Genomic DNA, 57,671 nt, shown 5'->3' with positions numbered 1-57,671 from the left:
AGCCTCCGTGCCGGATCGGTTCCTCGATATATTTAAAGGAGAGGGAAGCCAGCAGTACCGTTGCTAATAGTTGTAAAATGATTCGTAGCACATGCACACCCTCGGTATCCACCTGCGGTGTCGTCAGGGTGATAATCGGAACATGCCACAGGTATAGCCCGTAGGAACGGGCACCGATCCAGCGCAGCGGCTTGAGTCCAAGCAGCTTCCCCAGATGGCTCACCGGATGCGCTAACACTGCGACCACAATAGCAGTGACCAAAGCTATGCCCAGTAAGCCACCCCGATACAAAGAAGGGTCATATTCATTTGAGGCCCATGCCCAGTGACACAGCAGTAGCAGGCTTACAGCCCCGATGCCGTCCAACAGCAACCGTGCCTTGGCAGATGCTTGCCCTTTCAGCTTGCTACTAGGCCATACCAAGGCAAGCGCGGCACCGATCAGCAGGGCGAATCCACGCGTATCCGTGCCATAATACACCCGGCTCGGATCAGTTCCCGGCACGTAAATCACTGCCATCAGCAGCGCAGAGGTCAACGCCAGGCAAGTTACCCAGCCTGCGAGCACAATACGCTTGGGCATGTATTTCAGCCCAAGCGCCAGCAACAACGGCCACAGGATATAGAATTGTTCCTCCACCGCCAGCGACCACAGATGTCCAAGCGGTGAAGGCGGACCAAAACTATCAAAATACGAGACCTGATGAAAAATAAACCACCAGTTGCTCATATATACCAATGCGGCAGGCACATCTCCGCGCAAGGCTGCAAGCCGTGACGGATCGAAAAGCAACGAGCACAGGACAATAACAGCTACAACCGTCAGCATGGCAGGCAGCAGCCTTCTGGCCCGACGCAACCAGAAATCTTTCATTTTGAAACTATGATATGTATCCCACTGACTGACCAGAATATCCGTGATTAAATACCCCGACAACGTAAAAAAAACACCTACACCCAACAAGCCTCCAGGCAACCAATCCGGATTCAGATGATACACAATGACTGCGATGACCGCCAGCGCTCTTAACCCGTCCAGTCCCGGCATATAACGACGTTGTGATGGCAACGGATTAGACTTCATTTAAGCCGCCATCCTTCATGCAAATTCAAGTTCCCTGTCTGTTTCAATGCTCTTCTGCCCTTTCCCTCTCCTGCACATCGTTTTGTGCGATGCTCTGTAGCCTTTTCGTTCATTATATAGAACTTCATATTCGTAATGATTTCAATGAAGTTAAAATTAATGACAATGTTTTTATTATATCACTCCTTTCCACAGTTAGGTAACCACTGATAGATATACAAAAAAAGGCATCTCTTCCCTTAGGAAGGAAATGCCTTTTTGTTGATTTTAGCTTAAAATTTGATGATGCCTGAGGTATGCAGGAATACCAGCAACATCAGGATCGGCGCAATATACCGAAGGCCGAACAGCCATATGCGGAACCAGAAGGGTTTGAGATTCGCCTGCTCACCCGCAGTCTTCCAATAGTAGCCTGTGAATATAACAATCAACAAGCCGCCTAATGGCAAGAAGATGTTGGAAGCTGTGAAGTCAACGAAATCGAAGAATGATTTGCCGCCAACTTTTAATTCCGGAACCAGTCCCATGGACAATGCAGAAGGGATACCCAGCAACAGGCACAGGACAGATACGACGATAACCGAGCGAACCCGGCTCCAACGGAACCGCTCCATAACATAGGCTACGGGTACTTCCAGCAAGGATACCATAGAACCTAATGCAGCAACCGCCAGCAGTACGAAGAACAAACCGCCGAAGAAAGCGCCGAAAGGCATGGCAGAGAACGCAGCCGGTAAAGCAATAAAGACCAGAGACGGCCCTTGAGCCGGGTTAATACCAAAGGAGAAGGTTGTAGGGAAAATAATCATACCTGCGATAAACGCATAAATTAAATCCCCGCCACCAACTGCCAGCATGGCTCCACCCAGCGATTGGCGACGATCCACATAAGCACCGTACGTGACCATAATCCCCATCCCCAGTGAGAGCGAGAAGAAGGCATGTCCCAAAGCAACCAATGCAGACTCTATACTAAGCTTAGAGAAGTCAGGATTCAGAAAGAAGGATACACCCGCACCAGAGCCTGGCAGCATAAGAGCATTTATCATTAACACGAGCAACAGAATAACCTTGGCAGGAATCAAAATTTTATTGAACTTTTCAATCCCGTTCGATACCCCAAGGGTAACCACGACTGCCGTAAATGCAAAAACGACTAACAGCCAAACCAACGGAGCGTAGCCGGAAGAAAAGGAAGCAAACTGTCCAGCAAAATCCTTATTTGAAAACAGATTTCCGCTAAATGCCTCTACAGCATAATGCAGTGTCCAGCCTCCTACAATGGCATAGAACGATAAAATAACAAACGGCACGATAACAAACATGATGCTCATCTTGCCCCAAATCGGATGACCACCTACTTTTACCATTGCAGAAGCAGCACTTCCTCGGCCCGCTCGGCCAAGCGCCAGCTCAGCCAGCAATACAGGCAAACCAACCAGCAACAGGCAGACAATAAACAACAAGAAAAATGCAGCTCCGCCATACTGTCCAGTAATATATGGGAATTTCCAAATATTACCTAGTCCTGCCGCACTCCCGATCGCTGCCAATATGAACCCGGCTGACGAGAAGCGTTCATTTTTATCGTTCAGGCTATTCTGCCCCTTGCTCAAATTCATTATATCCCCCTCATTCTCTCTACTTCCGCAAACATTAGCATGCGTACATGAATAATTTTTACTCATTATAGCGTAAGTAGGATGTAAAGGTCATGCAATTATTTCACTATCTTCGAATTTATTTTCAGAATGTTGTTTATCTACAAAATACAACAAAAACCTACATTTTTTCTTCTACTTCCTTCTTAATTAGGGTCTCTCCCATGCGGTTAGATACTTTTTGATAAATATACGAAATCGCCAACAATACCACACCAAAGGAGAAGTAAGCTACGATCGTGCTTCCTGTCGTTAACAGATGCAGGTCATACAGCAGTAGCTTACCTGTCGATAGCAAAGTTAATCCCAGACCAAATCTGCGAATGTAGACTACCCGCTTGAGGAAGCCGTATACGATATACAGAATCGCCAGCAATAGATATACCAGACTGAATGCGAGACCTGCATCCCCCAGACGGAACTGAACTCCGAGGAAGGCAGTAATAATACCCAACAAGTATACACCCATAATGACCGGATACAACTCTGTGCTTCTATAATGGCGTGTCATCAAAGCGTTCAGGAAATCCCTGCTGCTGAAGAAGACCAATACATTAAAAGCTGCGAGTACCGTCAACGCTACATAATCAGCAGCCGTATTTTGCGCGTAATTTTCATGCAAGGTCGGAACCGCTACGGTAACCAACAGTCCCAACGCATAGCCTATGATGTATAGAGCCAGGCTGTAGTATTTAATCACCCGATCGTACAGCAACTTCACCTTAGGCAGGAAATAAGCCAAAACCAGCGATACACAGGTATATAACAGCGCTTTGTAAAAGGAATAATGTGTGAATTCTTCCGGTACGACGATGTTATACCAATGCCCGGCCTCATACAGCAAATAACCATACACGTTCACCAAAGCTACATATTTAAACCCTTGCATAATACGCATTTCGTACAAACGATTGGTTTTGAAAGCATCCGGGCGGCTGAATTGAATCGCATAAAAGACGGTAACGATCAGCATACCCAGCGTAATGAGCGTATATTTAAGCCCAAAATAGTCCGTCTCAAATCCGGACAGCAGATATATAGGAAAATCGACGAAAAAGAACGCACCCAGACACAGTAATAAAATGCCCCAGCCAGCCCGCTCCAATTCCTTCAACCGATAACGGTTTCCATACAACGTCAGGAGAACGGACTCGATTAGCCAGCCCATCGACAGCCATTTGACTCCAAACTGGAACGGAATCATCAGAATGGCGAAGGTCAGGGAGGTAGCATAAAATAACACCTTCGTCTGTTTCTCTTCCGGAATAAATCGGCTGACCCATTGCGCCAAGCCCCCGTATACCAGGCAAAAGACGAGTGCCAGCAAGCCTTTGTAATCATCCAGGCCCGCATCGTCGAACAGAGAGTACAGCACGGCACAGCTTACGACTGTGTTCAGAGCCAGCAGAGAGAAATCCAGCCAGGATAGCTTTTCTTTCAATTGGAACGGTACCCATAGTGTCATCCCGAGGTACATTGCAAATGTAATAACTGCATACAACATGCTTGCAGCCGTGCTATCCGACAACCATACCAGTACAATCATCAGAGGCGTATTCAGCAGAAAACTGATATATTGCACGACGACCCAGCGTTTGCGGAAGGATACGAGCAGAATTAGCAGGTTCAGCAGGAACAGGTAGCCCATGGCAATGTAAACCGCGTTCCCTTCCAGCCCGTTCGCCGCCATATAGGAAAACAACGGGAGATATCCCCCTACCAATCCAAAAGAACAAATCGTTCGGGATTCATACCTTAACGACAGCAGCACAGCAGTCACTGTAACCAGCACAGATAGACCAATGCCTGTATACATCCCTATAATTCCCAGTAAGAAGTAGCTGTAAAAAATCGACCCGTACAGCACCGAAATACCGCCGCCCAATATCCCGAGCGCAAAGGTCTGCTTCTGTTTGCGGTACAACCACTCGCCGCCGCCCAGCATCAGCGCTCCTAACAGAAAGAAGGCTACGCCCTTCATATTTCCTGTAAACCAGTTGGAATATGAATATTTAAAGGCAGCTCCTACACCTAAAATAATGAGCAAAATCCCCAGCTTGTTGATCCAGTTTAAGCCCAGCTTCATTTCGAACTGATTCTGCTTCATGCGCTTCTGCATCGTTTCTTCGCTGATCTCTTCTTCCTCAAACTGATCCAGCCCGTTCGCCGTATGATGAAGCAAGTTTTGCTCAGCCTCTTGGAAACGTCGGCGCTGCTCCATGATCCGCTCACGGATCTCCTCCGAGAACTGCCGCAATCTGGCGACAATCTCGTCCTGATCCTCTTTAAGCTCATGCGTGCTTTGCTGAATAAGCTGGTCTACACGATTTTTAGCCCCGTACTCAAAGGCAGTCAATCGATTCGTCCCTTCTGCTGTTCTGGAAGCAAAATAGGTCTCCAGCTTTTCACGCGAGATGCGGATCATATTGGCCTTCTCACTCAGCATTTGCTCCGTCAGCGCCGTGCGCAGCTTTCCATTTTCCTGCTCGATATGTTGTACCCGCTCTTCCAGACGGATACAGCGGGCTTGAACCTCCTCAAATTTCTTCCGCAGCACCTCATTCTCCAGAATGACATCCGAGGCTTCATAGTCGGCGATTAACGTCTGATATTCCTTAAGCAGCTTGTTCTGCTCTTGGCGGATCGTATGTAAACGATCTTTAAAATCCTTCATGTTTCCCTCCATCGCTGTCCAATTTGGTAATCATTACATTTTACATGAAATTAAAAAAGCATTATAGAGACTATAGCCCATTTTGGACGCTGAATTGAGGCTATTACTTAAATATTCTTCCAGTTTCATCATCGCAAATGAATTAGAATGGATATACATAAGAAATAAAGCCTACCTCTTCTCTTCGTAAACATGAAATCGGAATTGAAAGGAGAAATATACATGTATTCAATAAGTGGCACTATAGCCTTGATCGCAAGCATGTCCATGTTTTGGCTTTTATACGATTTGAGAGTCAGCCATTCTGTAGGCTATAATGATGCTTTTTACTTATTTCCACTTATCTTAATCTTTCTTTGTATCTATTTTTATTGGAAGGATCATGATGAAAAAAGTAAGTCATCCAAAGAAATAAAGTAGAGTGTATAGTTCAGATTTATCTAAGCGTTCTAGATTTCCACAAAAAAAAGGAAGAACCCCGTAGGATTCTTCCTTACACAGTAGCAAGGTTCCATCTTTTTTCTTGTAGATGATCCTCTCTTGCGTTTCCTCATTTGTTGGCTGACCATAAACTACTTCATTTTGACTGAAGTTTTTTTACAAACAATCCATCCTTCGTTTTGATTCTGTCAGGATGATTGAGAGGGTCAATAGGTGTGAGGACTATTGATAATCTCCAAAAGTTGATGTGTGTAACCTTTTGGATTATAATAATCATGTTTATATTTTTTGGGTTTATTACATAATATTATAAAGGAGGATGACAATGAATAGGGCTGCCACAGGGACAATATTTTGTTTTATATCTGCTATATTATATTCTTCTTACTTTCTTAGTGCATCAATTATAGGAGCCGGAACGTTAAATCCTAATTATAATGTAACGTTTGATTCTTTAAAGTTTTTTGCCGTAATAGCTTTGATTATTGGAGTAGCTTACTTAGCTGTAAGTGAATATGAATATTTTAAAAAAAAGAAGAAGGCCTAAGCCTTCTACTTTTACATTATGAATTAATTACTATAGCTTTGTTTCTACTACAGTGATTACACCTTGTACTTTACCACCCGCAAGTTTAACAGGGGTTTTGATGGTAACATTGCGGATGCGCTCTAATACCGTATCCACATAATTATAACCAACTAAGTCTCCTGTAACTACTTTATAAAAAGGGGTAATAGGTCAAAGGATAGATGTTATTGGTGATTGGTTGGTTTTTGAAATTAATATATATTATAGACAGTATGAACACTTTCTCTATTAAACAGACATTTAACATTCACTTTAGCAAAGAAGCTCCAGACCTGAGGCCCAGAGCTTTCCTTGTTTAGGTCAGTTATTATTTTGCGTCCGAAGGCAATGAACCGGCTACGCCCCAAATTTCCACATTAACTTTGTTTGTACCACCTCGGAACTGAATTGTATATCGTCCAGAACGCAAACCGTCCGAAATTCCTGCATCGGTACTTCTCCAAACTGTTCCACTGTTTTTGCTGATTGTCTTGCCGTCAACATACACTTTACCAGAATCGTTGTGCTGTACAGTAAAATCAACCGGGGCATTAGCATAGTTCCTAATGCGCAATTTAACATGCCCAAAACCCTTAGGAACCTCGAAGCTGCCTGGTGCAGTTGCACTTCCTCCTACAGTAAAGTTAAAAGAATTCCCCACGCTCTGAGGAGTTATGACATGGTCACTAGTAGTTGTTGTACCAGCATCTTGAGTCGCCGTAGTGGATGTATTCGCAGAAATCTTATCAGGATGATAAAGTCTGTCTAGTACGTCAGCAGAGGGAACAGGATCGTAAGTAACGCTTTCATTTGGAATAGGAGCATCGTGATCAGCAGGCACACTATTTGTAATAACAACAGTTAATACACTAGCACTTACTGCCAAAATAATGAGCCCACAAGTTGCCGCTTTGAATTTCACAGCCACACATCCATTCTAATTATTTTGTAAACCTATTTCCTGATATGAAAAGTCAATAGGCGTGACAAATTCTATCTATTATTGGAAGAATAGGATAGGAAGTGTAACTGTTGAACATTCAGAATCTCACGAACTAAAAAGGACGCCCCAGATCAATTCCGGAGACGTCCTTCGTGACATTTCTGTTTTTCAGTAGCATTGTTTTAAAAAATCAGAAAGTTGCTGCCCTACTCGGTTGTTATTGGTAAGCAGGTGCAAGGTAAGTATTGCGAACATTCGTAGCAACAAAATCCCATGAGCTTATTCTTTGTCCAGTGTAATCATCATACTGGACGGCTCTGTACTTTTTAAGAGTTAAGTCAGCCGAAACCCCTAGTCTACTAAATCTACTCGGGTCTGCCGGGATTTGCGTCGCTACTGAATACATATACGAAACTCCGACATTAAAAGATACATCGTCGTATTTTAGCGTAGTAGAAGCGGTATAGGTTTTTGCTCTAGTAACTGTATAATTACTTGCTTTGGCCCAATAAGGAGTCTCCTCATGGTAATTTATAAATTGGTGATCTCTTGTAGTACCTGAAATAAACGTGTTGTCAATATGGGTACTGGAAGGCCGTATTACAGAGTCGACAGCTTCTAACTGGACTGTGGTATCCTTATCATTTGAAGCAGCTACATATGAATCATAATCTTCTTTTGTCAAAAAGGACACTACATCGCCGTTATCCAAAGAAACAGTTTTATAGGCTCCATCGACCACAATAGTCGTAGAAACAACATCAGGTTGGGGTACTGCTACTTCATTTTGTGCTGCGTAAATGTTAGGAGCACCTACAACAAAAAGCAGTAAAGTAGAAAGAATAATCGCAAATTTTTTCATAAGATTTCCTCCTGGTCATATATTTACATTATAATGATAACATTCACATCTGTTTTACAGGCGTTTTATCACACTTCATAAAGGAGAGATATACATGTATTCCGTAAGCGGTACTATAGCTTTGATCTCAAGCATGTCTATGTTTTGGCTTTTATACTATTTAAGAGTCGACCATTCCATAGGTTTCAATGATGCTTTTTACTTATTCCCACTGATCTTAATTGTTCTTTGTATTTATTTTTATTGGAAGGATCATGATGCAAAAAAGTAGGTGATCCATCATCTCATTATCCAGACACTTATATCCCCTCCCTTCTTGACCGGGCGCTCTTATCCCCCCCTGATGCCCACATTCGGTCTTGGGTGGCATTTTCGCTGCCCTTGACCCGGTCACTCTCCCGATTGATCTTGCTTCGTATGTCACTACATTTTCACAGCCAAGACTCCTCTCCAAACAAGTAGCTTCAATACCTTGTTAAATGATATTTATACAAATTCCTATGCACTATTGAAGTAGATAGGAGGTGTATACATCTTGCATTACTGAAATACATAAATTTTTAATTAGTGGTAATTATTTCAATAATAATTATATCACACGATTTCTGTTTTTCTACGCAAATGTTCAATAATCCCCTATAAATGAATCCCCTCTCCTAGTTAGCTAACCTTACAAAGCTTTTAACAAGCTTGCATTGCCATTTCTTTTAGGTCAAAGGATAGGTTCTATTGGTCATTGGTTGGTTTTTGAAATTAATATATGCATCGATTCTTACCTATACCTCAAAATAAATTACATTTTATTACATGTTATTGTATTTTTCTTTTAAAAAAGCCATTATATAGAATGATTATACTAGTTAGATGAGAGGAGGAATAGTTTTGCATAAACGGCATCTGTTTTATTTACTTGAACGAAACCAGGCGTCATGCTAAGGCAAGAAAAATAATGTAGATGATGTGGCTCTGAAAGCATGAGGATGTTTGGTTATATCAGTTGGGTCAGCTTCTTGGTCTGAAACATACGGTTGTACTGATTAATCAGTTCATCCAAAAACATAGACTGTTCAAGCACACAGGCATGTCCGAAACCATATTGTTTGTACAGATCATGCAATCGTTGCCGGGCATCTTCCAACTGTTGATTTAACGTTTCATCTGTATTCATAGCGCATTCCCTCCTAATGTATCTCATTTTAGGTTGGAATGTGGAAATATGGATCGCTATTTTAGCAATCAAAAATCAACAAAATATAACAAAAAAAAGACCAGCGGCTAGGCTGGTCAATGGTAATGAAATAGTGCTCGGATCAAGCTCCACCAATGTGTTCTTGCGGTTTAAATGTGCCCAGGGTAGGATCTTTAGCCTGGACTGGTAGTACGAGTACCAGTACAAAGCTAATTGCTGTCAAGAGCAAAGCCATCTTTTTGATCATTTTCCTTCCACACCTCCTGGTAAGTAGAATGATACTGAGCCAATATTTCAGGAGCGGCGTATGCCCTGAAGCAGTCAAATAAACCTGCACAATTGGCAATAAGTAGTACATGATTAATTGTACCAGCTTTTTCTAACGCGTCGATTAAACATTTGAAACCATATGAATATTTACCTTTATTTAGGCTGTATTTAGCCATCTTATACCAAAACCGTGCATACTGCTGTGGTAAGAATTGTTGTGTGTACATATCCGTAGATGAAACTTCCTGATACGCCGTAATTTGGGGTTCAAAGCGCCGAAGGATATGATCCACATCTATGTTATAGCGATTGGCTGCTTCAATAACGTTTAAGAGTTCTGCAAAAATCTCTTTCTCGCCAGCTATATATTCTACGTAATCCGGCAGGACACTCACATCTCCCGACATCAGCTTATTCACATACGTATTAATTTTCGCCCAATGCTGGAATTGACCCAACCAATGAAGCGTGTCCGAGTCACTTTCCTTAACCCAGCTTAGATCAGCATAGCCTTGAAGATGTACTAATGCCTGCTCATGATCTCCCTTGGCATCACAGGCATTAGCACACAGCAGTTCAGCATAAGCTATGTATACAAAAAGTGGCCTGCTTAGCTTTCTTTGTGGTTCTTTTTCCTTGCGCTCAGAGTTATGAACCATACCATAGTATATTCTCCCTAGCTGTCCCATCTGCTTTGCATACTTATATACCTTGTCCCACTGGCTCAATGCTCTGTACACATTCACTAAATCTTTCAGCGCATCCAGTTGGTCGGCTTCATGCAAACGATGGACAAACGATTCGAATTTGGCCGCGGCGTCCATATTGCGATTTTGATCCTTTCCGATCGCAATGGTGAACAAGCGATATTGGCAGATCGCAAGTCGTTCCGAATGCTGCTGTTTTTCGCCCTCGGCGATGTTCTCGTATAGGTAAGCCGCTGCTTCCCGATAATCTTGTTTATAACAATCTTCTGCTAATGCAAAGAGATAAGGAAGATAGCCCAGATTATCCAGCAGCACACTTACTACTTTTTGCAAACAGTCTACGCGCTGAAACTGCACACAGCGGTACAAGAACGGGCTAATTCTTTTCCAGTTCAGCGGTGCATCTATCACACTTTCTTCAATATATCTTTCATAAAAATGGTCTGCTGGTAAATTCATTCCTAACGTAATGCGATCCAATTGGTGCACCGAAATGGTACGATTACCCGTTATAATACCGCTCACCGTACCCGGATTCATGCCAGCAATGTGTCCAAACCCGGTCATGCTCAAGCCTGCTTGTTTTAGGTATCTTTCTAATTCTGCTCTAATCTTGGGTGTGATTTCCATAAATATACCACCCTTTCAGCGTGAACTTTAATATGATACACATTTTTTTAAAAAATATATTTTGGAAACTTATAATATGATAAAGGTTTTTACTACTCCTGATGATACCACCTTTTGGAATAACAATAAATACTTCTATTTTATTGCTTTTTATCTTGGTAATAGGAGGTCTTTTGGCAATGCCTCATGTAAAAATGACAAAAAACTTAGACCCTACAGGGCGCTTGGTCATTCCCAAGGAAATCCTATATACATGCGATATTTTTCACGGTCATTCTATTGAATTTTTTGCAGATGAAAAGACGGGTACGCTATTACTACAAAGATACTACGGGCAGTCTTGTCATTTTTGTCTCTCTACCGAAGAATTAAGTGATTTCAAAGGCTCTCTCATATGTAAAAATTGCAACTATATGCTCAAGATCGTATCCATGCGTAAACAAGTCTTTCAACCCAAAGAGATCATGGCTCAACTTCTTTTAGATCTATATGAAAGCCATCCACATGCTACACAACAGCAATATGCTGGCATGTTGGGTATCTCAGAAGCTCGCATAAGCCAGCTTATACAACAAGTGTTCGATCAGGCAAGTGCCCAACTGGAGGAAAGAGCTTTGCCAAAATAGATGAAGAAGGAGGGTATCACGATGAAGAATACAGGTATGACTCGATCCTTAGATTCATTAGGCCGAATCGTTATTCCTAAAGAAATGCGGAAGTCTATGAGTATTGATGTTGGCGATCCTTTAGCATTTTATATGGATATCGAAACGGGTTTTTTGAGTATGCGAAAGTATATCGGGGTCGCCTGTAACCTATGTAATGCTGACGAAGATCTGACCTTTTTTAGGGATTCACTTCTATGTAAAACCTGTATACAAGAGCTAAAAGGAAATATAGGCGTTAGTCGCACTCCTGCTCCAATGGTTAAGAAACCTGTGTACAAAGGAAAGCGAGTAAACCAATCGTCACAAAAATTAATCCAACGCCTAAGAGAACTTGTGCATGAACATCCCCATGCCAAGCAGGGCGAATATGCACAATGGCTTGGCGTGTCGCAAGGCCGTATATCGCAGCTTAAAAAGTTGTTGTAGCTTGATTAACCTGCCAAAAATCCGTATACTAACAAAAAAGCAAACGACATTACGCCCGTGAAGAGCATCCAACTCGGAGGCGTTTACGCCAAGGAACATACATGAGTGTACGATATGAACATGTATTCCTAAGTAAACCGGACACCCGCCCGTTATAGCGGAGCAAAGTGGATTGGAGAGTCATGACATCTGTCATGCTGTCCAGTCAATTTGGGTGGCACCGCGAGATCAGAGCGCTCCTCGTCCCATGTGGATGAGGGCGCTTTTTGTATTTTTATCCGAAAAGGAGTGCGGTGTCATGTTGGATATCAAGTGGATCAGAGAACATCAGGAACAGGTTCAGGCAGCAGCAAATGGAAAAGGAATACAGGTCTCGGTTGCAGAGCTGCTCACCCTGGATAACCGGAGAAAGCAGTTGCTTCAGGAAGTGGAGCAACTCCGTCAGACGCGGAATCAGTGTAGTCAGGATATTGGCGCACTAATTCATGCCGGAAAGAGCGATCAGGCGGAAGAAAACAAGCGGCGGGTCAAAGAAATTAACGGACAGTTAGACCGTCTGGAAGCCCCGCAGCGGGAAGTGGAGGAGCAGTTTCAACAGCTCATGCTTATAGTTCCTAATATCGTTTCGCCAGATACACCACGGGGCAGATCAGATGAGGATAATGTAGAACTGGAGCGGGTCGGTACGGTCCCCGATTTCGGATTTGAGCCACGCGATCATATGGCGCTCGGTCAGCTTCACAGCCTGATCGACGTTACCCGGGGCGTCAAAACAGCCGGAACCCGGAACTACTACCTGACAGGAGCCGGAGTCGCGTTGCACCGGGCAGTACAGCAACTTGCTGTGGACCTGCTGACCGAACGGGGTTTTCAGTTGCTGGATGTTCCGCTGATGGTACGCGCCGAGGCGATGCACAGCACTGGCTTCTTCCCGCTCGGGGTGGATCAGACGTACCGTATCGCAGGAGAGGATCAATGGCTCGTCGGTACCTCGGAGGTTCCGCTTGTCTCGTATTACAGCGGTGAAATCGTGGACGTTACGGACCCGATCCGGTTGGCGGCCGTATCGGTATGCTTCCGTAATGAGGTCGGCTCGGCCGGAAGAGATGTACACGGACTGTATCGTGTGCATCAGTTCGCCAAGGTCGAGCAGGTAGTGATTTGCGAAGCCAGTCTGGACGCTTCGGAACAGATGTTTCAGGAGATTACGCGCAATGCGGAAGACCTGCTTCAACTGCTGGAGCTGCCTTACCGCAAAATGGCCGTCTGTACAGGCGATATGGCGCAAAAAACTTACAAGCAGGTGGATATTGAGACATGGATGCCCAGCCGACAGGCTTATGGCGAGACGCATTCGTCGTCCCAATTGCTTGATTTTCAGGCGCGGCGTTCCAACATCCGCTACCGGGATGTGAACGGCAAGCTGCAATATGCCTACACGCTCAACAATACAGCAGTTGCTTCACCCCGTATTTTGATCCCGCTGCTGGAGAATCACCAACAAGAGGACGGTTCGATCCGTATTCCAGATGCATTACGCCAGTATATGCCGCATCGTGCAGTATTTCTGCGACCTCCCGGTCAGGACGGAACAGTCTGAGGATTAACAGCATTTAAGTAACACGAACAGCATTAATATAAACTCCAAACGTGATGATCAACAAAGGCGAAGGAAACTATCCTTCGCCTTTTTAAACTCCTCACTGCGCTTCGGCTTCCCACGCTCTGGCAGGGCCAAAAAACTCATAGTGGATATCCGATGCAGGGATATTCCACTCCTTCAAAAGAGCGTACACCGATTGCATGAATCCCTCAGGGCCGCAAAAGTAATACTGCGCGTTACGTTCCGGTATCACAGATTGCAACCAGGCCAGATCTAAACGGCCTTCCTTGTGAAAAGCCTGCGCCAGCCGATCCTGCTCCGTTGGTCTGCTGTAACACCACCGAACTGTGGCCTGTGCATGTGTGGCGACCAGCTTTTCCACCTCATTACGCAGAGCATGGTTATCCCCGTTGACTGCTGCGTGGACAAAGGTGATGGGCCGATCCGGAGCAGACTCCACCAAGGAAGCCAACATGCTGACCATCGGTGTTAGCCCGACCCCACCGCTGATCAGCACGACAGGTCTGCGATCTGTCCGATCCAGCGTAAAATCGCCAGCCGGTGCAGATACCTGTAGTACATCGCCCGCCTGCACCTGCTCATGCAGATACACGGATACTTTACCCGCCGGACGGGACCCTACGGCATCCTCGCGTTTTACGGATATCCGGTAGTGAGGTTGGCCCGGTGCATCCGAAAGGCTGTATTGACGGATGTGGGTATTATGCTCACCCGGAATCCGTATCTGTAGGCTGATGTATTGCCCAGGCTCGAATGCAGGCAGCACCTGTCCATCCTGCGGCACCAGATAAAAGGACGTAATTTGATCGCTTTCCTTGACCTTTTTCTGCACAACAAAGCTCTTAAAGTCTGACCAGCCTCCCTGCTGCTGTTCCGCCTCCTTGTACATTTCAGCTTCCACGTCTATAAATACATTAGCGATCACACCGTAGGCCTCGGCCCATGCGGCGATGATCTCGTCTGTAGCCGCATCCCCCAACACGTCCTTGATCGCAGTGAGCAGATATTTTCCGACGATAGGATAATGCTCAGGCTTAATTCCCAAACTGCGATGCTTGTGTGCAATCTGCCGCACCACCGGAAGGATTTCCTCCAGACGATCAATGTGCTGTGCAGCCGCATATACAGCATTGGCCAGCGCCCCTTGCTGACGTCCTTGCTTCTGGTTAGCGTGATTGAATATATTCAGCAGCTCGGGATGAGCCTCGAACATCATTTGGTAAAAGCGCTTGGTGATCGTAGTTCCGTGCACCTCCAAGACAGGTACAGTCGATTTTATCGTTGCAATGGTTTGCTCACTCAGCATCTTTGTATCCCTCTTCTCTCCAAAATAAGATGAACAAAGGGTGTTTCAACATATGCACCCCATTGTAACCCTCCATTTACAGCCCAGTATACCCACATAAAGTAGCCTTTAATGTGATTGCAGTCACTTTAAATTTAAATAATTAGAACATGTCAATGACAAAACGCACACTCGTAAACATTTCCGGTGTAAGTAATGACCTTTCCGCAAGTAGGCAAAAAGGGGAACGCCTATAGGCCGGAGTCGGTCGGACGTTCCCCTTTAAGGTTTCACCATTCTAAAAACTTCAATTTATTCCACTTGTAAACGCTTCCAATTAAGATAAAATCTAAGGTGAGGTGCCGGACAAGCCATACTGGCCCATTCTATCGTATTAAGGGAGGCAGATGATATCGTGAAGTGGATCAACAACAGCAAATGGCTGGGCGCATGGATATGCATCATACTTGCAGTGGTCGGTACAGGGCTTCAACCGAATGCAGTGCATGCCGATACGACAAGTGTGACCCATGCAACCTATGGAGTCGAAGCGCTGAATGGTTTGGATACCATTCATGCTGATGCAGCACTATCGCTGAACGCAGCAGCAAACACAGCTATTACAAACGGAACGGATTGGAAAGATACCGCAGGTAATCCGATTCAGGCGAACAGCGGTAATATTTTAAAGGTAGGCTCCACTTACTATTGGTACGGCGAGCATGCTGAAAACTGGAAATTTGAAAAAGTGAACGTTTATACCTCTACCGATCTGAAAAATTGGTCCTTCCGCAGCACCATCCTCACCAAAAATTCCGCCCCTGAGCTGAATTCCAGCAAAATCGAGCGTCCCAAAGTCATTTACAACAAAACCACCGGAAAATATGTGCTATGGGCCCATTATGAAAATGGTTCAGACTATTCACTCGGTCGTGTAGCTGTCGCTACCAGCGATACACCCGACGGGAATTTTGTCTACCAAGGCAGCTTCCGCCCACTGAATTACGAGTCCCGTGATATGACGGTGTTCACAGATACCGACGGTAGCGGCTACCTCATTACGGCTTCTCGTAAAAATGGCGGTGCCAACGATACGATGGCGATCTTCAAGCTGACAGCCGACTATACGGGCGTGCAATCATTTGTGGGTTGGATCTTCGAGAATGGCTACCGTGAAGCCCCTGCTGTTGTGAAAAAGAACAACACCTACTACCTGTTCACCTCGCAAGCATCTGGCTGGTATCCGAATCAGGGTGCTTATGCCACCGCCAGCTCCATGACGGGAAGCTGGTCTGCACTTTCACCCTTCGGTGACCCGGCAGCCTACGGCTCGCAGATTCACTCCATCGCCACCATTACAGGCAGCGCAGGAACCAGCTACATTTATATGGGCGACCGTTGGAATCCACTCAATCTGAGCGACCACAAGTTCATATGGCTACCGCTGGCCCTGAACGATTCCAGTAAGACGGCAACGCTGAACTGGTACAGCAGTTGGGATCTGGATGCTACGACAGGCAACGTCACTCTGCCTTCTCTTGTGAATCACGCGCAAGGCAAAACGGCGACTGCCAATTCAACCGCCTCCGGCTCTCCAGCTTCGCTGGCGAATGACGGCAACGCCCAAACCTCGTGGAAGGCTGCATCTGCATCCTGGCCCGCTTGGTGGCAGGTTGATCTGGGCAGCACGAAGACAATCAGCGAAGTGGATATTTCCTGGTTTATGTACAAAGGATCTGAAGCGTATTATAAGTATAAAATAGAATACAGCACGGATGGAGTTAACTATTCCACCATTGACCGCACGGGTAATACCGCGTATGGCTTTACCAGTGACAAGGTCAATTTTCAAGCACGCTACGTGCGAATCAATCTGGTAAATGCGGTGCTATTTAATAATCCGAACAACTGGTATACCCCAACGGTGCATGAAGTCAGATTGCTTGGTAACCCAACTTTCGCACCTGGAATATTGCCTTAACCCCTTGAGGCCGTAAGAAGAATTCACCAAAGGCTATACCATGCTGACCATCCGTACAATCTGTAATCCTTAAAAAATATCGCATAGCTCTTGCGCAATGATGTATCCATTAGCAGGAGCTGTGCGATTTGTGTTGAACCCTATGCTCGTCGAGTGCCTCTCTTAAACTTCCTGAGTGTCACAGGCCGGGCAGTGATCGTGAGTCGCAGATCATCAGATATCAAGCGCTGCATGATATCCTTGATATATTGCGGTCGTGATCGTAGATGCCTTAACACAATCTCCGATTTGTGAAACATAAGGTGCACAATCCATTAACTCATCTACTACGCTTCTCCTTGGCCGTTGTCCAAGCGCACAAATGACTGAAGTACCTGGAACAAGATGTTCTTCACCATTTTGATCAGCGCAAACAACGCCTTCTTGTGTAACACATAGCCCTTTGAATCCTAAATGAACTTGAATGTTATTCTTTTCGATTTCTTTTAACATAATGGGACGATGTCTAATATTAGCATCCGGAGCCAGTTCTGTTCTCATCTCTACCAGATGAACAGTCTTACCTTCCTGGGCAAGGTGAATTGCTGCTTCACAGCCAGCCAGACCGCCTCCTAATACGACTACGCTATCGCTGACCCTATCCTTCTCCAGATAGTAGTTATTAACAATGGCTACGTTATCACCATTCAGTCCAGGAATTGGAGGAACAATTGCTGCGGAACCAACTGCTATAATTAACGCATCCACATTTTCTTTCTCCGCATACTCTTTAGTAACAGATGTATTCAAACGAATCTCAACACCGGCGTCTTTGGCCAGTTTTCCGAGAGTAACACCTAACTCATACATCTCATATTTAAAAGGAATCGCCTGTTCTCCCCTCAAGATACCGCCTACCTCGTCAGACTTCTCACATAGAACGACTTTATGTCCTCGTTTAGCTGCAGTAAGAGCTGCATAAAGTCCGCCTGGGCCTCCACCGGCTACTAGAACCTTGCGTGGATTAGGGGAAGGATATATTTCTGTTCCATCCATTTCACGACCAATTAATGGGTTAACCGTACAGCGTCTTGTGGATGTTTCTGCACGTTCTGCCATACAAGTGAAGCATCTCAGACATTTAATAATGTCCTCGTCGCGGTTGCTCATCACCTTTCTTGGAAGCTCTGGATCAGCCAGCAGTGCGCGAGCCATTTCAACAATATCCGCCTGACCGCTGGCAATAATTTCTTCCATTTGAGCCGGGTCATTTAATCCGCCAACCGTTGCAACCGGAACACTTACATGCTTCTTGATCTCTGCTGCAAGATAAACATTACTCCCATGAGGCAAGAACATCGAAGGATGTGTGATACCAAATCCTGTCTGATAAGTTCCGGCAGATACATGGAGCAAGTCGACTCTTGATTCGATTAATTTAGCAATTTCTATACCTTCTGTCAGATCATAGCCGCCTTCAAATAACTCTGAACCACTCATTCTAAACTCGATTGGGAAGCCAGAACCCACAGCTTTACGGACACTGTCAAGAACCTCCTGTGCAAAACGAACCCTGTTTTCCAAAGCTCCGCCATACTTGTCTGTTCTGCGATTGAAATAAGGAGAAAAAAACTGATTAATCAACCATCCATGTCCGCCATGAACCATAATCATTTCATAACCTGCTCTCTTGGCAAGTCCAGCACATCTACCATAAGCTGCTACGATATCATCAATTAGTTCTTGCGAAAGTTCCTTTACTTCTCTGCCGTCCGGGCGTACTCCGGGGCTGGGTCCCCACTGAGCAAGTCCTTGTTTCTTATTTTTGTCAGTCAGATAAGTTCCTGCATACTGTCCAGAATGAGACAATTCCACACTAGCAATTGCCCCGTGACGGCGAATAGCGTCTGCAGTATAGGTAAAACTAGCAAGAGAATCTACTGTCTCCAGATCCAGATGGTACATATGGGAAGCTTCCGTTTCGGGATGAACCACAACTTCACTGACCGTAACTGACGCAGCACCGCCTTTTGCTCTTAATTCATAAAAAGCTGTAGATTTGGGTCCAATAGTGCAGTCAGCTGTAATATCTGTACCTCCCATAGGAGAGCCGAACATTCTATTTCTGAAAGTCACATTTCCAATTGTGATAGGTTTACATAGGTTTGGATATTTTCTTTGCATGATTTCATTCTCCTTATCTGTATTTATTGCTTTCTTAGGTTTAATTGATAGCTTTCTGATTCATATCCACAGCCATCTTCTGATTTTTACGGGTAGTGAACTTATATACAAATGTTAGAACAAGTCCGGCTATGCCAAGAGCGGCCGCAATGACAAAGGCTCTCTGATAACTATTGTCTGTGCTGTAAACATTACTCATAATGGATGGGCCAAAGTATCCTGCTAGTGCAAATCCAATAAACATAATTCCAAAATTCACACTATTATTTTTCACACCAAACTGATCGGCTGTAAATCCAGGAAATACCCCCATCAGTGCGCCAAAGCATAAACCAATCATTGAAATACCAATATAGAATGTCAACACACTACCTTCGCCTGAAAAATAAAGCAATGTGAGTCCTATGACCGAAAAGACAGAAGAAAATGCCAGGGTATTGATTCGACCGATTTTGTCCGAAATATAGCCTGCAATGATTCGTCCGCCCGTGTTAAACAATGCCAATACGGAAACAACTGTCGTAGCGGCTGCCGCAGACATACCAATCATTTTCTGAGCTATAGGAGAAGCTTGTGATGTACACATGAGTCCGGCAAAAGCACCACACATTAATAACAAGATCATGATATAAAACAGAGGGCTTGAGAGCATGCCTTTCCAGTCTTTGTCGTTCTGAATAGAACGGCCAACATTTACAGTCTTGGGTGTCCATCCTGCAGGGACAAAATCAGAGGGACATTTCTCAATGAAGAAAGAAGCAGCACATACAATAATAAGAAATGCTATACCGATGATAATGAATGCTGATGTCACACCAGACCTACTGATTAAACTATTGGCAATAGGAGGTATAATAACTGAGCTTATTCCATAAGCAGCCGTTGTTATACCGCCAACTAATCCTCTTTTGTCAGGGAAAAACTTAATAGAGTTGCTAATTGTACATCCGTAAACCATTCCCGTTCCTAGGCCGAGTACGATACCGTAAGCCAATACCAGGTAACCTACAGATGTTGCAAATCCTGATAAAATCATACCGCCTCCAAACAGCAAGCCCCCTACAAAGATCACTTTCTTGGGCCCGAACCGATCATTAATCCAGCCACCTGAAATCATCGTGATAGGACCTACCGAATTTGTAATCGTAAATGCTATAGCCAAATTCCCCGGTGTTAAACTAAGTCCTGTTACGCTACTCAAATATTCTGCCATTGGGGCAGAAAATACACTCCACGCGTAAATTGATCCAATGCACAGATTAATAAAGCAGCTTGCAATCAGAATAATCCATCTCTTTTTTGTAAGTTCCACTAAGATCTTCTTCTCCCTCGTCGTTGTATTGTGAAATCATTCACATATTTCGAATTAATATTAACACGCACTTTCAAATATATCAACAGAAACATGTATGTATTTATATGATTTATCGAACGTGTTTTTGAATATATGTATCAATCTTATTGTGGACTCGCTAAATATGTTATACTTAACCAATAAACGACGAATATGTATAAGGAAGAGAGCCTTATGAGAACTTTAAAATATGCCATCCTAGGCTTGTTAAATAAAGAACCTATGACTGGTTATGATATCGGTAAAGAATTCAGTAGAGATTTAGGCGAATTTTGGACTGCAAAGCACAGTCAGATCTATCCAGAATTAAAAAAGCTGCTTAATGAGGGACTTATCGTCTACGAAATCCAAATTAGCGGAGAGATTTTAGAAAAAAAATTGTATTCGATTACGGAGGAAGGCAAAGAAGATTTTTTACAATGGTTAAAAAAAGCAGAGCCTATTGAACCGACTCCCAAAGATGTGTTTAGGCTGAGAATGTATTTTTCTAATCATCTGGATGTAACAACCCGATTAGATCTGTTGGAACATCAGCTGCTTCAACATCAAGATAGGCTGGAACATTTACGCAAAAATAAAGAACGCTATGAAACTATTCCTCCTCTTGATAGTGATAACTTTGGCGATTATCTTGTATTAGATGGTGCTATTTTACGCGAGACTGGAATCATACAATGGTTAGAAAATTTTATTTCTTATTGTAAAAAATAGAACGTCTCCTTTTCCCCTAAATGGTTAACCAAAAGAAAGCATAAGGATCCGAGATCTGTAGCTCGAATCCTTATGCTTATTCTTTTATTCTTTACTTATCAACGCATCCGGTTCACTGTGGTAAACACAAATTTGTCGTACCGATGTCGTGAGAAAGAGTATTCAAACGGAATACCCGTATCCAGATATCCCACCTGCTCAATTTCCAAGATTGGATCATCCGCTGCACAGTCCAAATGCTCCCGATCCAGTTCTGTCGACTTGGACGCGCGAATTGTACGATGTGAACCGACAATATTAAGGCCCAGCTCCTCCTTAATATGTTTGTACACCGAGCCATACAGCACCTGCTCGGTAATACCGCTAATCAGCTTCGTGGGCATGTAAGTGCGCTCAATGACGTAAGGCTCGCCCTCCACTATACGCAGACGGATGAGGTGATATACAGGAGAATTGGCATCAATAAATAGATGAGCCGCTACTTCCTCGGATGGAAATTGAACATCAAAAGCTACAATTTTATTTTTGATTTCTTTTCCGCGCAGGACGTTGGTTAACCCCAGCATTTCATTCACCACAACGTTAACAGGACCATTGTGAACCGATTTGACGATAAAGGTCCCGTGCCCTCTTTTACGATTCAATAGTCCTTCCATCACCAACGTATCCAATGCCCTCTTAATCGTCATCCGACTCACCTGAAACTCATTTGCCAGCGAGATTTCATCGGGAATCGGATCATCACCGCTATAGGTTTTATCCATAATCCGCTGTTTGACTTCTTGCGCAATCCGCTCGTATTTGTTCATCAGTCTACCACCTGTACTAAAAATTGTTTTATGTCAGCATTTTACCAAAACATCGGTATTGCTGGTTCATTTTGTTCTGCAGGCGGGACGTTAAGGTGTTACGGTATAAGTAAGTATACCGAACATTACACTTTCTCACCAGCGGCATACGGCATAGTCCATTTTCGGTGATGAAGAAAAAAAGGCGGTCCAGAGGACCACCTTAAAATCCGTTATTTTCGATCACCTGCTTGAACCAGTGCCCACTTTGTTTAACGGATCGTTTGCCTCCGTCCTGCAGGTCGACAGATACAAAGCCATAGCGGTTTTTATAGGCGTTCGACCAGGACCAGTTGTCCATAAACGTCCACAGGTGATAGCCTTTCACATTGGAGCCCTCCGAGATCGCCCGTTGAACCCATTTTAGATGCTCACGGATAAAATCAATGCGATAGTCATCGTGGATCATGCCCTGTGCATCCCTGAATTTTTCCTCACCCTGAACGCCCATCCCGTTTTCCGAGATAAAGCATTCAATATTTCCGTAATTCTGTCTGACATTGGTCAGGATATCGTAAATGCCCTTCTCATAGATCTCCCAGCCCCGCATTTCATTCATCTTGCGACCTGGCATCACATAATAATCAAAGTAACGTTCTGGCACAAAAGGCGCGTCCGGGTTTGGCAGACTTTCGCGGGCCTTGACTCTGCGTGGCTGATAATAGTTAATGCCCAGCAGGTCCACAGTGCCCTGACGTATAATCTCCCGATCCCCTTCTTCCGTGATTGGTAAAAATTCCTCTTGGCGCAGCAGCTCCACGAGCAAAGGATTAAATTCTCCCGTCACAGATGGGTCTAAAAAGGAACGGTTAAAGAACGCATCGCATATCTCAGCGGCCCGCACGTCTGCCGGATGCTGACTACGCGGATAGGTTGGCGTCAGGTTCAAAATAATGCCGATTTTTCCCTTGTAGCCTCCCTTTCTGTATGCCTGAATGGCACTGGCGCTCGATAACAGGGTATGATATCCCACCTGTACAGCTTTGCCGAAATCCACTTCATTCGGATAGTGGAAATCGTACAGATAGCCGCCTTCCACCGGGACAATTGGCTCGTTATGCGTAAACCATTTGGCTACACGGTCCCCGAACAGCTCGAAGCAGGTATTGGCATAATCCACATATGCTTCGACCGTGTCCCGGTTTACCCAGCCTCCCTTTTCCTGTAAAGCCATCGGTAAATCAAAATGATACAGATTCACGAACGGCTCAATATCGGCCTGATGCAATTCTTCAATGACGGCATTATAGAATTGAACCGCCTGCTGGTTTATGGCACCTCTTCCCGCCGGAAACAGACGCGACCAGGAAATGGAGAACCGGAAAGAGTTGTGACCAAGCTCTTTCATGAGTGCAATATCTTCTTTGTATCGGGTATAGAAACGGGACGTATCCGCAGGACCGACCCCGTCATAGAAACGGTTCGGCTCCTGCTCAAACCAATAATCCCATATGTTCGGTCCTTTGCCGTCTCCCTCCACGGTTCCTTCTGTCTGGGTAGCCGAAGCTGAGGAACCCCACCAGAAGTCGGATGGAAAAAGGTATGAAATGGTTTGCTTCTCTGTATCTTTCATTTCGGTATGATTCACAGCTCTACTCCTCTCTCTTTTCCAATGAATAAGCTGCTAATCCAGCAGCTCATTCACGTTACATTCCAACAGTTTGATCCTTACCTGCAACGGCTGCTTGGCCAATCTCCTCTTCCTGCTCTTTACGAACGTTCACCCGGTCGATAATTTTCAGGAATGGGAACCAGATGACAAAGACGACAGCCATATTAAACAGTTGCAGCAGTCCACCCGCCAGGGAACCCGTACCCATCATTCCGCTAAAGAACAATGGCATCGTCCAAGGAACCTGTATCCCATTAGGTGGAGGCACAATTCCGGTAGACATGGCAAAGTAAGTAATCAGCGTAACGATCATGGGTGAAATCACCCAAGGAACAAAAATCAGCGGATTCATCACAATCGGTAGACCGAATATGACGGGTTCGTTAACATTGAACAAGCCCGGTCCAAGGGCCAGCTTACTGACCTGCTTCATTTGCTTGCTCTTAAGGAAGAACAGAATCGAAAGTACCACGGCCAGGGTCATACCTGTACCACCGATACCTACTGTATAAATATCCACAAACTGCTTAGTGATAATATGCGGCAGCTCCAAACCTTTGGAGTACGCTTCATAGTTTTCCAGTGCCAGCGTATTCCAGATCGGGTCCATGACCGAGTTGATAATAATTTGACCATGTAGCCCGAAGAACCATAAAAGCTGAACAAAGAAAACTGCAATCAATGTAGGGATAATGCCACTGCCCAAATGCACCAGCGGTGCCTGAACGGCATGATAAATCAAGTCATGCAGATTATTGTGAAGCGTCAAAGTGACCACTACGTTGATGATTAAAAATATTCCTAGCGTAATACACGCAGGCAGCAATGCGGCAAAAGACTTGGCAACTGCCGGGGGAACGCCCGGAGGCATTTTAATAATAATCTTCTTCTGCGTCACCTTTCGGTAAATCTCAGCCGCGATAAAAGCGACGATCATCCCGAGGAACATGCCCTTGGCCCCAATCCGGTCGACCGGAATAACACCTGCAATTGTAGCGCCACTCTCTTGAGTCAGCACGAACGGAGTCAGCATCAGGAAGCTGGCCAAAGCGATCATGCCGCCAAATATCGGCTCTACCTTATAACTTCGGGATAGATAATACCCGATCCCGACGACCACGAACATGGTCATGATATTCAGTGTTGCATTAGGCGCAATATTCAGCAGATTCTGAAAAGTCGTCAGATTGCCCTCGCCCATCCACCCTTTTAGAAACGGCAGATTAATAATAACGACGATAATAGAACCGAAAACCGTTAATGGAAATGACAACATAAATGCATCACGCAGTACAGTAAGATAGCGGTTGTTGTTCAGTTTACCGGCAATAGGTATTAAAATTTGGCTTAATTTTTCAAACAAAGCCTATTCCTCCCCGCGAAGTAACTTGCATCAGGTTTGTTGTGAAATTTTCATGTCCCTAATTTCACAAACTCTTGTGTACAGATTATAAATTTCTGGATTTGAAAAGCTCTAGCAGCTCTTGAACCAGATCCTTCATAGTGACCGTGGACATGAGATGATCTTCCGCATGCATCAGAAGGAGCGACAAAGGAGTTGGGGTTCCTCCGGCTTCATTCTTCACCATTTGAAAATGGATATCATGCGCAGCCCGCAAATCCTGCTTCGCCTGCTTAATGAGATCGTCTGCACCTTCCGTGTTCTCATTCCGGTATTCGCTCAGTGCTTGAATTACTTTACTGCGAGCGCTTCCACTATGAAGAATGAGTTGGAAACTAATTTGCTCTTCCGTCAGATCGGCTATGTTGACTTTATCCATTTTTACGCTCCACCAGCTTCAAAGCCTGTTCATAGACTTTCTTGCCGTCGACCAATCCGTACGCCATCATGTCGATCACTTCTACATGGATACCATATTGAGCAGCTTCCTTTTGCAGCTGTCCTTTAAGAAAGCTCATTTGTGGTCCGATCAATACCGCGTCCGCCTTAGCCATTTCTTCTGCTGCCTGATCCTGACCTACTGCCCAAATTTCAGCCTCGTCTCCAATAGACTTGGCATAATCCTGCATTTTGGTAACCAGCAAACTTGTAGACATACCCGAGCTGCACGCCAATAAAATATTTTTCATGATTGTTCCTTCCCTTCAAGGTCTGATTGGATGCTAACTAGTAGAAAACGTTTACAGCGTAATTATAAATCCGTTTTTTTGATTTGTCTATACATTTAAATTATATGTATAGACTTTTTTTAAAATGACAATTCGTCCAACTTTATTTTCGTAAAATTAACGCGTTGATCTCTTTTCTTTGCATAACCCAGAGACGTACACGGACGACGAAATTACAGGATTATTTTTAAGTACTTGCAAGATATAACTGCAAATTTAGATAGGAGCGGGAGCCAGCGTTGGCTTGCTCCCTTTCTGTTTTTTTGGGAGAAGTTAGGAAGCGTCATACTTGGAGGCAAATCTTTTTCGATCTTTAACAATTTCGTTCTGATATGCATCTTGATACTCTTTATACTCATCTGTTTTGGTAGTAAAGGAGAATGAATAATGGCTTATCTTTTTCTGATAATTTCCATCGTTGGTGAGCTTGTTGGAACTTCAATGCTTAAGGCTTCAGAAGGTTTTACCAGACTGTATCCAACTCTATTGACTATTGTTGCGTTTGGTATCTCTTTCTTTTTTATCTCTTTAACTCTCAAAACGCTTCCTTTGAATATGACTTACGCAATTTGGTCAGGCGTCGGAGCCGTTGCTACATCGCTTATCTCTGTACTCATTTGGAAAGAAAAAATCAATACAGGAAGCATTATAGGCATTGCTTTAATTGTTATTGGCGTGGTAGTACTGAACTTATTTGGTTCGGGACACGGAGAGGCGAAAGGTACAACAGAAACAGCTAGTCCAATCGTTCAAAAATGAGATAAAATATGTAATAATCCAAATAGAAAACCTGTAAACCAGTCTTTTTTTACGCTGAGAACAACAGCACAAACAACATGGCAACGAATTTGATTACTTAGCAGAAATTTGATTGGTACAACGTAGTTTGGAAACTCCTTTACTGTGAACGGCCCTGCATGTCTTGGTTATCCCAAGATATACAGGGTTGTTTGTGCTTTGGGCTTCGATGTTTCTCAGCTTTGCATATCCCTAATTCACAAAAAAGTAATTAGTTGAAAAGTATATATAATACATCCATAAGATGGTATAATATTTTCCAGAATAGCCTCATATTTTAGCATCGGATTGTCCCAAGAAATATCCCTATAGATCGGTATCAAACGGACTACATAAAACGTTACGTTAAAGGGGTTGTTACATTTGGAACCTACAACCACGATACGCACAGAACTGGAAAACTTCATGAAACAGAATGGGTTAAACATTACCCAATTCGGTCTGGTGGCAGGTATCAATCCAGGCACGGTAAGCGGGATCGTCACGGGCAACCGTACACTCTCCGTTCACCAGTTAGATCGCATTACAGCCACGTTAGGGCACCCCAAGGGACACTTTTACAAGAACTATATTGAGGAATTTTTGAATACAGCAACGCCTAACATACGTAGAGTCAGACCGCTTTTGTATCACTGTGCAGAGTTGGACATGTTCGATTGTATTGAGCAGGTCGTCAACTTACTCATGGAAAAGCTGGCATACGCCGACGCCCTATTTGTAATAGCTGAGGACTTTTTCAAACAAGGGAAATTCGCAGCGTCCATCATTCTTTATGAGAGCGTAGCCGTTGGTGAGAAAAAGCAGCACTCCGAAAGGCTAGCCCTTTGTCAGTATCGTATTTTTATGGCGAAGCAAGGGGAGGATCAGGAAATAAATTATCAGGCTGCGATTCATTTTGAAGATTACGTTGAACGCCTTGATGATGCTGACCAGCTCGACGCGTTAAAAGATTTAGTGAATACATATCGCTCATTACGAAAATGGGGAAAGGTAAACATATTCGCTAAGTTCATGGGAGACAAGGCTGCCATTCAGTGCGGGATCAATCAACAGGTTAAGTTGAAAAGACGGAAAAAGAAGAAGAATTCGGTCAATCCTCCATTTGTGTATTGGGCCTACTCCTATTTACTTCATGCAGGTGTCTGTGAGGCCCAGAAAGACTACAATCAGGCATTGAAGTATACGTACACTTACGCTGATTTAAGCTGGGTGAAGGAGACTGGTGAACAGACCTTGCTTTGGAAGGGGCGGTTTACAGAATGGGCACAGGCTAACACTTACGTGAATAAGCTGTTGGCTGGAGATATAGGTGTTCTTCCTGACTATTTGGCCTACGTTACTTCCAAGAAAAATGAGGTTCTCACCGCACTGGTTAACATAATTGAAGCGGCTAACCAATATGATTTTAATGTAGATGATGTTCTCAAGCGGTTTGAATTAGAGATCCAGTCTTTAACGGAACAACAAAAAAGTGTAGGCGTGTACACTCAACAATTCATGTCAGAGCGTATCGCTCATTTTTTACAGGAATTAGCTAATTACTACTTACGTAGAGGTGAATATCAAGAGGGATTTAAATATTTAATCAACAGTTTGGAAATATCCTCTACAATTAAATCGAGTAGCAAAGCATCCATCATCAAGTGTGTTGAATTATTTGAACGTTTTAAAAAATATGCATCATCGGGAACAATAGATACCTACCAAAATTTGATTAATAAAGTATACGAAATTGAAAAAAGTTAGGGTTACTTTTATCGGCGACTATTCTTCTGTTAGTGGCGATAGTGATCATTCCAATACAGCATCTAGAAAAAGGATCTACTTACAAACCATTTGAACAACATGGTGGGGTTTGATGATTTTTGTTAAAGCATTTTATATCGTGGAGCCAGTTCTTCGAGCTGGTTTTTTCTCTTGAGGATTTGCAAAGTAAGAGAATACATTTAAACAAACACCAATCTTTAGGCTCGTCAATGAACAGTAAAATAAGCGCCTTTCAGGAAATATCCCCAGCGAAGGCGCTCTTAATATTTTAGCTTTTTCATTTAAGCTCATCTTTTGTTTTTATGGTTCTACCGGCAACTAATACATATTGAAGAGGATCTTTTATGGTGACAAATGAAATGCTTCGAGAAACTGAGCTTCCTATTTCAATCCTTGGACGTTTTCTATCAGGAATATCTATAGAAGCCTGATCGGCATCCATACTAATCGTTTGATTAAAGACGAAGATTTCGTGTAAATCCTCCTTGCCTTCTTTAATCGCAGAACCTGAACGATTCAAAGCACTTACAGTTAAATTGCCCTCTAGTTCTCCAGTAGAATTTATCTTGGACGTTAATTTAAAACTTTGGATATCCAAAATAGAATTGTTATCCAATAAATTGTTTCTACCCCAATCTAATTCAGTGACATGTTGAAGAACTTTACTTTGGTTAAAGGATTCATTTTGCAAAACAACCTTATTATTTTTATATCCAAATGGAATATCCATTGCTCTTAGTAATACACCAAGTGGAATGATAAAAGAATCCTGCTTCACTTCAGGATAAGTATCCATTTGCACAGACTGGCCGTTCAAATCATACATATTCTTACCTTTGTGAAACACAATCTTATTTTTCCCCCAGTTAACAACAGCCTCCTGTGACTTCATATTGTATTCCACTTTTGCGCCAAGAAGTTCAGAAACAGAACGGAGGGGAGCCATTAAACGATTTTCCTCGTTTGTATATGGACCAACGGGAGCGCAGTACAGGACATCATAATCGTTTACCTTAAGTAAGGACGTTCCACTAAAGTTCAAAGAATGATCAGTTTGAGCTGCATTAACTACAGAAGATGTACTGAACAGAGCAACTGCAAGTAAGGCAGAGGATAACATGCTTATCCTACACAAAGCATACACATAGAATATAGGGTTCAAGTTTAACCTCCTTCTTTAATCGCTTAATCACTTGTTACCAGTTGACTAAAGATTGATATAAAAATCAAAATGTATAATTGATTTATCCATAGGATTCGCGGGCACTCTCATTATTATTGTATACTCGTGGGCAAGGGGCAGTGGAACATACACGATAGTAAAACTGATGCCTTAGTTACTTTTGAAGATTGTTAATGTGTAGATCTTTAGATTAAAAGCAGTCTAAACCCCTTATATTTGAGGTTTAATATATCATAAAATCCTTTTTGTGTCATTGACTATAAAACTATGAAAATTCCAAAATTTATGGCATGTTTATGTGCCCTTTATTACGCTCTATCCTCCGTCTGAACGAATTCAGGTACCTCCATCCAAGCTTGATGAAACAGGCATTTATAATAATTTGACTTTGAAAGAGTATTTGGATTTTGGGCGATAGCCAGTAATCTTTAAAAATATTAACTCAAAAAAAGCTGAATGTTCTTTTCAGTGATTTGTGGGTTTGGTAAGTCCAAATCATCGGTTCCAACTAGATATTTTTCATAATCAAATAGGATAAAATCTTCCCGTATATTCGATGCATAAAGTTGCAATAAACAAGATTTTTTTAGGAAATATCCTCATTTTGTTGACTTCATATCCGGCATACTAAAGTTTTTTCACTCATCACAGGTGACCCTAATAGGGATAAAGTGATTGATTGACAAGTATATACCATAGACCTAAAAGATGATATAATATTTCCCAGAAATGCTACTATTGATCGGTATCTAACGGACTACATAATACGTTATGTTAAAGGGGTTGTTACACTTGGAACCTACAACCACGATACGCACAGAACTGGAAAACTTCATGAAACAGAATGCGTTAAACATTACCCAATTCGGTCTGGTGGCAGGTATCAATCCAGGCACGGTAAGCGGGATCGTCACAGGCAACCGTACACTCTCCGTTCACCAGTTAGATCGCATTACAGATACGTTGGGACACCCCAAGGGACACTTTTACAAGAACTATATTGAGGAATTTTTGAATACAGCAACGCCTAACATACGTAGAGTCAGACCCCTTTTGTATCATTGTGCAGAGTTGAACATGTTGGATTGCATTGAGCAGGTCGTCAACTTACTCATGGAGAAGCTGGCATACGCCGAGGCCCTATTTGTAATAGCTGAGGACTTTTTCAAACAAGGAAAATTCGCAGCGTCCATCATCCTTTATGGAAGCGTAGCCGTCAGTGAGAATAAGCAACACTCGGAACGACTGGCCTTTTGTCAGTACCGCATTTTTATGGCGAAGCAAGGGGACGATCAGGCACTCAATCTCGAAGCTGCTAATCAGCTCGAGCCTTATATTGAGCGACTAAATGAAGGGGATCAGTTGGAGGCGTTAAGAAATCTAGCAAATACATATCTTTCATTACGCCAATGGGACAAGCTAGATAGATGGGCATCTGTAATGGACTATAAGGCTCAAATTCAGTATCGTTTGGCTTACCGTCAGGAGCGAAAGAAAAAGCGAACTCCAAAGAGACCTAATAGGCCGCTATTTTTCTACGTAGCCTATTCAAATTTGCTCCATGCATGTGTTTGTGAGGCGAAAGGTGACTATGAGAGAACACTACAATATATTCGTACTTATGGAGATGTAAGTTGGGTAAAGGATACAAGCGAGGATGCTCAACATTGGATGCGACTGTTTCAAGAATGGGCGCATGCTAACCTTTATTCCGTTAAGCTCTTATCTGGGGATGCAAGCGTAATTCCAGATTATGTAGCATATATTGAATCAAAAAAAGATGAAACTCTCGTAGCCTTGTGTAACATCTTTGAAGCCGCTAACCGATATCAAATTAATGTAGATTATGTGATTCAACGCTTTGAATCAAGTATCAACGAATTTATTAAGCAGGAACCAAAAAGCGTGTATGTCGCACAAAATATTTCTGATCAACTAATTCGTCTATTGTACGAATTAGCCTACTATAGTTTAAATAGAGCTATGCATTCCCACGGTTTTATATACTTATTAAACTGTTTAAGAAAATCCGCTTTATTAAATAATGAAGTATTCTTCATCAAATGTATGAATTTATTTGAAAAGTTTAGGAATTTTGCAAGCGATCAAACAGATTCAGAATACTACAATTTAATTAACGAAGTGAGAAAAGAGAGGCTATTTTATTTCTAATACTACTCGATGCTCAAGTACCAACAAAAGTATAATTGTTATTCTCTTATTTAAGAATCCCAATGCGACACTCTCACTTAGTTATTTTTTATAAATCACTTTACCTTGACCATCTCGAATATCTACTTCAGTTGGTCTAAAACGTGTATCAGAATTATCACTTATGAAGATGTATGCTATTTCTTTAACATTCATTTTTTTTGTCTGTGTACGCTGATTTGGAAAGGTAATAGATATAGTTTTGCCATGCGTAAGAATTTCCTCACTGTTAATGAAAAGCGCCAAATACGGAGAGCCACTTTTGCGTCCAATGGTTTGCAATACCTGCTTTTTATCTTCCTGAATCTCTAATTATCTTACAAATTCCTCTTGTCCATTTACTATAGTTAACATTCCGACTCCGATACGCTTATGATCTTTGTAAGCAATTAGAGAAAATGGCTTGTCTACAGTATTTACTATTTTGTAGTTTAGTAGTTCAAATGTTTCTTTGCCTACAACTTTTTTAATTGTATCCTCATTATTGACGGTGTATTTATCTCTTGTGAAGTAATTTGAAACTACAACAATGAGAACTATACTGATTAGAAAAAAACTCAATTTCCATTTGCCTTTAAGCATTTTTGCCTCCCTAGTATCTAAATTCAAGTACAAGATATACATTTCTATACAGGAACAATCATCATATTCCTCATGCACTTTCACTTTTCCCAAAAATACACATGGCATCCTAAAATGAGTATCACCAAAGGAGGGATGTATCATGGGAAGTGAAAAAACTTTGCAGCAGCGATTGGAGAACAATCGACAGCGGCTCTATGATTTGCAAGCGAAATACGGACTAGATCATATGTATGTACTCCGGCAATCTATGGTTTTGGACGAGCTGATTAATCAATATAATCGGATGTACTATACAAAATTAAAAAAGCCGATTGCTTGAAGGCAATCGACTGGGCGAGAAACTTGTGGTGGGTCGCTCGCCCTTTTATTGTAACATACAATACCGAATCATCTGATTGCCAGCTTTATCGTTTATTTTTCAGTTCATTCATACAGCAGATACAAATCCAAGCATTTTTAAAATATGTAAGATGTTGAAGCTCGCCACATAAGGTACAGACTTTCCCCGTGCATTGCCGCATGATCAAACCACTCTCCGTCATCCAAAATTCCATGGCTGTATGCTTGCCAATCCCAAGACGCCTCCTTATATCTACAGGGATGACAATCCGACCTAAGCTATCCAGGTCCCTGACCATTCCTACGCGATCCAAGATAAAACCTCCTTATTTCAAAAATATCAGTAGATCAAAAATAGGCATAAATGCTTTGAATAAGGAAATATTTATCTTGACATGGCGCGAACTGGAAAAAACCTGCGTTCGACCTGGAAAAATATAAAGCGCCTTGCCGGGAAAGAAACTCCCAGCAAAGCGCTTTAGCCACTCGAACCTGATCTGAACCGGTTGTTGATTGTATCCACTACACCCCGGAACCTTCGCCAAAAATAGCTCCTTCACCTCGTCTATCGAATACTTACTTTTTCCAACGATATAAGCAGAGGAAAGAGCAATAGTCCTCTTGTTCAACATCACTTGTCTGCATCATTCACTAACGTATCATCAAATAAATGAAGGCTTTCTTCACTGATTATGGTTGGAACGATAAGCTCATCAGTAGCCCGTGTAGCTTGTGTAAAATAGTCCGCAGCTCCCACCATCAGAGCGATGCCGATAAATATCACAATCCAATTACGATGCTTTTTCATCTGTACCTCTCATTCTTCACTCCGCCCGTTCAGCCATTTGAACCAATGCAGCAGATGGCTGAATCGGTATTCATGCTGCGAAGCGTACGTCCATACTTCTGGCTCTTCACCGGGCTCCTTCCAGACCAGCATGGAAAAGTGACCTTCCTCCTCATTGGCGACAGACAGGAGTGAAAGGCGGTCATCCCCAAATCGGTATGGGGCCGATTCCACCCAATAATTCCGCATATCGCTGATCCAACTGCGAAACCGCTCTGTGCCTGAGATCCGCAGCACATCATCCGGCAAGAGCATATGCTCTCCCATGTCCTGCCAGTACCCGGCATAACGGTAGCGTGCTTCCAGCATCGGACTGAGCGGCCGGGTTTTGCCAGGAGCCAGCGTGGGCATACACGTGACGGGAACGACCGGACCGATGCTCTGGGTAGCATAAGAGCGGGCCTCCCCCTCACTCAAGCCGAGGTACATCGCCTCCGCGAGAAAAGCGTTCCGTCTTACAACAAACTGATGCCGATACTGTGACATTTCATTTTGTAGCTCCAACACCATACCCTGCACTGCATCTGTTCCGATCATTCCCAAGCACCTCTCATTCCAAAATATAGTCGTGCAGCTTACGCTGTGCCCGATATTCGGCCCAATTGAACGCAGGCCATGCCGTTTCTTTCCTCGTCATGCTCGTCAGGCGAGCTTGTAAAAACTCATCCATCGCTCCGTGTTCCTTACGGCTAAATTCAATCAGCAGCGGAATAGCATCCGCCGATAGCCCACTCAAATATTCCTTATCGATCACCGATGTAGTGCGATACCGTTCGAGATTATTTTCAGCAATCCGTACATCAATGCCTACATAATTCACGACGACATACGCCACCAGAGCGAGTACAACATAATATTTCGCCAGCGGAAGCTGACGAACATGAATGCGCACTGCTGCAATGAGTAGCAGCAAGCCCAGAAAAATCATAAACGCGTGTACCAGATAACGGGTGTACGTATATCCATAGGCCTCTTCGTACATGACCAGCCGGGTATAGCCCGAATACAGCATCACACCCGAGCAGCCCACAAGTACATACAGCAAGCCGTTGTTCATTTTTTGCAATATATTTGAGCCGAATTCGGTCCACTTTAGCACACTGATCATGAGCACAAAGTTGATACCTGTCACCATAACCAGCTCCCCGAAGCCCCTTCGCGCATATTCTGCATACGAGGTTCCTTCTGGCAAGGTACCTTCCCATGCACCAAACAGATACCCGAACTGCAATACGACGAACACAACATACACCAGATTCATAAGCATCAGCACCGTAGCTGTAATCACAGGATCAAACTTGATCGCTACCGGCTCGTGATAAGGTACCCTTGATCTGTCGATGATCACCGAGGAATGACCATCATACTCGGTGGTTTGACCATTCGCCCCCTCGCTTAACCCATGCCGCGACTGCTCCTCTTGGCCCGGATCACGCAAAGCAGGCTGTACGAATCCCCACAAATAGCAGAAAAAACAGAAGGTAAAGAAGCAGGTCCAGATCAGCCGCAGCATTCCGCTACCAAATGACAGCGTTCCGATCCATGAAGGTATGCCGGATAACAGTTCCTCGAACATCCCATCCGCTGATGCCAGCAAAGATATAATGATGAACAGCAGCGGCAGGGCGATCAGCAAGCCGACCATCACTTTCCCCAATACACGCTTGCGCTCATCCTTTACATTCCGAAAGGCTGCTGTCTTGAACATCCGAAACGGAGTCACGACATGCCGCAGATTTTGATAAAACAAATGGCTTAACGCCTGACCAATGATACCGGGTTCCGACCAGCTATGCCTCTTCTCTCCGAGCAGCATCACCATATGTACACTAATCAGAGCAGGTATAGCCAATGCATTTAACACATATAGAACCGGGTTATCGAACAGCGCATACGTCAGCGACAGCAGCAAAATCACGGCAAACAGCAATCGCCCCATCCATGAGTCAAGCCGGATACGATCCCGATTATAGACATACATATAGGTGTAGAACAGAATGACAAAAATCGGCAGAGACACGCCTAGCGCATGCCCGTAAAACAGATATTGATGAACCAGCGCCAACACAATCGCAGCAGCAAAGGCGGACAGGAACGACGGTTTCGGCAAAGATGTTCCACTCAACTTGTCATGCATGGTAAATACCTCCACAAATATGCTTTATAACCCTTATTGTAGATGATAAAATAAGAAGATAAAGAGAAATTAATCGACGTAAAATTTCCTATTTTATATAAACGACTGTACTTTAATCATCCATAGGGGAAACGGAGCAACCATTTTATGAAACTTCATGCCCAATTTTTGCGGCTTCACTCGCACACCGCTGACGACAGGGACGAGAACCATACGATAGAGACTACGCTGGATGAGTTGGCGGCTATTTTTGACTGCACCCACCGCAATGCCCTGATGATCATTCAGAAAATGGAGCAACATGACTGGATACAGTGGACTCCCCGCCGAGGCAGGGGCCGCCGCTCCAGCCTGCACTTCCTGATTCAGCCGGAGGACATTGCGGTGCAGTCCATGATGCAGGCCATCGACCGCCACGACATCAAACGCGCACTGGATGAAATCCGGGCCCATTCGCGTTCATCCACGATGCAGGAGCATTTGCAAGGCTGGCTGCTGAACTACTTCGGACATCATGCAGAGGTTCGCAGCGATCAGCAGCAGATCGACACGCTGCGTCTGCCTATCCGCCAGCAGCTATATACGCTGGACCCGCTGTACTTGAACTGGCTCGCCGAGTCCTTCGTATCCAGCCACGTCTTTGACGGGCTGGCCCGCCGGGCGAACGAAAGCGGTGAGATTTTACCGGGGCTGGCGCACGCTTGGGAAGTGGACGCTACCCGTACGCAATGGACCTTTTTCTTACGTAAGGAAGTGCTGTTCCATAACGGCAAGATACTGACCGCCGAGGATGTCGTCTATACCTTTGAGCGGCTGATTCGCGCGCCAGGACGGAGGCTGTACCATTTTATCGTTCGGCAGATCAAGCAAGTACAGGCGCTAAGTCCGACAATGGTACGTTTCGAACTGAAGGAACCGAACGAGCTGTTTCTCTCCTTCCTGTGTACCAGTCGTGCCGCCATCGTACCCCGTGAGCTGAATCAGGCGGGTGAAGCGGCCTTTGGCATCCGCCCTGTGGGCACAGGGGCTTTCAAGGTCACGGAGATGAACGAGAGCTTATGCATACTGGAGGCATTCGCTCCTTATTTTCAAGGCCGCGCTCATCTCGACCGGGTGGAAATTGTTCAGCTCCCGTGGGCGGCCAAGCCAGAATCGGCCGCAGATACCGCAGATACGGCTTCGCCTTTTCATATCATCCACAATCCCGTATTGGCCGGGAACACGGATACGGCATGGAGTCAGATTCACTCAGCGGCTTCGGTGCGTAAATTTATCACATGCAATACGCATAAGGATGGGCCGTTACGTAACCCGAAAGTGCGCGCCCGAATTGTCGCGTGTCTGGCTCATCGCCGCCTCCCTCCGATGGTGAATGTTGCCGGCGATTCATATGAACCCCCGGCAACATTGCAAATTGCGACCATTCCCGAGTATAGAGCTGATGCAGACCGGGTCGCGGCCCAACTGGAATCGTGCGGGTATACCTGTAACATCGTGGCCGCATCCATGAATGAATTTAAAAGCTCCTCTATCCGTATGGAGTCGGACCTGATCATCTTTTCTTTGTTTCGTGACCGTGATGAGCAATTGCGCCTGTTCGATCTGTATCTCAATGTATCCGGGCATGTCGAGCCGCATAGCCGCGTTGATATCGAAAGACTGCTGCGTGATATTACACGGGAAGCCGATCATACGGTCAGGGCGCGTCAATTCGAGCATATCGAAACCCGGCTTATTCATGAGCACCAGCTCCATATTTTATATGAAAAGCCCGTCCAGACAGCATATCTCCCTTCTGTACGCGGCGTTTCCTTCAACAGCCAGGGGTGGGTGGATCTGCGTCATGTCTGGTTCCCGCCTGCTCAACCGCAAATATCCAAGCCTTAATGGAAAAGACTTCATTCGCGAGTGTTCCGCCACAATACAAAAAGGTATCCTCTTTTACAAGAGAATACCTTTCATGTGCTACCCAGCCTAATTTAAGCAGAAGTATCCCGGGATGAAAATGACCAGCCACCCATCCCGTGACTGTGAGCTCCGCTAGGATCCTCTACAGGGGGAGCAATGGGTGAAGAATTCAGTATGATAAAAAAATTAAACGCGAGCAGAAAAAAAAAGATCTTTTTTTTCATTGAAATGATCTTACCTCTCCAAGTAAATTTTTATATTCCTCCGTCGCCTCAGGAGAAGCAGTATGCCGGAATTTTTCAAATAAACCTACACATTTAATCGTTACAGGATTACCATTCAGCACCACAGAATAGGACAGGCTTTCCAATAAAAATTTCATACCTTTTGTATAGCGCTTTTTACTGAGATCGTAGCAAGCCAGCTCCGCCAGAAAACGCGCATAGAGATCGACTGATACCTGCTCCGTATAGGTGCCCACCTTGGCATGCTGATTGGCTAATGCAGCAATTTGTTTCTCGAAACGTTGCAGTACATCATCCACATTAAAATCATAACGATTTGCGGCCAGCATGATTTTGAACAATCCCATCAGAATCTCGCCTTCGTTTCTTTCCAGATAGGCCACATACTGTGGAATGACGTCTAGTTTACCGGACATAAGCCGATACAGATATCCGTTAGCCTCAGCCCAGTTGCTACACTGTTCCTTCAAGCGGCGTGCTTCTTCCGTATCCTCCTGCACCCAGCTTAGATCAGCGTATAGGGAGACATATTCCAAAGCCTTTTCGTAATCCCCTCGTTCGTCACAAATACCGGCACGCAGCACGTAAGAATATACAATATACATAAACAAAGGTCCCTTTGTTTGCTTGTCACGCTCTTTTTTTCTTGTTTTTCCATATTTTTGTTCATACTGCGCTTTAGCCCTGCGACACATTTTATCAGCTAATGCTTCTACTTTATCCCAGCGACGCAGCGAAACATAAGTATTGGCCAAATCTTTTAATGCATCCAGTTGATCCACTTCACCCAATCGATCTACAAAGCTTTCAAAGTGTGTGGCGGCCCATAAATTTTCGTCCTGATCATCACCGACAGCGATGGTAAATAACCGATACTGGCAGAGGGCCAGACGCTCGGAATGTTGATACTTCTCGCTTTCCGAGACATTTTTATAGATAATAGCCGCTGCCGCAAACTTGCCTTCTCTGAACAATTCTTCTGCCGTCTCAAACAAGGCCGGAGCGTAAATCAGATAGTCCATCATGAACTCCACAACTTGTTCCATACAATCCAGCTTGTTCAGCTCTGCACAGCGGTACAAAAATGGGCGAACCCGCCGCCAATTCGGTGCCGTATTCCGTATAAATTCTTCAATGTATAGTTCATAGAGACTTCCCTCTTCAAGCCCCATTCCTGCCGCGATCCGATCCAATAACAACATCGCAATCGGCCGATTGCCGTTGATAATGGCACTAATCGTTCCTGCGTTAATACCCGTGTTCTCCCCAAACTTACTAATCGTGATTCCTTCACGTCTGATATACTGTTCCAGCTCTGCACGAATCGTGGTTGTTTCCTTCAAATCAGGCACCCCCAGGGATTACTTGTATGTTTACAATTCAAAAAAAGAAAATTCCCGTGAATATTCCCTTAATTATACAAAATAAAATCTACTTCGCCAACTGTATAATTCATTTACTTAAAATATATCTGGACAGAGTCAACCGTTTCTTGAAATCACACGAATCACACGCTTAACGATATGGATTGAATAGAAAAATCATTTCTGAGCGGCCACAGCGTATGCTGTAATGCCTTCAATCCATAATTCATGCGTTTGGACTCGTCAAAATCAGATAAATAATTTTTCCAATAATTTTGATCCTTGCTGTTTAAATTTTGTGGTTGCACACCAGCTCCGCCCCATTCAAAAATGTAGCCGCTATTCCCTTTGGCACCCTTGCCGTCATATGCCCGCAGCGCATGTCCCACATCTCCCTGCGGCTCGGTAATCGGTGCATTATTTTGTGCGCTATAGACACGTACATGCTCACCGCGTTGGTCCTTAATCGTCGTAAATCCATAGTCATAGTAGACGGAATCCCGTCCCGGCGTGTAACGGATAGCCTGATTAGAAGGTGAATACATACCCAGCTTGCCGTGGCGCTCTGCCAACAGCAGCTCCAGCTCGCCATTCGGAAACTGTGAGCGATCCACAACGGAGCCGTCTTTTCTGGTCACCCCCGGTTTACGGACGACCAGCAGCATCCCTTCCATGTCATTCTCGTGGTCCCCCAGTCCATCCCCAATCGGTCCGGCGACACCCTCCGGATCATTACGGGCGTAGAACACATCATATCCGATAGAATAATGGGTTTCCGTCTCTGCCAGAGACCAGTATAACCATGGATACAAAGGATTCTTTCCACTGGCGTAATTGTCGATATTCTCCCAGTTGTTTGTTCCGTTCCAGTCACCGTCAAAATCTACCGCTGTCGGAATATCCGTATGGGGCTACTGCCGACAAATTTGGTAATTTCGTAATTTGCGTATACTATATGGAGAGTGAATGGAAAAAAATTTATCTTATCATAGGCCAATATAACCATAATATAGATTATTATGGAACAAGGGAAAGGATACGACACATGGATAAAACAGACAATACCCCTACAACAGAACAGCAAATTGCAGCATGGATGGTCGCACAAATCCGTGAAGTGGGAACCTTGAAACAAGAGGACGCGATTGCATATGTACGCTCTGAGTACGGAGAGCAGTATGTGTTTATAAGTGAGCACGGTCATGTATCTCTCGAAAAGGAAATCAAAAAAGCGTTTCGTAAGCTTCATGCCGGCAAAATCGCCTGGGATCGTGACGGATTCCTCTGGGCCTGGACGTAACAAGCAAAAGCATCTGCCATAGGCAGGTGTTTTTTTGATGATTTATACATATATCTTCTGGAGTTGACTGATTTGCCCCTTCACAAAATGCCGGAGGGTTGCAGGCTCTACGATTTCAACCCGGCCAATCCAATCCATTGCTTCACGACAGGCCGCTTCATAGCTGTACATGTTTACGGTCAGAAGCAAATGGCTTCCTTCCTGTGCGGACTGGAGAATTTCCAGCCTTTTCGCTACGACTCCAGCTTGCGCCTCATTCGTCCGGAGCACAACTGGGTAGTATTCTTTCTCTCTGCAAAGCTGCTTAAATGCTGCTTCTTGCTTCATCCAGTGATTTTCCAGCGAAAAATCCACAGGAACCTCAAAGAGCTCCGCAGACGGCCTAACCTTAACCGCCATGATTCGCTCGCACTTAAAGGTTCGAATCTCCTGCCCTGCTTCACAAAAGGCAATGAGATACCAATTCCCCTTTTTCACCACAAGTCCATAGGGATGTACATGCCGGGAAGAACGGGTTCCGTCCGCTTTACGGTACTGAATGGTTATTTTATAAGACCCCCACACCGCAGCTCTCACGACCTCAAGGCAGGGAATCGCTACGCACTCCGTCCACCAGGGCGTATCATCAAAATAAAACCGCGCTTTGGCCTTCCGAATATCCGACTGATAAGAGTGCGGCATGGTCTGTTCCAATTTGAGCAGCGCATTTTTTAGCTTCAAGCCCGATTCCGTTGGCCCGCCCGTATAAATGCCCATACCTGTTAAATACAGCTGAATGACATCACCGCCATTCAACTGTTTAAGGTTCGCCGTATAGCCCTCCATCAAGTAAATTCCGCCCTTCGGGCCAGTTGCGGTAACAATCGGAACCCCGGCTTCAGCCAAAAGGTCGATATCCCTGTAAATTGAGCGTACAGAGGTTTCCAGTGCAGATGCCAATTCCTTGGCCTTCATTCTTCCTCTGGATTCGATACATAATAAAATCGCGATCAAACGATGCAGTCTCACAATCATACCTCCACCATAGATGGTTAAACTGAATTGAACAGATAGTACAAAGATTGTTGACACCCTGTTGGCAATAATAGAAGCGTATCATAAGAAGTAAAGGGGTGTAATGGATGATGAATATTGGAATATTGGGGACGGGATTCGGTACGTATCATGCGTCACTTTTAAACAACAACGCTCAGGTGAACAGAATCGTCGTATATGGAAGAAATGAAACCAAACTGCACAAGCTGAAAAAGGAGCTAAACGTAGAAGTTACACAAAATATAGAGGATATCCTGCTTGATCCAAACCTAGATGTGGTCGATATATGCCTGCCCTCTCATGTACATAGGTCATATGCGATTGAAGCGCTGAAGCAAGGAAAGCATGTATTTTGTGAAACGCCAGTTTGCTTTGATCTCGAAGACGCTCTCCTTATGAAACAGGCTGAGCAGCAATATGGTAAAAAGATTCTGGTCAACCAGTTCATCAAGTTTGATCCTGCCTATACCTTTCTATATGAGGCTCACTGTCAACAAAAGTACGGGAAACTCATTTCCTTGTCCTTGAAAAGAGAAACGCCTCCCCTATGGGGGGATCTTGGGCTAAGCGCTATCCCTACCCAGTTCATGATTCATGAACTCGATTTACTCACATGGCTGTTGGGACCCTGTGACCCGTGCGCAGTCTGGGGTACAGAGGTTGCTAATCCTGAACAGGCACAGGTTCAGGCCTATTTTCAGCATCAGGATACGTTCACAGAAGTCATCGCTTCTTCCCATATGCCGGGAGGCTACCCGTTCACGGTGGCCTATGAAGCCTATTTTGAGAAAGCCAAGCTCGTATTTCATGAAAGTGACGAAAATGACCTTATACCCACCGCATTATACGAGTACACCGCATCCGGTCAACAAAAGATCAATCTCGAACCCACCAATCCATACGAAAAAAGTCTGGATCACGCACTTGAATGTTTTGGCGGACATTCGGAATGTATGATTCCACTGGAGCAAGCCATACACTCATTAGAAATGGCTATTCAAATTCAAAATAGACTGGGGCAGGCTCAGCGTTAGCCGAGCGCCCCTGTCACCTGTCCTGATTATCTGTTCCTGTTGCGGAAATCAGCCTCCCTTTCTTACAGGGAGGCTGTATCCGTAGGCAAAGAAACCTCGTCCGCATAGTTTGTGGCCATAATTTTTGCTACTCCCGCAGGGTCAGTGGTCTGACCCAACGCCCACATCATTTTAGTCACAAGTGCCTCCGTCGTCATGTCATAACCCGGAATAACACCCTTTTCCAGCACCTTCTGTCCCACCTCGTAAATCGTCAGATCGCCGCCCTCATAAGGACATTGGGTGGTCACGACGATACTCATGCCATCCTTCATTAATTCCTCAATTTTGCTGATCAGGCTTCTTTCCTTGAAGGGCACACCACCCATGCCAAAGCCCTCAATCACGATCCCTTTATAGCCCAAACCCTGAATGGCATCGAAAATCGCCGGATTCGTACCCGGAATCAGTCTGAGCAGAAATACCTCCGAAGCATACCCGTCATTGTACGGATGGCGAACTGTACTGCGATTCGCAAATACGCCCTCTGTGTAGACCACCTTCCCGTCTTCCACGAGGCCGATATACGGATAGTTAATACTCTCAAAAGCGTTATAGCTGCGCGTTCTGATTTTGGAGCTGCGGCTGCCGTTGATGATTTTGCCATTAAATACGACAAAAACTCCCGCTACCTCGCCACAGGCGGTCAAAAACGAGTCGATTACATTTTTTTTGGAATCGCTGTGCTCGGCCAGAATGGACACCTGTGACCCCGTCACCACGACCGGCTTGTCTACGGTTCCCAACATGAAGCTCAAAGCCGAAGCCGTATAAGCCATCGTATCCGTGCCATGGGCAATGACGATGCCATCGTACTGATCGAGAGAACGATGTACCATTCGGGCGATGGAAGCCCAGTCCTCCGGTTGTGTATTCGTGCTATCAATGCTCATCAGATTATGGGCATCAATTTCACAGATTTCCTTCAACTCCGGAATTTCCGCCAAAATATTTTCAGCTGATTGGGTTGGCGTCAGGCCATTTTCCTGATAGGAGGAAGAGATCGTCCCCCCGGTATTAATGAATAGAACCTTTTTCATGTGCCCATGTTCCTTCCCGATTACATCTTCACTTTATTGTTCTTAGAATTTATCATGAATAAGTGTGATAAGCTACTTTGCTAAGGAAAAGAATGAAGAATGGTGCGTTCATGAATCTGGAGTTTCTCAATAGCTTAGAAAGGCCCTAATATAGATTATAGGGCAATATTTTGACTAATCTTTCTCGATAAAAAACAAAAGAGCCAAGTGCAAAATACACTTGTCCCTTTTATTCGGAGAAACGGTATTAGTTAAGTGAATCCAACAGCGTCTTCAATTGCGGATTGAGCTTCAACGCATTCAGGATGATCTGCAGAGCTTCTGCACGTGTGGAGTTGCTCTTGGGATCAAACTTTCCATCTGCTCTGCCGCTGATGATACCTGCTTGTGCTTCAGCTTTGATCTCGTTTGCTGCATAAGAACCCTTCAGGTCATCGAAATTGCCTTTGGTGATGTCCTTCGATACGTTGTTAAGGTTTAAGATGCGGGATAAAAGAACAACCATTTCCTCCCGGGTGATCGTGTTATCCGGCTTGAACGTACCGTCCTCATACCCGCTGATTCCCCCTGCCTCTACAAGTTTCTTGATTGCGTCTTTTGCCCAGTGGCTACCAACGTCCTTCAATGCAACACTCGTATTGTTGCCACCTTTGATATCGAACACGCTACTCAGAATCACTGCAAATTCAGCGCGTGTGATCTTACCATCCGGCTTGAACTTACCATCGTTGTACCCTTTAATCACATGCAGCTTTACAAAAGTATCAATAGTCTTTTCAGCCCAGTGTCCTTTAGTGTCTGGAAGAGTTGCTGTAACCGGAGTTTTTTTAGCTTCCTGAATCCGAGTCTCAATGTTCTTAATAACATTGAGGTCACCCTTCACTACATCTGACTTGAACACATCCTTTGCAGGATCAGGTGTCGGAGCCGATACAGGTGCAGGAGCTGGTACAGGTGCAGGAGCTGGTACAGGTGCAGGAGTCAGATTAGTGTCAGTTGTAGTAGAACTACCACCACGGCTAGAAGAACGTTTGTCGATCGTAATGACTTTCGTTCCCACAACACCTGATCCATCATGAGCAACTGCCTGAATTGTAATAGTACCAGCTTGAGTTGCAACGAGTACACCATCAGCATTGATCGTTGCTTCCCCTGTACCAGGAATTACCGACCAGCTAAAGGTTTTATCCGTTGCATTGTCAGGAGTTACATTTGCCCTAAATTGAAGAGAGTCTCCAACGGACATTGTTCCACTAGCGCCGGACACTGCGATAGCAGTAACCAACCGGGGAGCCCGTGTGACATTGACCGTATAGCTTTTCGTCGTTCCATCCTGTGCAGTCACTACAAGGCTAATGACATTAGATCCCACACTTAGATTAATCGGATTGTTAACCGGAGTCCCATTGAGCTGTAAAGCAGCCGTCGCGTGGCTATCAGTAGTTGTATACGTAGCTGTCGTGACAGAAACATCGTTAGGCACAGTTGCAGTATAGGCGTACACACTTCCAGTTACCGTTTGATCGAGCGTAATGCCGCTTAAATTCAGCGAGCTTAAGGCAGCACTATTTGAACCAGCTCGTGTAACAGTTACCGTATAGCTTTTCGTCGTTCCATCCTGTGCAGTCACTACAAGGCTAATGACATTAGATCCCACACTTAGATTAATCGGATTGTTAACTGGAGCCCCATTGAGCTGTAAAGCCGCTGTCGCGTGGCTATCAGTAGTTGTATACGTAGCTGTCGTGACAGAAACATCGTTAGGCACAGTTGCAGTATAGGCGTACACACTTCCAGTTACCGTTTGATCGAGCGTAATGCCGCTTAAATTCAGCGAGCTTAGTGTGGCATCCGAAGAAACAGGAGGGTTCTGGCCAGCAGCCATAGCCGTAGAAACCATGAAGGTACCGACCATAAAGGGACCATTGCTTAAAGTTATTGTCTGAATTACCTTATTATCAGATGTCCTGATTACGCTCATGTTGCTGCTGCTATAATTGACCGTAAAGGCTTTACTGCCATCAGCCGAGATACCGACCACATAGGGATAAGAACCAACCGCTATGGTATTTTCCACTGTATTACTAGCGGTATTGATTACTGAAACAGTTCCAGAGCCACTATTAGCCACGTAAACCCTGCTCCCGTCAGGAGACACCTCAGTAGCCGACGGGGATCTGTCCACAGTTACAGTTGCTTCCACCGTGTTGTCCACAACGTTGATGACAGAAACTGCATTGTTCCCTTGATTAGCTACATAAATCTTGGTACCTGCAGGATTAACTGAAAGACCATACGGACTGTTTCCCACCGTAATTTGACTGGTAATCGTATCGTTGGTAAAATCCACGACTGCTACTTTGCTAGCGCCAGACTGAGTCAGATAAAGCTTCTGGCCTGCCACTACCATTGCTACAGGACGTGATAATACACTTATTGTACCCGTAACTGTAAGCGTTGCTGTATTGATTACTGACAGTGTGTTGCCGCTCATATTAGCTACATAAGCTTTGCTGCCATCCGAGTTAAAGGCTACTCCATGAGGTTGTGAACCCACTGTTATTGTGCCAACCACTGTATCAGTAGCCGGATTAATCACCGAAACAGTTCCACTCGCTCTGTTGGTAACAAAAACCTGGGTACCGTTCGGGTTGAACGCTGCGCTATTAGGCTCACTCCCGACCGTAATTTTGCCCAATTCCACCGTACCGCTTTCCAAATCCACCACATCAACTTTGCCAGTATTGAAGCTTGTAATATAGGCTTTCTTTAATATGTCAGTAGTAGCCGCAGAAGCGGCATTAAAATTACCTAACAAAGTTGAAATCATACATAGAATAGCTACCACTGCCGCAAGCTTCATTTTTTCTTTTCTAAACATTTTGTTCCCCCCTGATCGTTTCGCAGAATGAATTTTAAAGCATTGAATCTAAACAAGTAAAACAAACCAAAAAGAGAACCCGTAATCGTTGATCCAGTGGGAAAATCCACTTAGTGAAGAGACTGACTATTTTCCCATATGCCTTAGTTTCCATAATATTCTATATATTTCTGGTGCCATCTACTGTCGCTACTTACGTGTTTATGCTCGTCCTGATTATAAATCGGGATTGCAACGCTCGACTTGCCAGAACTCCCAACAGTATCGCTTGATTCACTCGCCCCATATTGCCTCCCCCCATTGCAATACATTCTATCAAACTGTTCTCACAAAATTCTCACAAAACCACGAATAATGTCGAAAAAAAAGAGACTATTCCCTAATAGACTCTTCAACTGGGAATAATCACTTTCTTATTAATCCAGTATTCAGTTTTCGGTAAAAAACGGTCGGACAAGATTACTCCAAATATGACGCCTTCTGGCTTCTCAGCTCCTGCGGCGGCTCCAGCCCCAGCTCCTTGCGATAAGAAGCCTCGAACTGCGCGTAATGCCTGACGATTTTCTCCTTGTCCCCACTGCTTGCATAGATGCTCAACAAAGTCTGATTCATCTCCTCATGCAGGGGATACATGGTCAAATACGAATCAATCTTCTGCTCCGCCTTTTTCCAATCCTCCCTGGAAAGATCCTGCTGGACCAAGCTGCGTACAAGCGATGTGTACTGTTTGCAGAATACTTCCTCCAGCGGAGCTTTCCAGAGGTAATCTTTTCTATCCAGCAACGGACCTTTGTAGAGCGAGCATACATGTTCCGCTTGCGCCGCATCCTGAAATCCTCCCACAAGAGAAAAGTCATACCGCTCATATTCCAGCACATCGTACGTTCGATCCGATGGTTCCAGCATGTACCCTTCGTTCGTTTTCTGAATCTCCATCCCGATCTCTTGCCCTTTCAACAGTTTCTTTAAACGGTACATCGTGTTGTGCAAATTATGCGACGCGCGGTCCTCGCTCATATCCGGCCACAGCAATTCCGCCAATCGCCACTTGTTGAGATTCTGACCCGGATGGCAGAGGAAATAAGCGAATAACTCCTCCGTCTTGCGTGTCGGAAAGCGGATTAGCGATCCTTCCCTACTTCGGACCTCGAATCCTCCGAAGCACCGAATCGAGGCAAGCCCCACCCGCTGTTCAGCATCGCTGACAGGTCGATGCAGCTTGACCAACCGGTTGGCGACCCGCTCGATCGCCGCGGGTGTCACGGGCTTCAAAATATAGTCGAAGGCATAAACCTTGAATGCATCCAGCGCATAATGCTTGTAAGCCGTCACGAAGATGATTTTCGTCTGCTCCGACGCTTCGTTGATATTTTCCGCGAGTTCCAGCCCGTTCATCTTTGGCATTTCCACATCAAGGAAAGCAACGTCTGGCCGAAGCTCAGGAAGGCTGGCCAGCGCCTCAAGCGAGCTTGTAAAAGCACCTATGATCGTAAAGTACGGGTTTTGCCCGATGACATATTTCATTAAATTCAAAATCGGTATTTCGTCCTCCACAATGACCGCACTAAACAACCTCGCTCCTCCTCCGTTTACCCGAACCGATCTTTTCGTTATTCCTTACAGGCAAATACATCGTTATTTTAGTTCCTCTTCCCCTATCGGAGCTGATGTTTAGCGTTGCCCCTGGCAGAGAGTCCAGACGCTTGCGGATATTATGAATGCCGATGCCGCAATCCTGCAGGTCTCCTGTGGACATGCGGTACAGTAGATCATCCGACATGCCGACACCGTCGTCTTCGACTACCACCCGGATATAACCGTCTCCCTCGTTGATCGCAAGCGTCACCTTGCCGTGTCCTTCCTTCTCGAACAAACCGTGCCGAATCGCATTCTCGACAAAAGGCTGGATGCATAAAGGAGGAATTTCCAAATGCTCTATACGTTTATCATAGTGAAAGTCGTAGTCGAACCTCTCTCCGAAACGGGCTTTTTCAATCTCAACATACGCCTGGATCAACTCCATTTCCTGGTAGAGCGGGACGAACTGCGTGGAAGAATCCATGTCCAGGATGTAGCGCAAGTACTGACTGAGCATCGATAACAAGTACGCAGCTTTTTCCCCGTCCGTATAGCAAAATGAAATAACACTGCTCAAGGCGTTGTAGAGAAAATGCGGTTTGATCTGCGCTTGGTGGAACGCCTGCTCATTGCGAATTGCTTCTTGGAGCGATGTTTTCACAGCGATCAGGGTTTGGATCCTGGCAATGAGCGTTTCCCCCTCAAACGGCTTGGTCAAATAATCGTTCGCCCCGGCCCTGAAGCCGAGCGCAATATCCTGCGGCGTATCCTTAACCGTTGCGAACAAAATGGGCAGGTCGAGAATGGAGTAACTGCTGCGCAGTCTTTGACACAACTCAATGCCCGAGATCCCCGGCATCATCACATCGAGAATGACAAGATCGACTTGCGGGTACTCTTCTATTTTCTCCAATGCTTCTTTTGCCGAGAAAGCGGTAACGACATTGTAGCGATGCCGTTTCAAAATATTCAACAAGGTGTGGATATTGGAGGCTTCATCGTCAACAATCATTACGGTATGCTCGTGTCCATTCCAAATATTCAGCTCCTGATCCTTATCGGTATATCGCTGCTGCTCTTCCAACGCATATGCCGTTTCACGATTAGCCGGTACTTCGACGGCGCTTGGCAATGTAAACGTCATGCGCGTGCCTTGACCAACCTCCGACCAATCCACCCGAATTTCTCCACCCATCCGTTCGACCAACTTGCGGCTAATGTACAAACCAACGCCCATTCCTGTATATCCATCCTTCGGCAGCGGCCCATCAAGCTGCTCAAAATATTCGAAAATCACAGCATGTTTATCCTTGGAAATCCCTGTTCCGGTATCCTCGACGGAAATCGTTACGGTTCCCTGGGCAACCCTTGATACCACCTTGATCGACCCTTTGTCTGTATGTTTAATGGCATTGCTAACCAAATTGTACATAACTTGACGCAGACGATTCTCGTCCGCTTGTACCCAGACGTCGGGACCGACTTGATTATCCATTTGCACAGCTTTGCCCAAAAGCTCAAATTGCAGCACGTCGAATACAATCTGTGTTACCATTCTGGCATCCACAGCGGTCGGATGCAGACTCAGTTCCCCGTGCCTCAAACGGGTAACATCGACTAAATCGTGAATGAGCATGGACAGCTTGATAGATGTATCCTTGATCAGCGAAAGATTCCGTTTTTGCTTCGGCGACAGATTTTTTTCCTCATCATCCAGCAAATAAGACGTCATATTCAGGATGCCATGCAGTGGAGTCTTGAGCTCGTGGGATGTGTTCATCAAAAACTCGTCCTTGAGCTGGTTGGAAACCGTCAATTGATAGGAAAGTAGCTCCGTCTTCTCATAAGCATTCGAGAATCGAACCACGAGCAGGATATTCATGATGATGATGAAACAAACTACTCCGAGTTTTCCCACCAGATCGGTCGAAACCATATTCTCCGAATAGAGGCTTCCGTCCACCAAAAAGATCATCATCGAAACGCTTCCGCCAATAAAAAGCATTAATTCCTTCCGATCGGATGAGCCGCCTTGGCTTTGAATGTACAGATACGCCATTCTGCCAATAATGTATAGGAAAACGATGATTAAGTAAAAAAAGAAAACGTATTTTCCCTGGATATGCACACGATAAGGCAACACGGCAACCGCCGTAATATATAGGCCTAACGGAGTCAGGATCAGCTTCATCATCCGAGACGACATGAGGCGGGCTTCAACTGAACTGAAAAACAGGATGAGCACCACAGCGCCGACAAATTCGCTTAAATCCAGCAGCTTGTAAACAATATCAAAAGGGAGGCCAGGCAGTACCCTCTGTAAAATCTTTTCGCCAAAAAGTGCTTTTTCCAATAAAAGCAGCAGCAAATATAGCCCGCTGAGCCAATATGTTTTCTCTCTTCGCCCTAGCAGGCAGAAGCTGAGATGATACACGCCAAACATGCCAAGAATCAATATAATTCCGATATCGGTGCCGATCTGTATACTGTTTAGCTTCGTCACATCTTCAGCCAATCCGAATGGGATCGAGCCAGCAATACCACCGGTGACAAATACGTAGTTAGACACTTGAATGACAATGTCGATTTCTTTGGCATCCGTGTGAAAAAACGCACTGTAGGGCGTATTTCCAGGCTGATGCTCCTTGATATCGACTGCTGGGCGCCCACTTTCGCCTTCTAGCTTGCCGTTAATGAACAATCGATGGGAAAGGCGAATACTCCTTATTTTTAAACCTAAAACTTCATCCGTATCTTTAATCAGCACTTTCAACCGGTACGTACCATACCCTGTTCGGTTCATACCGCCATTCGCTGATTTTCCTTTCCACGTGCCAGGTACAGATAAATATGAGACCTCCGCACGCGTCCCTTGGCGAAAATCGGCAGGCTCCAGTAATTCACCTTCATAAAATTCCCACTCTCCATCCAGGTTGACCCATCCCTGCTTGTGGAAATCCCAATTCGACAAATCCAACACTCCCCGCTTCACAGGCGGCATGTCCTGATCCGGTATCGTTTGGGAATAAATAGCGACGAACAACACAATGGAGAGCGAAAAGATCAAGCCAATTCCAATGGCCTCACGATATTGCCCCCTTTTGATACATAGCTCCCCCTCGGAATTCATTTCAACACTTTTCATTCTATACATTACGTACTTCACAAAAAATCACAAGACTGATTTAATTGACATTGGAAATAAGCGTGGGTGAGTACACAATTTATTTTACAGACTCTATGTGTACAAGCACGGATGGCTCAGTCATCTTTGAGGCTCAGCATGTAAAAGAAAAAGCAACCATCACAGAGGAAAGTCTGCGACAACTGCTTTCTGGCTTTCAGGACCACATCTCCAGCCGAAATCTTCCTGAGATCAATAAACTTCTACGGATGTAGTGACAGTTTTGATGTCACCCTACATAATATATCTTCTAGAGAAGGGGGGTGGAAACCATGTTGAATAAGTATGAACATTTATCCAATGGACTCACTTGTATATTAATAAAAGCTGGCAAAAAGTCCTCTGCTCCATTACTCCCTGCATTCATCAACACTACTGATTTTGAAACAGTTGACAAAGCAACTACTGAATCATGGTCATATTGGAATGCAGGAGGATCTATAGTCTCTAACATCAATGGTAAGTACACAAAAATGAGCAGAGTTATTATGGGCATTGCAGAACAACCAAGTCAATTTGTTCTTGTCGCTAATCGTGATCCACTAGATTTACGAAAAGAGAACCTAGCTGTAGGAACAAAAGAAGTTATTAGTAAGGAGTCTTTTAAAGCACGACTTCAAGAGCTTGCTGCCCTACTCCCCGCACTCCCTAGAAAAGATGCAATAAAAATGCTATCTAATGACAAAAAAGATCAGGAGGCGTCAGCTGCTAATCTAAACCCTCCTGATACGGTGTACATCGAGAAAAATATTCTCACTGGGCATATTTCATTTACCGTTAAAGAAAAGAAGCGAGTACTTCTAAGTCTTAACGAACAAGATGCCACAGCCCTAATTGATATTTTTAAAGACCTCAATGTGAATATAGGCTAAACCATCTTAAACATAGCTGTCAATCAAAAGAGACTTAATTCGATATAGAAATACCCTTAACTATTCTTGCTCAAGCCTTTGATTTCCTGTTCCGTTAATCCAGTGGCCTTCACAATGGTCGTTATATCCAGATTCATTTCGAGCATATTCTTGGCCACTTTCTTAACACCTTCCATTTCTGCACTTTCCAGCATAGAAGCCTCATCATGCAGATACTTCTGTCTGGCCTCATACAATCGTCTGGCATCCGAATCCTGACTCAAATATTGCAGGGTGTCCATCGCCTTCTCCAAACCTGGCTCATTCATCTTCAGGACCTCCCAATATGATGTATCGGCACTTTTTAGAAACAACAGCCAATTGATCAATCCGCCTTCAGACGGAACGCTATGCTCATCCAGCTTAGGCAATTCCGAGAAATGAACCTCAATGTCATCAATCAAGGATATCCCTGTCCGGTCTTCCCGCAAATGAAATATGTTATGATATTGCTCATTCTTCAAGAACGAATAGTTTAAAATATTGATCGTCACGCATTTCTTCAGTTCTCGGTACCTATCGCCCTCGCTGAGTTGACTCGCATATCGTTTGGACCAATAAAACAGCGTTCGTTTCTCAATATCATACTTATTAAAAAGCTGCATTTCTATATCAATCAGTTTACCTTCAGAGGTCTTGGCGTAAACATCAAAGATGGACTGTTTGTCGAGCGGATCATCTTTATCCGTATAGGGATTCATCAGGATGATCTCAGTCAGCGGCGGCTCGCCAGCTTCGGTGAAAATACGGTTAAGAAACGCCAGTAGCACATCCTTATTGTTCTCGCTGCCAAATATCCGTTTGAATACAAAATCTACACGAGGGTCAAGTAAATCCATCGCTATCAGCTGTCTTCACTGGTACTGCATATGGAGGCGAACCGTGGCACGGTAAATCCACAATTCGGCGGGTGATGATGTTGAGATTGTTTGGGGTGGTAGCTTAGAACAAATCCATCTTTTTTAGATTACTACGATTATGTTCAGAACGCTCAGATTTGAATTTAATAAAATCTTCGTCTTGTAACAATTTATCAATGTTTTCAAACTTAATTCTGTCTCTGTAAATGAAGATATCATACTCTCTATCAAGCATATATAAACCATGCTTTAAATCAACAAACTTGCTTGTTCCCTCTGAAATAATCAATTCTTTATAATCTATATCTTTTAATGTCACACAAAATACATTTTCACTCGGATACTTTTGTTTAGCTATATACTTTTCAAACTCTTCGTGGGAATGAAATCCATAATTAGCTATACCTTCTTTAGACTCATTGATAATTTCCTGAACTGACTTATAAGATGAAGCCCTCTCTACCTTGCCACGTAGTGGGGAAACTAAATTACCAATTTCATCATTTTTTCCGATATAAAAAGTGTCTCCACTGCATGGCATCTTCTCAATCTTCTTTGGATAATTCGCCATAAAATTCAATGTATTAGGTTTATTCTTCAAAGCTCCATTTAACCATTCTACTCCATACTCGTTTTTTAGTATTTGTAAATAAAGATTCTTTTGAGCATTATTGATGCATTCATCACCCGGAACTAGTTGTTGGATTCCAAACGAATTTTTAGGCACTGTTAATTGTAAATGGCGAATTCTCTCCCTTATTCCGGCAGCAATATTTAAATATGCAAAATCTTTATTTTCCCACATGGTAACGGCCTTACCATCCTTAGGCAGTGCCTGGATTTCCCCAAATGGCGCTGAATGCCATTCACAAGGTCTAAGTATAATCGGAATAACCGAAGCTTCTTTTGATCTATGTCTTTCCAAAGACTCTAACATTTCTTTATGCCAGCAAAACTCAGAATTAATAAAACTCGAGCTTACTAGTAACAATATAATCTGAGCATCTTTAAAATTCGTGATTATCTCATCATTCCAATTATCTCCTGCTATAATATATCTATCATTCCATTCCTTAATCAGCTTCTCTCGTTTTAGTAAGGAAAGATGCTCTAATAACTCATCTTTTAATTCTTCATCTCTATGTGAATAAGACACAAAAACAGAAAGTGGTTCATTTAATAATTGCTCCATTTCATTTTCCTCCAATCAATAATTTAAAACAAATTAGAAATATTCCCTAAAAAATTAATCCAAATATACAATTTAAAGAGTTATCTATATATCACGTAGTTAATATTCAATGAAGTTCATCCATATTGCATATCTACTTAATAGTAATTCACAAAATGTCTATCATTAATTACTCAATCTAAGCTAACATTGCTATTTTGACACTAAGATGTTACAAAAATAAACTGAATCAAAATACTGTCAAATACTCTTCAAGGTATTTGACAGTATTATTGTATTAAAATTCATTTTTTGAAGCTTGAATATGCTATAACCCTGTTAAACTTGGATAGACAATTAGCCATTAAAAATTCAACTTCGACAACAATTCAATTTTATCTGAGTGTACCGATATTTTGCAGTTCTATACAACTTTTCAAAGCAGCAATTATTTTTCCATTGAACGTGACATCGCTTTTAAATAATTCAATACAAAATCATCAAAGGTCTTTAATTTATCTGTATCAATCTCAACTATAGTACCATGTACAATACTATTAATATCATTCACAAAAATTGACGCTCTACTTGAAGGGATTCCCCTAAAACAGCTGTTAATAAAACCACACGCACTATTATCCTTTATCATTTTAAGAATGTTCTTAATTTCACCCAGTTTCTTTTCATTAACCACGGAGGTTTCTTTAGGTGTATTTAGAAGATTTGATATGTTAACCCCGTTTATTGTTCCATCGCTATTACTCCTGAATTTTTTTCGATTGTTTTCCTCTCTAAACCATTCTATCCAACATTGAATTGCACTTTCTAATAAGACTCGATACAAATAGGGTATAACCAACTTAAAGGCATGTTTTGAATTAAAGTTAGTTTGGACAACAAAATCCAGATAGGTTTTAAACACATTCGAGTCAATTTTAATATTATTCTTTGCATAGTTTAATAATTCTACTGGTTTAGTTCTATATGAATTATTTCCACCTGGAGGTGGATTGTCACCTGGAGATGGATTGTCACCTGGAGATGGATTGTCACCTGGAGATGGATTGTCACCTGGAGGTGGATTGTCACCTGGAGGTGGATTGTCACCTGGAGGTGGATTGTCACCTGGAGGTGGATTGTCACCTGGAGGTGGATTGTCACCTGGAGGTGGATTATCACCTGGAGGTGGATTATCACCTGGAGGTGGATTATTACCTGGAGGTGGATTATCACCTGGAGGTGGATTATCACCTGGAGGTGGATTATCACCTGGAGGTGGATTATCACCTGGAGGTGGATTATCACCTGGAGGTGGATTATCACCTGGAGGTGGATTATCTCCCGTATTTACATTATTATCATCATAAGACAACTTCATTTTGAATTTATCATATTCAACTTCAGATTCGTTAAGTTTGACAAGGTACCTTGAATAAGGGCCTTTTGGCTTATTCTGTACTAGTTTAAAATAGACAGTTTTTATCGTTTCTTCATCGTCAAAATTCCAATTCCCACTTATTCCAAATAATTTTTTAATCACAGAATTATTGAATATGGTATCTATATCGGTATAGGGTATTTTTTTAAAATCTTTTTTCTTGAATAGATTGCAAATTTGACTAACTTTGTATGCGTTTGGATAATCAGGGGTTTTCCCCATATTATTACGTGCGTAGTCTCTTTGATAAGAATCCCAATCAATCTGTCCTTTCCCACCTTGCTCTCCACTATGTTCTATTTCTATCAAGCGAAGTGCTTCTTCATGATCAGTTGCATACACAAAAATATTTGTATCTAGAGAAACATTTATACGATCCTCAATATTTTCTAATCTTTCATCCTTTTTAGCTAAAAGCTTTAAAACCGAAATCCTTCTGTTACCATCGTAAACATTATATGTATCATCTCCATCGTTTTTCACAACTATAGGTTGACGATGGGAATTCAAACCGAATATTGCAACATCATTGGCTAAAGACAACATTTTGTTTTTACCTTCAACTTCAAAAAGAATATCAATAGCTTCATCTTCACTCTCTGACTTTTCTATTGCTGCTCTAGGATTATCATGCCAAACAATTAATTTTCTTAAAGAAACGTTAATCCTTTCTCCCATCTAAAGCTCCCCCTAAACAATTATGTTTTTATAGAACATATATTCACTAGATTTTTTCTTTATTTGAACACTATAATTTAATGATAAAACTTCACAATTCAAATGTTTGTAGAAATCATAAATACTTTCACATATATCATATGTGATAATCCATGGTTTTCTTTCCAAATAGATGTCTATAGTTTCAGATAAAACCTTATGATCTTCATGGTTAAAGAAATTTACATATAAATCTTTTCCTTTTTGATAGTAAGGTGGATCAATAAACCAAAAACTGTCTTCTTCATTTACATTTTCTATAAATATTTTCGCATCTAAATTACAAAGTTCAATGTTGTGCTTATGCTGGGAAATTTGTAAAATCAACTTAGCAAGCCTATCCTTATTGAACCTACAATCTAATTTATAGTTTCCTTTTTGCTCAAGGCCACCAATCGGACCCGCCTTAAGTATACCCGAACGATTAGTTCTATTAAGAAAAAAGGTAGAAAATCCCAGTTCGAGTAACCCAGCTTCTACTTTATTTGATTGTATACTCTTTTGTAAATGCCACTCTGTAATACTAACTTCAGTTTCATGAATTTTTTCAATAAATTGACTAGTATTATTTAATATACTATGCCAGAAAGCATAAATGGAACGATCAAAATCATTAATGGTTATTTTCCTGACATAACCCTCTTGTAACAGCTTAATAGCAACCCCTGCACCACCAGCAAACGGTTCAATATAGTGACAATCAATCAGATTATTTTGTTTTATCAAATCTACTATATAATCGTACATTTGACCTTTTCCACCTGGATACCTTAAAGGTGAAAGTGCTCTCCCCATACTAATCAGTCCAATCAATTTAAAAGTAGTCTAAATTTGATTATACATTAGTTTTCCCAAAAAGACGTTTATAGATGAAATTTCTCATGCAAAACTAAGTATATACCTTGCTACTCTAAGCAAGATATATAGACTATGATTGTATATGAAGGGGCGGAGTGCAAAGTTAGTTAGCCTAGCAAAGCTTCTATCTTCCTGCTTTGGCGAATACTTATGCCCACAAAAGCTCTATGCCAAATCGCTCTATCAGCTTGATCGTATCGTATGCTGTCTTTACTACAGAGCACAGATAATAACCATTAAATTTTCATAATATTGTTCCATTCTTGAATATTATAAAATACTTAAATATTGTCAAATTAACTAAATGTTACAATCTAACTTGATCTGTAAAAACCCACTTACTTTAGCGTAATCATCTATAGTGGTGTTTCTTCATATCTACTTTTTCATCATCAATCAATAGCATATAG

45 protein-coding genes and 1 pseudogene (1 of these 46 only partly in view) are annotated in these 57,671 nt (G+C 43.6%); 14 read left to right on the top strand and 32 right to left on the bottom strand.

Annotated elements, in window-relative coordinates; genetic code table 11:
• The 3 genes from ACQ4MX_RS16270 to ACQ4MX_RS16260 all read right to left on the bottom strand — a co-directional run.
• A protein-coding gene (locus tag ACQ4MX_RS16270) for an acyltransferase family protein (RefSeq protein ID WP_431085976.1) crosses the window boundary here: on the bottom strand, positions 1–1,084 show its 5' portion. Its footprint begins 875 nt before the window's first position; the window shows 1,084 of its 1,959 coding nt (coding positions 1–1,084); the start codon lies at positions 1,082–1,084; the stop codon falls past the left edge of the window.
• Positions 1,085–1,356: 272 nt separating this feature from the next.
• Positions 1,357–2,706, bottom strand: coding sequence for a sodium-dependent transporter (locus ACQ4MX_RS16265; protein WP_431085974.1), 1,350 nt, complete (start codon positions 2,704–2,706; stop codon positions 1,357–1,359).
• 160 nt (positions 2,707–2,866) lie between these two features.
• Positions 2,867–5,419 carry a DUF2339 domain-containing protein gene (locus ACQ4MX_RS16260; protein ID WP_431085971.1) on the bottom strand — a complete coding sequence of 851 codons (2,553 nt, stop codon included), beginning with the start codon at positions 5,417–5,419 and terminating at the stop codon, positions 2,867–2,869.
• Positions 5,420–6,185: 766 nt separating this feature from the next.
• Here ACQ4MX_RS16260 and ACQ4MX_RS16255 point away from each other — a divergent pair.
• Positions 6,186–6,407, top strand: coding sequence for a hypothetical protein (locus tag ACQ4MX_RS16255; RefSeq protein ID WP_431085969.1), 222 nt, complete (start codon positions 6,186–6,188; stop codon positions 6,405–6,407).
• A gap of 349 nt (positions 6,408–6,756) precedes the next feature.
• Here ACQ4MX_RS16255 and ACQ4MX_RS16250 read toward each other — a convergent pair whose 3' ends face one another.
• From ACQ4MX_RS16250 to ACQ4MX_RS16235, 4 genes are all read right to left on the bottom strand, one after another.
• Entirely contained in the window at positions 6,757–7,350 is a 594-nt protein-coding gene (locus tag ACQ4MX_RS16250) for a hypothetical protein (protein WP_431085967.1), read from the bottom strand.
• A gap of 238 nt (positions 7,351–7,588) precedes the next feature.
• The gene (locus tag ACQ4MX_RS16245) at positions 7,589–8,233 is read right to left on the bottom strand and encodes a hypothetical protein (RefSeq protein ID WP_431085966.1); all 645 of its coding nucleotides are present in this window, start codon (positions 8,231–8,233) and stop codon (positions 7,589–7,591) included.
• A 988-nt stretch (positions 8,234–9,221) separates the two neighbouring features.
• The gene (locus ACQ4MX_RS16240; protein ID WP_044644219.1) at positions 9,222–9,401 is read right to left on the bottom strand and encodes an aspartyl-phosphate phosphatase Spo0E family protein; all 180 of its coding nucleotides are present in this window, start codon (positions 9,399–9,401) and stop codon (positions 9,222–9,224) included.
• Between the two features lie 230 nt (positions 9,402–9,631).
• A complete protein-coding gene (locus ACQ4MX_RS16235; RefSeq protein WP_431085965.1) occupies positions 9,632–11,029 on the bottom strand; it encodes a helix-turn-helix domain-containing protein in 1,398 nt (465 codons plus the stop codon).
• A 179-nt stretch (positions 11,030–11,208) separates the two neighbouring features.
• Here ACQ4MX_RS16235 and ACQ4MX_RS16230 point away from each other — a divergent pair, with 179 nt between their 5' ends.
• The 3 genes from ACQ4MX_RS16230 (at position 11,209) to serS (ending at position 13,723) form a co-directional block, all read left to right on the top strand.
• Positions 11,209–11,655 carry a hypothetical protein gene (locus tag ACQ4MX_RS16230; protein ID WP_431085963.1) on the top strand — a complete coding sequence of 149 codons (447 nt, stop codon included), beginning with the start codon at positions 11,209–11,211 and terminating at the stop codon, positions 11,653–11,655.
• 21 nt (positions 11,656–11,676) lie between these two features.
• Entirely contained in the window at positions 11,677–12,123 is a 447-nt protein-coding gene (locus tag ACQ4MX_RS16225) for an AbrB/MazE/SpoVT family DNA-binding domain-containing protein (protein ID WP_431085960.1), read from the top strand.
• A gap of 298 nt (positions 12,124–12,421) precedes the next feature.
• Positions 12,422–13,723, top strand: coding sequence for a serine--tRNA ligase (gene serS, locus ACQ4MX_RS16220; RefSeq protein WP_431085958.1), 1,302 nt, complete (start codon positions 12,422–12,424; stop codon positions 13,721–13,723).
• Between the two features lie 100 nt (positions 13,724–13,823).
• On the opposite strand, the gene hmpA is transcribed toward serS, so the two are convergent.
• On the bottom strand, positions 13,824–15,053 hold the full coding sequence (gene hmpA, locus ACQ4MX_RS16215) for an NO-inducible flavohemoprotein (RefSeq protein WP_431085957.1): 1,230 nt from the start codon (positions 15,051–15,053) through the stop codon (positions 13,824–13,826).
• A gap of 394 nt (positions 15,054–15,447) precedes the next feature.
• On the opposite strand from hmpA, the gene ACQ4MX_RS16210 reads away from it, so the two are divergent.
• Positions 15,448–17,013: a family 43 glycosylhydrolase gene (locus tag ACQ4MX_RS16210; RefSeq protein ID WP_431085956.1), complete on the top strand. Its 1,566-nt coding sequence runs from the start codon at positions 15,448–15,450 to the stop codon at positions 17,011–17,013.
• Between the two features lie 213 nt (positions 17,014–17,226).
• Here the strand turns inward: ACQ4MX_RS16210 and ACQ4MX_RS16205 are convergent, their stop codons facing one another.
• Positions 17,227–19,176: an FAD-dependent oxidoreductase gene (locus tag ACQ4MX_RS16205; RefSeq protein ID WP_431085954.1), complete on the bottom strand. Its 1,950-nt coding sequence runs from the start codon at positions 19,174–19,176 to the stop codon at positions 17,227–17,229.
• A gap of 40 nt (positions 19,177–19,216) precedes the next feature.
• Positions 19,217–20,488 carry an L-lactate MFS transporter gene (locus ACQ4MX_RS16200; RefSeq protein ID WP_431085951.1) on the bottom strand — a complete coding sequence of 424 codons (1,272 nt, stop codon included), beginning with the start codon at positions 20,486–20,488 and terminating at the stop codon, positions 19,217–19,219.
• A gap of 216 nt (positions 20,489–20,704) precedes the next feature.
• Between ACQ4MX_RS16200 and ACQ4MX_RS16195 the strand changes: the two genes are divergently transcribed.
• Positions 20,705–21,241 carry a PadR family transcriptional regulator gene (locus tag ACQ4MX_RS16195; RefSeq protein WP_044644212.1) on the top strand — a complete coding sequence of 179 codons (537 nt, stop codon included), beginning with the start codon at positions 20,705–20,707 and terminating at the stop codon, positions 21,239–21,241.
• Between the two features lie 98 nt (positions 21,242–21,339).
• Here the strand turns inward: ACQ4MX_RS16195 and ACQ4MX_RS16190 are convergent, their stop codons facing one another.
• The 5 genes from ACQ4MX_RS16190 to ACQ4MX_RS16170 all read right to left on the bottom strand — a co-directional run bounded on the left by ACQ4MX_RS16190 (position 21,340) and on the right by ACQ4MX_RS16170 (position 25,792).
• The gene (locus tag ACQ4MX_RS16190) at positions 21,340–22,050 is read right to left on the bottom strand and encodes a GntR family transcriptional regulator (protein ID WP_431085949.1); all 711 of its coding nucleotides are present in this window, start codon (positions 22,048–22,050) and stop codon (positions 21,340–21,342) included.
• A 202-nt stretch (positions 22,051–22,252) separates the two neighbouring features.
• Positions 22,253–23,662, bottom strand: a complete 1,410-nt coding sequence (locus ACQ4MX_RS16185; RefSeq protein ID WP_431091354.1) for a glycoside hydrolase family 1 protein — start codon at positions 23,660–23,662, stop codon at positions 22,253–22,255.
• 73 nt (positions 23,663–23,735) lie between these two features.
• A complete protein-coding gene (celB, locus tag ACQ4MX_RS16180; RefSeq protein ID WP_431085948.1) occupies positions 23,736–25,064 on the bottom strand; it encodes a PTS cellobiose transporter subunit IIC in 1,329 nt (442 codons plus the stop codon).
• A gap of 85 nt (positions 25,065–25,149) precedes the next feature.
• The gene (locus tag ACQ4MX_RS16175) at positions 25,150–25,482 is read right to left on the bottom strand and encodes a PTS lactose/cellobiose transporter subunit IIA (protein ID WP_025684654.1); all 333 of its coding nucleotides are present in this window, start codon (positions 25,480–25,482) and stop codon (positions 25,150–25,152) included.
• Positions 25,475–25,792, bottom strand: a complete 318-nt coding sequence (locus tag ACQ4MX_RS16170) for a PTS sugar transporter subunit IIB (RefSeq protein ID WP_025684653.1) — start codon at positions 25,790–25,792, stop codon at positions 25,475–25,477. Before ACQ4MX_RS16170 ends, ACQ4MX_RS16175 begins: the two co-directional genes overlap by 8 nt.
• 426 nt (positions 25,793–26,218) lie before the next feature.
• On the opposite strand from ACQ4MX_RS16170, the gene ACQ4MX_RS16165 reads away from it, so the two are divergent.
• Together ACQ4MX_RS16165 and ACQ4MX_RS16160 are read left to right on the top strand one after the other, a co-directional pair.
• Positions 26,219–26,590 (top strand): DMT family transporter, encoded by a 372-nt coding sequence (locus tag ACQ4MX_RS16165; protein ID WP_431085946.1) that lies wholly within the window; start codon positions 26,219–26,221, stop codon positions 26,588–26,590.
• A gap of 402 nt (positions 26,591–26,992) precedes the next feature.
• Positions 26,993–28,375: a helix-turn-helix domain-containing protein gene (locus ACQ4MX_RS16160; RefSeq protein WP_431085944.1), complete on the top strand. Its 1,383-nt coding sequence runs from the start codon at positions 26,993–26,995 to the stop codon at positions 28,373–28,375.
• Between the two features lie 298 nt (positions 28,376–28,673).
• Here ACQ4MX_RS16160 and ACQ4MX_RS16155 read toward each other — a convergent pair whose 3' ends face one another.
• Complete coding sequence (locus ACQ4MX_RS16155; protein WP_431085942.1) at positions 28,674–29,558, bottom strand: copper amine oxidase N-terminal domain-containing protein; 885 nt, start codon at positions 29,556–29,558, stop codon at positions 28,674–28,676.
• 813 nt (positions 29,559–30,371) lie between these two features.
• On the opposite strand from ACQ4MX_RS16155, the gene ACQ4MX_RS16150 reads away from it, so the two are divergent.
• Positions 30,372–31,751, top strand: a complete 1,380-nt coding sequence (locus ACQ4MX_RS16150) for a transcriptional regulator (RefSeq protein WP_431085940.1) — start codon at positions 30,372–30,374, stop codon at positions 31,749–31,751.
• A gap of 81 nt (positions 31,752–31,832) precedes the next feature.
• Here ACQ4MX_RS16150 and ACQ4MX_RS16145 read toward each other — a convergent pair whose 3' ends face one another.
• Entirely contained in the window at positions 31,833–32,072 is a 240-nt protein-coding gene (locus tag ACQ4MX_RS16145) for a hypothetical protein (protein WP_431085939.1), read from the bottom strand.
• 30 nt (positions 32,073–32,102) lie between these two features.
• Positions 32,103–32,465 (bottom strand): hypothetical protein, encoded by a 363-nt coding sequence (locus ACQ4MX_RS16140; RefSeq protein ID WP_431085938.1) that lies wholly within the window; start codon positions 32,463–32,465, stop codon positions 32,103–32,105.
• A 49-nt stretch (positions 32,466–32,514) separates the two neighbouring features.
• Here ACQ4MX_RS16140 and ACQ4MX_RS16135 point away from each other — a divergent pair, with 49 nt between their 5' ends.
• Positions 32,515–32,694, top strand: coding sequence for an aspartyl-phosphate phosphatase Spo0E family protein (locus tag ACQ4MX_RS16135; protein WP_431085937.1), 180 nt, complete (start codon positions 32,515–32,517; stop codon positions 32,692–32,694).
• Between the two features lie 651 nt (positions 32,695–33,345).
• On the opposite strand, the gene ACQ4MX_RS16130 is transcribed toward ACQ4MX_RS16135, so the two are convergent.
• From ACQ4MX_RS16130 to ACQ4MX_RS16120, 3 genes are read right to left on the bottom strand one after another with little or no spacing between them, the layout of a single operon-like run.
• Positions 33,346–33,522, bottom strand: a complete 177-nt coding sequence (locus ACQ4MX_RS16130) for a hypothetical protein (protein ID WP_431085935.1) — start codon at positions 33,520–33,522, stop codon at positions 33,346–33,348.
• Between the two features lie 9 nt (positions 33,523–33,531).
• Entirely contained in the window at positions 33,532–34,098 is a 567-nt protein-coding gene (locus tag ACQ4MX_RS16125; protein WP_431085934.1) for a hypothetical protein, read from the bottom strand.
• A gap of 13 nt (positions 34,099–34,111) precedes the next feature.
• Positions 34,112–35,698, bottom strand: a complete 1,587-nt coding sequence (locus ACQ4MX_RS16120; RefSeq protein WP_431085933.1) for a DUF4153 domain-containing protein — start codon at positions 35,696–35,698, stop codon at positions 34,112–34,114.
• A gap of 147 nt (positions 35,699–35,845) precedes the next feature.
• On the opposite strand from ACQ4MX_RS16120, the gene ACQ4MX_RS16115 reads away from it, so the two are divergent.
• Positions 35,846–37,585, top strand: a complete 1,740-nt coding sequence (locus ACQ4MX_RS16115) for an ABC transporter substrate-binding protein (protein ID WP_431085931.1) — start codon at positions 35,846–35,848, stop codon at positions 37,583–37,585.
• Positions 37,586–37,792: 207 nt separating this feature from the next.
• On the opposite strand, the pseudogene ACQ4MX_RS16110 reads toward ACQ4MX_RS16115, so the two are convergent.
• Positions 37,793–39,194: pseudogene (locus ACQ4MX_RS16110) on the bottom strand (transcriptional regulator).
• A gap of 164 nt (positions 39,195–39,358) precedes the next feature.
• Positions 39,359–40,027 carry a hypothetical protein gene (locus ACQ4MX_RS16105; RefSeq protein WP_431085929.1) on the bottom strand — a complete coding sequence of 223 codons (669 nt, stop codon included), beginning with the start codon at positions 40,025–40,027 and terminating at the stop codon, positions 39,359–39,361.
• 233 nt (positions 40,028–40,260) lie between these two features.
• Here ACQ4MX_RS16105 and ACQ4MX_RS16100 point away from each other — a divergent pair, with 233 nt between their 5' ends.
• Positions 40,261–40,515, top strand: coding sequence for a DUF6953 family protein (locus ACQ4MX_RS16100; RefSeq protein WP_431085928.1), 255 nt, complete (start codon positions 40,261–40,263; stop codon positions 40,513–40,515).
• A gap of 42 nt (positions 40,516–40,557) precedes the next feature.
• On the opposite strand, the gene ACQ4MX_RS16095 is transcribed toward ACQ4MX_RS16100, so the two are convergent.
• The gene (locus tag ACQ4MX_RS16095) at positions 40,558–41,523 is read right to left on the bottom strand and encodes a helix-turn-helix transcriptional regulator (RefSeq protein ID WP_431085927.1); all 966 of its coding nucleotides are present in this window, start codon (positions 41,521–41,523) and stop codon (positions 40,558–40,560) included.
• A gap of 113 nt (positions 41,524–41,636) precedes the next feature.
• Here ACQ4MX_RS16095 and ACQ4MX_RS16090 point away from each other — a divergent pair, with 113 nt between their 5' ends.
• A complete protein-coding gene (locus ACQ4MX_RS16090) occupies positions 41,637–42,584 on the top strand; it encodes a Gfo/Idh/MocA family protein (RefSeq protein WP_431085925.1) in 948 nt (315 codons plus the stop codon).
• Positions 42,585–42,646: 62 nt separating this feature from the next.
• Here the strand turns inward: ACQ4MX_RS16090 and ACQ4MX_RS16085 are convergent, their stop codons facing one another.
• From ACQ4MX_RS16085 to ACQ4MX_RS16070, 4 genes are all read right to left on the bottom strand, one after another.
• Complete coding sequence (locus ACQ4MX_RS16085; RefSeq protein ID WP_431085924.1) at positions 42,647–43,663, bottom strand: asparaginase; 1,017 nt, start codon at positions 43,661–43,663, stop codon at positions 42,647–42,649.
• Between the two features lie 247 nt (positions 43,664–43,910).
• Entirely contained in the window at positions 43,911–46,544 is a 2,634-nt protein-coding gene (locus ACQ4MX_RS16080; protein WP_431085921.1) for an S-layer homology domain-containing protein, read from the bottom strand.
• Positions 46,545–47,003: 459 nt separating this feature from the next.
• Positions 47,004–48,116 (bottom strand): response regulator, encoded by a 1,113-nt coding sequence (locus ACQ4MX_RS16075; RefSeq protein WP_431085920.1) that lies wholly within the window; start codon positions 48,114–48,116, stop codon positions 47,004–47,006.
• Complete coding sequence (locus ACQ4MX_RS16070; protein ID WP_431091353.1) at positions 48,109–51,252, bottom strand: ATP-binding protein; 3,144 nt, start codon at positions 51,250–51,252, stop codon at positions 48,109–48,111. Before ACQ4MX_RS16070 ends, ACQ4MX_RS16075 begins: the two co-directional genes overlap by 8 nt.
• Positions 51,253–51,578: 326 nt before the next feature.
• Between ACQ4MX_RS16070 and ACQ4MX_RS16065 the strand changes: the two genes are divergently transcribed.
• A complete protein-coding gene (locus tag ACQ4MX_RS16065; protein ID WP_404520539.1) occupies positions 51,579–52,178 on the top strand; it encodes a hypothetical protein in 600 nt (199 codons plus the stop codon).
• 56 nt (positions 52,179–52,234) lie between these two features.
• Here ACQ4MX_RS16065 and ACQ4MX_RS16060 read toward each other — a convergent pair whose 3' ends face one another.
• From ACQ4MX_RS16060 to ACQ4MX_RS16045, 4 genes are all read right to left on the bottom strand, one after another.
• Positions 52,235–53,056, bottom strand: coding sequence for an Rpn family recombination-promoting nuclease/putative transposase (locus ACQ4MX_RS16060; protein WP_431085919.1), 822 nt, complete (start codon positions 53,054–53,056; stop codon positions 52,235–52,237).
• A 103-nt stretch (positions 53,057–53,159) separates the two neighbouring features.
• On the bottom strand, positions 53,160–54,269 hold the full coding sequence (locus ACQ4MX_RS16055) for a toll/interleukin-1 receptor domain-containing protein (protein WP_431085917.1): 1,110 nt from the start codon (positions 54,267–54,269) through the stop codon (positions 53,160–53,162).
• Between the two features lie 427 nt (positions 54,270–54,696).
• Positions 54,697–56,364, bottom strand: coding sequence for a hypothetical protein (locus tag ACQ4MX_RS16050; RefSeq protein ID WP_431085914.1), 1,668 nt, complete (start codon positions 56,362–56,364; stop codon positions 54,697–54,699).
• A 12-nt stretch (positions 56,365–56,376) separates the two neighbouring features.
• Positions 56,377–57,198 carry a DNA adenine methylase gene (locus tag ACQ4MX_RS16045; RefSeq protein ID WP_340859437.1) on the bottom strand — a complete coding sequence of 274 codons (822 nt, stop codon included), beginning with the start codon at positions 57,196–57,198 and terminating at the stop codon, positions 56,377–56,379.
• Between the last annotated feature and the right edge of the window lie 473 nt (positions 57,199–57,671).

Origin of the sequence: Paenibacillus sp. 8b26 (assembly GCF_050626875.1) — a bacterium.
Lineage (GTDB): Bacteria > Bacillota > Bacilli > Paenibacillales > Paenibacillaceae > Paenibacillus.
The sequence above is the reverse complement of the archived record's forward strand: the minus strand, read 5'-3'. Positions and strand labels throughout refer to the sequence as shown.

Coding starts and splice junctions, on each gene's coding strand:
- ACQ4MX_RS16265 (WP_431085974.1), bottom strand. CDS start 2,706: ATGAATTTGAGCAAGGGGCAGAATAGCCTGAACGATAAAAATGAACGC.
- ACQ4MX_RS16260 (WP_431085971.1), bottom strand. CDS start 5,419: ATGAAGGATTTTAAAGATCGTTTACATACGATCCGCCAAGAGCAGAAC.
- ACQ4MX_RS16255 (WP_431085969.1), top strand. CDS start 6,186: ATGAATAGGGCTGCCACAGGGACAATATTTTGTTTTATATCTGCTATA.
- ACQ4MX_RS16245 (WP_431085966.1), bottom strand. CDS start 8,233: ATGAAAAAATTTGCGATTATTCTTTCTACTTTACTGCTTTTTGTTGTA.
- ACQ4MX_RS16240 (WP_044644219.1), bottom strand. CDS start 9,401: ATGAATACAGATGAAACGTTAAATCAACAGTTGGAAGATGCCCGGCAA.
- ACQ4MX_RS16235 (WP_431085965.1), bottom strand. CDS start 11,029: ATGGAAATCACACCCAAGATTAGAGCAGAATTAGAAAGATACCTAAAA.
- ACQ4MX_RS16230 (WP_431085963.1), top strand. CDS start 11,209: ATGCCTCATGTAAAAATGACAAAAAACTTAGACCCTACAGGGCGCTTG.
- ACQ4MX_RS16225 (WP_431085960.1), top strand. CDS start 11,677: ATGAAGAATACAGGTATGACTCGATCCTTAGATTCATTAGGCCGAATC.
- serS (WP_431085958.1), top strand. CDS start 12,422: ATGTTGGATATCAAGTGGATCAGAGAACATCAGGAACAGGTTCAGGCA.
- hmpA (WP_431085957.1), bottom strand. CDS start 15,053: ATGCTGAGTGAGCAAACCATTGCAACGATAAAATCGACTGTACCTGTC.
- ACQ4MX_RS16205 (WP_431085954.1), bottom strand. CDS start 19,176: ATGCAAAGAAAATATCCAAACCTATGTAAACCTATCACAATTGGAAAT.
- ACQ4MX_RS16195 (WP_044644212.1), top strand. CDS start 20,705: ATGAGAACTTTAAAATATGCCATCCTAGGCTTGTTAAATAAAGAACCT.
- ACQ4MX_RS16190 (WP_431085949.1), bottom strand. CDS start 22,050: ATGAACAAATACGAGCGGATTGCGCAAGAAGTCAAACAGCGGATTATG.
- ACQ4MX_RS16185 (WP_431091354.1), bottom strand. CDS start 23,662: ATGAAAGATACAGAGAAGCAAACCATTTCATACCTTTTTCCATCCGAC.
- ACQ4MX_RS16175 (WP_025684654.1), bottom strand. CDS start 25,482: ATGGATAAAGTCAACATAGCCGATCTGACGGAAGAGCAAATTAGTTTC.
- ACQ4MX_RS16170 (WP_025684653.1), bottom strand. CDS start 25,792: ATGAAAAATATTTTATTGGCGTGCAGCTCGGGTATGTCTACAAGTTTG.
- ACQ4MX_RS16165 (WP_431085946.1), top strand. CDS start 26,219: ATGGCTTATCTTTTTCTGATAATTTCCATCGTTGGTGAGCTTGTTGGA.
- ACQ4MX_RS16135 (WP_431085937.1), top strand. CDS start 32,515: ATGGGAAGTGAAAAAACTTTGCAGCAGCGATTGGAGAACAATCGACAG.
- ACQ4MX_RS16130 (WP_431085935.1), bottom strand. CDS start 33,522: ATGAAAAAGCATCGTAATTGGATTGTGATATTTATCGGCATCGCTCTG.
- ACQ4MX_RS16125 (WP_431085934.1), bottom strand. CDS start 34,098: ATGATCGGAACAGATGCAGTGCAGGGTATGGTGTTGGAGCTACAAAAT.
- ACQ4MX_RS16120 (WP_431085933.1), bottom strand. CDS start 35,698: ATGCATGACAAGTTGAGTGGAACATCTTTGCCGAAACCGTCGTTCCTG.
- ACQ4MX_RS16115 (WP_431085931.1), top strand. CDS start 35,846: ATGAAACTTCATGCCCAATTTTTGCGGCTTCACTCGCACACCGCTGAC.
- ACQ4MX_RS16100 (WP_431085928.1), top strand. CDS start 40,261: ATGGATAAAACAGACAATACCCCTACAACAGAACAGCAAATTGCAGCA.
- ACQ4MX_RS16090 (WP_431085925.1), top strand. CDS start 41,637: ATGATGAATATTGGAATATTGGGGACGGGATTCGGTACGTATCATGCG.
- ACQ4MX_RS16085 (WP_431085924.1), bottom strand. CDS start 43,663: ATGAAAAAGGTTCTATTCATTAATACCGGGGGGACGATCTCTTCCTCC.
- ACQ4MX_RS16080 (WP_431085921.1), bottom strand. CDS start 46,544: ATGTTTAGAAAAGAAAAAATGAAGCTTGCGGCAGTGGTAGCTATTCTA.
- ACQ4MX_RS16070 (WP_431091353.1), bottom strand. CDS start 51,252: ATGAATTCCGAGGGGGAGCTATGTATCAAAAGGGGGCAATATCGTGAG.
- ACQ4MX_RS16065 (WP_404520539.1), top strand. CDS start 51,579: ATGTTGAATAAGTATGAACATTTATCCAATGGACTCACTTGTATATTA.
- ACQ4MX_RS16060 (WP_431085919.1), bottom strand. CDS start 53,056: ATGGATTTACTTGACCCTCGTGTAGATTTTGTATTCAAACGGATATTT.
- ACQ4MX_RS16055 (WP_431085917.1), bottom strand. CDS start 54,269: ATGGAGCAATTATTAAATGAACCACTTTCTGTTTTTGTGTCTTATTCA.
- ACQ4MX_RS16050 (WP_431085914.1), bottom strand. CDS start 56,364: ATGGGAGAAAGGATTAACGTTTCTTTAAGAAAATTAATTGTTTGGCAT.
- ACQ4MX_RS16045 (WP_340859437.1), bottom strand. CDS start 57,198: ATGGGGAGAGCACTTTCACCTTTAAGGTATCCAGGTGGAAAAGGTCAA.